This window comes from Caballeronia sp. INML1 (assembly GCF_023631085.1).
Lineage (GTDB): Bacteria > Pseudomonadota > Gammaproteobacteria > Burkholderiales > Burkholderiaceae > Caballeronia > Caballeronia turbans.
In genome coordinates this window covers 1-57,671 of the sequence record NZ_JALQDT010000027.1, presented here as the reverse complement: position 1 = coordinate 57,671, position 57,671 = coordinate 1, and the positions used below count along the sequence as shown (strand labels likewise).

Here is a 57,671-nt window from a genome sequence, read left to right as displayed (position 1 = left end):
CTCAGATTAAAAAAAGTTTGTGGCGTCATCTTCACAACTCTCTCACTTTAGTAGCAAGTATGCGATCATCAGGCGCTGAACGAAAGGAGACCAGATGAAAACATCAAAAAGACCTTATCGCTTGATAAGCCGTCGCAGTTGCTTACTGCTTGCGCAGAATTTTCAAGAAGGACTCAACGAAGGGAAGTGGAAGACGCAACTCGGCGCGTTAAGCACATTGCGCGTGAGCCAGGGAGATTTGTCGTTGGCGTTGCAGCTTCACGAGTTGCCCAATGAGGTGCTCGACCTATTTGATGACCGCGTTGGAATCAGCAGTCACACCGTTCGAGTCATTCGCCATACAATCATTCATGATGGGATCAAAACGGTGCTCGGCCGTATCCGGCAAAGCGGGGCGACCAATGCAAAGCATTCGAATAAAACGGTATTGAAGATTGTTAAAGGCCAAGCACTGAATTCCAAGACAATGCTGCGCTGGTCGGGGCAAGACCCCGTAAAGATCATGGCCCGCGTGCTTGATCTGCCTAAAAACATCTCCGACCGATATCACCTCGGGGTGACGAATGGAGAGTGGGCGAGTTTCAGTGCCTGTGCGAAGGCGCTGGGGGTATCACGACGGAACGTTAGCGTTGCCGTTTCGATTCGGGAGCTTCCCGACGCAGTTCGTCATCTGTTCTATGAGAAGGATCTAACGTTCGCGGTTGGGAAACGACTTCTCACGCTCAAGGACGAACTGGGGCTCGATGAGATGCTTGTACGGGCACGCCGCGTGGAGTCAATGTTCGACGCGAGCGGCCGGACGGCAGCGAACATTCTCTCTGAGCTCAACGCGGAAAATATCCGCCCGTCGACTTTCACTCGTGTACGCATTAGGAAAGGAAGAGGACGAAATCGGCTGGTGATCGAATGTAAAGATTCGGAGCTTCTCTGGAAGTACCGCGCTGAGATCGAGAAGTCGATCAGCAAAGTTCTGAAAAAGCGGATTACTGATGCCGAATTTGTTGAGTTTATGCGCGAATTTGGTGGCATCTTCAATAAAGCTCAGCTCGCCCGCTTGCCCAGCACATTTGCGCCCCGTCCCTCCTGAAGATCACATTAAACGATGGGCTGGACGACGGGTCTCGCATGCGTGGATCGACAGTCGTCAATGTTGGATGTGCCGAGCGCCGCAGCGACAATGTCCCCTAGCGTTGGGCCAATCAGCGCCAAGCTATCGCCAATCGACGCTCTGCTCCACTTATGGCCTTGAGGAAAACCGGAAAACCTTCAAATGCTGAAACATGGCCAAAGGCGAACCGGCGGAGAACACGCAAGACGCTTGTCGACTGAGTTCGGTGAATCGCTAAACAACGTTTGTAGCCGATGCACTCGGTATGGCAACGCTATGCGGATAGCGTTGCTTCGGGGACGGTCGTTTTCCACGGCGTTGATTTCTCACAGTAAGTGTTCTGTTAAGAAGTGTGCCGGATCGTTACCCCCTTTTTTGGGCACACTTTCGCTGGAAAATCGATCACGGCCGGAGATGCAACAAGCGGGCGCGGCTAGACCGGCGAAAGCTATACGTTTCTGTGCGTCCTTTCTCGAAAGTGCCGCTATCCGGATAGCGTTGCCGCAGATGACGTCGCCGCAAGTCGTCTCGCGGGAAGTGGTTCGATCGACAGCCGTCAATCTTGGATGTCAGCCGAGCGTCGCAACGCCGATGGCCCCCAGCGTCGCGCCAATCATAGCTCAGCGATCGGCAACCCAACGCTCATGACTCGCTGTCCGCCGCAGGTATTAACGCATTGGTGGAGGGCGCATCGGCGCAGTTTCGTCCTCTCTATGGTCGCGCGTTTACTCACAAAATCCTGACGTGCGAGGACGCTGAAAGCGCAATGTCACTCCACCGATGTGCCGTCAGCGAGGACGCCGCGCGGACACGGAAATGAGGGCTTATTCTCTTCCGCGGCGTTGGCCCACGCAGCGGCCCTGGGTGATTGGGGGAGTGGCTAATGGCGCCATTCCGGTACCATACGCATGAGACGCGCTGTGCGACATCGGCTGGAGACTACAAGCCTACCGTCGAGCCACTGGTACTCTGAACCGGAAAACAAACCCCAATAGCATGCGAGCATTGCATTAATCTGCTCGTCCCGGTCAAAACAATCAGTTATGCGAAGCGCGTGCGGAACGTTATGGAGGCCGCGCCTTGACTTCTCTTTGTCGCAGGCATGCTGGTTTTGTCAAACCAGTTCTCCGCCGCTATGCCAACAACGAAGCGTCTGTGTCATCCGCTACCCGCACAACGAGCGCAAAGCGTCGTTCCTAAGCAGCGTATCTCGCACCTTATGTGGTCTCGAGCGCGCACGCGTGACCCGATGCGCGCGCAACGCCCTCGCGCTGGCGGAGCCAAAGCATGCGTGCGATAAAACGGCAACCCACCGCAACGTCTGGAGCGTCGGAGCTGAAGCGACCTTCACGGTTCGCGGACGCCGAATTGACGCACCTCGAAAGCGTGATACGCCACCTGCTAAGCGCGAATGCAGCGCCCATGCCGCTTTACCTTGACCGGTCTTACTGGCTCAGGCGGCTCGAGCGTTTAGAGAAAGAAACCCGCCTCGTCCCCGCGCAGATGAAGCGTCTAGGCGCCCTTCAAAACCTTCTGATTGCAGACGCATCATGTCGTCGCGAATGTGCGTAGGCGTTCACTCATTGGAGCGCGCTCAACACAACTTATCACGCAGCAATCGGACTCACGCGCCGCTATTGATTGCGCGCAATTGCCGGTTCCATAACCAGGACGGCATGCAATCTTGGACGTCACGGCCTCTCGCCCAATGTTCTTTGCTGGGTGCGAGCGAGCCAGGCGGACTTAGGAACGCGTCGTCCATCAACCTGCAGCGCCCTTCGAAGACTGAATGATTACCGCAATGAACCAACCGCGAGAAAATGAAATGAGAGATCCAGTTCAGAAACGAGAATCCGCATTCCATCCGTTGAACGATCGAATGCAAAGCGGCGCCGATCACCTCACTCATCTGCAAGAGCACGATTCCGTCGTGGGCGCGCGCCGTCGGCGCGTCTGCCGCTGGTTGCGCCGCAGAATCGCGCCCGTATTCGGCCGCGTGTGTGAGAGCCAAGTGCGCTTTCGTGAAGACGTAACCCTTGAACATGCACCGGGCACCGCAAACGCGACGACATTGGTCCATTGCCTTGCCGTTACACATTTCGGTGTTTTCGTCGTCAACTACTACGATTGGAGGGGCGAGGTCAGGCCCGGGACCAATGAAGATGAACTGCTCGTGATTGATGACTTGGGCGGGGTCACGGTGCACACGTCGCCTCTACGGCGCGCAAAACCGGCTGTGCGCTATCTCCGATCAGTGCTCTCTCAACACGATTGTCCAGTCGAGAGCATCGCCATATTTGCTGAGGCGGACTGTCGCCTTCATTCGACGGCACCCGACGGCGTTCTAGCGTTGTCCGATTTACATTATTTTTTGCGCACGAGATTGCTCAGCTTTGGCGCAACGCATGCACGGTATCTCGACGCAGCGCGACTTGATAGCCATATAGATCGGACATGCGACAGTCACGCCGTCGATCACCGGGCGGTGCTAACCCATCGTTTAAGAACAAGTCGGTAACGCGACGAAAAATCGGAGCGGAAATACAACGAAAGTGATATAGCGAAACAAGGCCAAAGGTAGGGCAGGCGCAGCGTCGATTCAACACGGGCAACCCGGCGACACAAGAGCGATCCATACCCCCCGTTCCGGATAGAACTCGGCGCGGGGCCAAGCAAAACCGGAAAGACTGCGTTTTTTCGAAGCTTTCCGCCTCGCGGAGAATGGCTGTCGGCCTATATTGAATCCACCCACCGCGTTTTAACGCATCGACATGTCAGGCGAGCGGCTTCTGCTCGCCCGTCACCAGATCTTCATCTCCCGATCCCGGCAGAACTCAGGACACGCTTGCCCTCGCGAGCGCGTCCGACGTATCGCCACCTTTGTCGGTCGCGTTCTTGATGCCGATCAGTCAGACCGGACGTTTATCGACAACCACGACTCACGTGCCGCTCCACCTCTACTTTATTTCCATCGTGTCTGCGCTTGAGGGCCGATGGGCTGAACTGATAGCGACGCGCATTCCGGCGCCATCGTTGTTTTAACCGTTGTCGTCCGCTTTCGGCATAACGCTGAAGAGATGGACATTTCCACCTAAGGAGGTTTTATGAAAGTCGCTGTATTGGAAGTCCGTTATGCAGGCGGTCTGGATCTGACGGATTACGTCGTGGTGCAGACGTCATCTCGTCTCACCCTCTCGCCGCGTCTGAGTGCGTTGCTCGGCATTTTAGAGAAGTCGGAGCGACAGATTAGTATGAGCGTCAAGGTAGATGGAGTCAGCTATCGAGTCGAACGCAAGCAGGACGGTGAATTTGTCGTAGGCGCGAGACTTAGCTTTGGCGAGCGCCGGTTGTCCAGGCTGCGACTCTTTGAAGCGCCGACTGAGTCTCAGCGGCGGCTTAATGGACAGTTTGCCCACTTGCTGAGCGCCTGGGCGCTTATCGGTGCAGGCTACTTGGTCTATGCGACGAAGGCCTGGGACTTGCGCGTAATCATTGAAACAGTTTTCCTTTGCTTCACATCGCTGACGCTATTCGTGGTCGGACACATTTGCTTTTCGGATGTTCATAGGCCGGATCGCTAACCGTGTAGTTCGCCATTGAGCTCTTTAGGTTCGCGGATCATCGAAATATGCCGATTGATAGCCAGGCGCGCCGTCAGCGCGTCTGCTATTTCTCGTTGAATGCAAGCCGCGCCGTACGGCGCGGCTTGCCCCAATCGTGCAACGCAATATCCACCCTTAGGACGCACTGCCTGCAAAAGCAACGTTCGAAGTTGCGTAACGCCCAGGCAAACTAAACGCTCGTTCCGAGAGAGCAAGTCAGTGGCCCACCACAGGTCGCTTCTAGCATGGGTTGCCAATCACATTAATCGGGGAACAGAAGAGCGGATGTATCTGACACATTTCAGTACGCAAGTTCGCGTCTCATAGTCTGACAGGCAGTTTTCCGTTGGCAGTACAAATGAAAAGGCGCGAAAAGAGGATATTACGAACGACCACTCATAGCACACGGCATTGACCGAGCGCGCAGGAAGAAAGTAATGGCCGCAAAGACGGGATCCGCAGTAACAATGGAGGGGCGAGAAATCGTCGCGGACGAGATCGCCTCTCTCGCTGAAAGAAAAGCGTCGAGATGTAAGCATTGCGGCGCTGCCGTTTCCTACCTGCCGACGCACGCGCGCGAGAACAGAGTAAGGTGAACCGGGAAAATCTCCGCCTACTTCCAGATTGCACACACGAGGAAACGGGCGTCTTCGACGTCTGCGATGAGGTCGAAGTGATTACGCGTCGGTCGCTCGGTCTCCTGCAGGCGCTCGAGCAGGAACGCTATTGCTTCCGTCTCCTTGCGTTCAAGGGTATGCGCGATTTGACTGCTCTCCGCGCGCATGCAACGCTCCGGCAAGCGAACTAACCCAAGTCGAAGTTTGGACGAGCCGAGTCGACTGGCTACAAACGCTTGGCGAAGGGGACAAGGTGTTAGTGTTCGGACGTTGGCGACATACCATAGCGCCTACTCATACTCGTCTGCATCGGAGCGGCGACACGGCGTTTCGGAAGATCTTTGAGCGGCGCATGTCAATCTGGTTGTATTCAAAATCGCGGATTTCAACGATATGCGGATGAACAGCAGAAGCGTAACAGCGAGCTGCGTCGCCAAAGCGCAAGCCCTATGACGACCTTATCGGTGTCAGCCTGCGATAGCGGATTCGGGTCGGTAACGGCGAAGGCCAAAACTGTCTACGCCGTCGCGTGATGTATCGACGCTTCGGACGTGGCTGCGCCAAGTCGATGGGCAGCCTCCCGTGATATTGCTTTCTGCCAAGCGGAGACACCGAGGACCCTGAAGACCCCTGCGGTGTCGCAACAAATCCAGCTTAACGCCTTGACCCTGTGACGCGGGGCGCGCGGCTCACTTCCAAGCGCGTCGATATATGACGCGGAACGCAGCCTCTCGCCTACACCGCGCGCTATTGAGAAGTGACCGTCGTGATTCACGAAGCCGACGCATTGGCAGGTGTGCCAGGCGCTTTGAAACTTCGATAAAAGGGGACAAGAGTATCAAGCGCTCGAACCGGTCTGTGCCTGGCGCCAACCACCGTCCTTAGACCAACTCGTTCTCAACCAGAAGAACGGAATCAAGCAGGAGCGGAATCGGTCACACGCAGGAGCAACAGGCGGTGCAAAGCTTTTCCATCACTTACCGATCATGTTCTTTGCCCTTCTTTCCCGACCGATGATGGTGCGACGGAGCCGGTATCCGCTTCTCTCCATAGCAAGCGCCGCTGTTACCAACGCCCGAGTTAGAAAACCACGCCTGCGGTTCGAGTGGGTGATAGTGTCGGTATAGGGCGTCTCACCATATTCGACAGGTCGCGCAGGCATCGTTGGTTCTTTTGTCGAATTCGTCGCGCTCTCCTTGCAGTCAGAGACGATCGATGCGAAAGACGCGACGGTCTCACGCTGCGAGGGGGTTCCTGTCACGAGATCGTGTCGGGATCCTGCGATCGGCTGAAGCGTTTGCGGGGCGCCCGCAGCCGACGAAACGTCGGATGTGCATCCGAACTGCCTCTGGTTTTCGTCGAAAACGCCTGTCTCGGAGAAGAGGCATGCGGGCTTAATGGAAGAAGGACTTGGCTCTGCTTCTGATTGAAAGGCACCCGGCATGACACGGGCGCCTGCCGTGACAGAGGTCGCAGCCGGCGCTATCTGGGCGGTCGGAACGCTGTTGCGCAGCGTGTCCTCGGCGAGGCGCTTTAGTAACGACGCTCGTTGCCTTGGATTCGCGACGGCAGACACAGCGCGAAACAAACCCGGCGTGGCAAACTCGTCAATGGTTACCTTTACTATCAATGAAGTCGTCATTTGTTCATTCCATTGTTGGGCTTCTTCTCTTGCATCGAAGTTGCCTTGCCGGCCGCAGCGAAGAAAACGCTCGAATTGAAGAAGCAGGGATTTGCCATAGCATTGATTTGTGGTTCACGAGGCTGAAGGCTGATGTTGCACGCCGAGGGCGGGCTTGGCGCCTGCGAGCACAAGGCTCCTCGGCTTCCCGTGGCTGATAGGCAGTCCAGGCTCGACAGGTCGGATCCACTGTACCGAGGCACAGGCACATGCGAGCAAGCGAAAGCTCGCAAAAATAGGGTAGCTTTCGAGTTTCGTCCCTTCTCGCTGACTTACTGTGATCGCACAACAACTCTGCCGGTTATTACGCGCATCCGTCGATGAGCCGGTGCCACGTGTTCACAAAACCTGCCTGGCTTGTGTGAGCCGCTCTCCGAAGCTATTTAAGCGGCAAGCCGCGACGTGGCGCCCAAACGCGCGTGTTCGTGCCCACAGCAACTGCACGCAAAATTGCGTCGCGACAACATGTACTAGCTGCGATCCGCGGGAGAGCGCTACGTAGCAGCGACACAATGCGAAAGAGAACCTGGGGAAGCGAGTCATTCTCAGCGCAGTGCTGGCTGAGAAGCGCGGTGTCCCATGGCGCGAGGAACCGGCAAGCGCTATGGGGTCGCGGCTAATTAGTCAGTATGACTCCCCGTGCGGTGCAAAGGCTGGCCTGCCGTGAGGAATCAAACGCGGGTTAGCATCGCTGCCAGAGCCGCACGGTGTGGACAGGGCCACACCCGGCGATTTCCACCGCGGAGGCCAGCATGGAAGACGATAGCACGCTGTACGTCGGTCTTGATGTTCACAAGGATTCGATCACGGTTGCCTATGCGCTCGACGCAGGCGAGGTCGAACTGCTCGGCAAGATCGGCACGACGAAGACGGATATCGATCGCCTGTGCAAGCGCCTGCAGTCGAAGGCGCGACGCATCGACATCGTCTACGAGGCCGGCCCATGCGGCTACGTGCTTTACCGTCAGCTAGTACAGAAGGGATTCGACTGCATGGTGTGCGCACCGTCGTTGATTCCCAGGAAGCCCGGTGAGCGCGTCAAGACCGACCGACGCGATGCGATCAAACTGGTGCGGTCGCTGCGTGCCGGCGACCTGTCAGCGGTCTACGTGCCCAGCGTCGAAGACGAAGCATTTCGCGATCTGGCCCGCACCTGGGTCAGCGCCAAGGACGATCTGAAGCGTGCGCGGCAACGGCTGAAGGCCTTCTTGCTCTCGCATGGAGTGCGCTATACCGGGCGCGCCGACTGGAGCCCGGCGCACCGGCGCTGGCTGAGCACGTATGCGTTCGACAGCGCATGGCAGCAAATGGCGTTTGAGGAACATCGGCGCACGATCGACGACCGCCTCGCGCAATGCGAACGGCTCGATGCTGCGTTACGCGAGGCCGTTGCCAACTGGCGCTTTTATCCGGCGGTTCTTGGCCTGCAGACCATGCGCGGCGTGCAGTTCACCACCGCGGTGGGCATGCTCGCTGAGCTGGGCGATCTGTCACGCTTCGCACACCCTCGCCAGTTGATGGCCTGGCTAGGCGTCACGCCGTCTGAACACTCCTCAGGCAAGAAGCGCCGCCAGGGCAGCATCACCAAGAACGGCAACAGCTATGCCAGAAAGCTGCTGGTCGAAGCAGCCTGGAGCTACCAGCACCCAGCCCGCGTAAGTCCTGACATCCAGCGCCGTCACGAAGGCATCCCCAAGCCCATTGTTGAGCGCGCCTGGGATGCGCAGATGCGCCTATGCCTACGCTATCGCAAGCTCGTCGCACGCGGCAAGCAGAAGAACATCGCGGTGGTCGCGGTCGCCCGCGAACTCGCCGGGTTCATCTGGGACATCAGCCAACTCGCGATGTCGCTCGCCTTACGGCCCGAGGTGCGCATGGCGTGACGCGAAACTTGAGCACTGCTTCAGTTACGCGAACCACTCGAGAAGGAGGAGTTTCTTGAAGGCGGCGTAGCCCGGCACACGAGCAACCCGCGACAGAGCTACGCAACGGATCTAATCCGACTTGCGACTTTAGATGGCGGCAGGCTCATCAGGCGGACCTCTGTAATGCGGTAGCCAACCCGCGGATATCAGATCCTATGAAGCGAGGGCGTCGACGTGCTGACGCCTAAAATCAGCTTGCTGAGGTTGGCTCACAGGAGAACATCATGCGTACCGATCAGGCAGACACGGGTCATAGTGACGTACTCGTGCTGGCAGTGTCGCTGGAACTGGCGGCGGCCAAATGGAAAGTCGCGCTTCACGACGGCCGGCGCGAGAAGCCGGCCGTGCACACCCTCGCACAACCACAGGCCGCGGCGCGTCTGCATGCGGTCCTGGACCTGATCGAGGCGCACAAGGAGAAGTGGTCGCTGCCGGCCGGCGTACGCACGGTCGTGAACTACGAGGCCGGACAGGACGCGTTTTGGATCTGTCGCGCGCTGCAGGTGCACGGCATCGAGTGCTACGTCATCGATCCGGCCAGCACCCCGGTTGAACGTCACAGGCGGCGCGCGAAGACCGATCGGCTCGATGTAATCAAGCTCGTGATCAATCTGCGCGCATGGCTGCGCGGCGAGCGCGACCGCATGCACGTCGTGCACGTGCCGTCACCGCAGGATGAGGCATCACGCCAGTTGATGCGCAAGCGCGGACAACTGCAGAAGGAAGTGCTGCAGCACCGCGACCGGATGCGTAAGCTCCTGGTCACGCTCGGTTGCTGGGATGCGGTCGATCACCGTACCTTCGCCAAGCGGCTCGAACGCGAGGAAGTGCGCTGCCATGACGGAGCGCCGTTGCCGCACGAGCTGCGTGAGCGGTTAATGCGCGAGTGCGAACGGCTCGCACTCGTCGAACAACAACTTGCGGCGCTGGAGAAGACGCGACAGGAAAACGTACCAGCACCCGCGCGCCAGCGGTGCAATGCGCTGGCGCGCCTGCAGGGGATTGGCGAAGTGGGCGCCTCGCGCCTTGCCCTCGAGCTATTCTGGCGAGAGTTCGACAACCGCCGCGAAGTCGGTGCGTGCATCGGGCTCGTACCACAGCCCTACGACAGTGGCGAAAGCCAGGTCGACCAGGGGATCAGCAAACAGGGAAACCGGCGGGTGCGCGCCCTGCTGATCGAGATGGCGTGGACCTGGCTTCGCTACCAGCCCGGCAGCGCATTGACGAAATGGTTTAACCACCGCACACAAGGTACGGGACCGAACCGACGCGCGCGACGCATCGCCATCGTCGCGGTCGCGCGACGTCTTGCCATTGCGCTGTGGCGCTATCTGAAAGACGGCGTCATCCCTGACGGAGCACAGCTGAAGTCCACATAAGCCCCTAAAGTTTGGCAGGAAGGAGATCGAAGTTGGCCAAGCAGTGACGTAGCAAACATGGTTGAAGTGAGCATGCCCGTGGTCACACTGGGTTGCTGAAGCAACCGAATACTTTCAGATGGGGCATGTTCCCGGAGCGAATGTTTCCGACGTAACGCGCATGCAGGATAAGGCTGGTGATACGCCAGCGGATAGAAGGCGGTGAGGATGCTGGTTCTTCTCACGAGCGCAACGGCGGCTTCAGACCAAAGACAGGTCAGACAGGTTATGGAAATTTCGGGAAAAGCGAAGCTTGACAGAAATCCGCTCATAGAAGCGTGATCCACCGTCGAGATTTACTGCTACGTCGCCCTCAGGAAACTCCCAAAAACATGTCTTTAGAGAAAACTAAAAACCGATCCCCGATTGACACGGAGAGTCATATCAGCTCTGGTAACGCGAGTCGTCGGGCTTGAAGCGGCATCCCAGCCGATAACGCGAACCGGGATGGACGAAGCGTACGAACGTGACCGCGGCATCGCCCGACCATGTGCGGCGCACGAGCGTGAGACACGGCTCGTCGGGTGCCATTTCAAGCAATTCGGCTTCGGAACGCGTGGGCAGGCATGCATCGACGACGTGTTCTATCTCATGGGCCGGCACCGTCGCCGCGAGGTATTCGGAAGGGCGCAGGATCGTGAAGTCCTGTTCGAGAAACTCAGGCGCGACGGCAGGATTCACATAGCGGTCTTCAAGACGCACCGGCACGCCGTTCTCGCGATGCACGCAGATCAGGTGAAACACCGACGAACTCGGCGGCAGGCTCAGCGCGTTCGCCACGGCGGCGGGCGCGCTCTCGCGCTGCACGAGAATCGTCTCGGAAGTGTACTCGTGGCCCCGCGCACGGATTTCGTCGCCGATGTGGGCGATCATCAGCAGCGTGGACTGCGGCTTGGCCTCGGCGACGAACGTGCCGACGCCCGACAGCCGTGTGATCCAGCCCTCGGCCGTCAGTTCGCGCAGCGCGCGGTTGATGGTCATGCGCGACACGCCGAGCGAGTCGACAAGGCTCAGTTCCGAAGGGACGCGATCGCCCGGCCGCCACGTGCCCGCCTCGATCTTGCCGCGGATGTAAGTCTTCACCTGCGCGTAGCGGGCGAGCGGAGCGTCCGCCTCAGCACCGATATCGGCGGTTTCGAGGGTCTGGTGCGCCCGCTCGGCCGGCTTCGCATTCGGGGTCCCCGACATTGCGCCGCCTCCTCCTCAGTGCCGCGCCGAGCGCACGCGCCCGAGCGTTTCGATGAAGAAATCGTTGTCGTCGCGGCTGCCTGTCGAGACACGCACGCATCGCGTGAAGTTCGGCTCGCGCCACGGTTTCACAATCACGCCCGCGCGCATCAGGCGTTGCGCAAGCGCGTCCGCGTCTTCGCGCGCGTCAAAGAACAGGAAGTTGGCGAGCGACGGCGCGCAGGCGTAGCCCATCGCCGTGAGCGCGTCGCGCATGCGTTCGCGCTCGCGGATCGTGTGCTGCACGACGTCGGCGACATACGCCGTGTCCGACCATGCCGCGAGCGCCGCGCACTGCGCCAGACGGTTGATGTTGAACGGCGTGCGCACGCGGTTCATGAGATCGGCGAGACGCGCATCTGACGCGACGCCGTAACCGATGCGCAAACCCGCCAGCCCGTAGGCCTTCGAGAACGTGCGCAGCATGAGCCACGGCGAATGCGAGTGCTCAAGGGCCGGCAAGCTTGCCGCGTAGGACGGATCGACGCGCGCGTACTCGAAATACGCCTCGTCCCAGACGATCAGCGTGCCCGGGGCGACCGCCGAGAGCAGTCGCCCGAATTCGTCGCCCGAAAGCGCCGCGCCCACAGGGTTCGACGGATTGCTCACGAGCAGCATGCGCGTGCGCGGCGTGAGCGCTTCGCAAAGCGCATCGACATCGAAGCGCAGCTTGCGCATCGGCACGGCGCGCACGCGCGCGCCCGCGAGTTGCGGATAGATCACATGCAAGCCAAACGAGGGCGTGACAGTGACGACTTCATCGCCGGGCGAGAGAAACGTCTGCGCCGCCACCGCCAGCAGATCCTCTGATCCATTGCCGAACAGTATGCGCGCGGGCTCGACGTCGAGCGTGGCGCCGATCGCGTTGCGCAATGCACTGCACGACGAGTCCGGATAGCGCGCGACGCTTTCCTCGACCGCACGCTGCAACGCCTCTCGCACGAGCGGGCTCGCGCCGCAGGGATTCTCGTTGCTCGCGAGCTTGGCGACGCGCGACACGCCGAACTGTTCGCGCACGCGCTCCGCCGATGCGCCGGCATTGTAGGCGGGCAGATCGCGCACATCGGGACGCAGCGCCGCGATGAACGCATCAGTGGCGCTCATGCCGTTTCTCCTTCGCCGCCGCGCGACCAGAACGCGTTGCGGTCGAAATAGTTTTGTAGGAACTGGCGCAGACGCGGATCTCGGGCGTCGTGAAAGACTTCGCGGGGCTTGCCTTGCACGGCGATGCGTCCCTGATCGATGAACATCACCTTGTCCGCAACTTGCGCGGCGAAACCCATCTCGTGCGTGACGACGGCCATCGTCATGCCGTCGCGCGCGAGCTGCTTCATCACCTGCAGCACTTCGCCGACGAGTTCAGGATCGAGCGCGGACGTCGGTTCGTCGAAGAGCATGATGTGCGGTTCCATCGCGAGCGCGCGCGCGATCGCCACGCGCTGCTGCTGCCCGCCCGAGAGCTTCGCCGGATAGGCGTCACCCTTGTTCGCAAGGCCCACCGTCTCGAGCATCGCGTTGGCGCGCCGCTGTGCGTGTGCGCGCGGCAGGCGCTGCACGCGCAAGAGCGCCTCCATTACGTTTTCGAGCGCGGTCATGTGCGGCCACAGGTTGAACTGCTGGAACACCATGCCGATGTTGCGCCGCACGCGATTGATCTCGCCCTGTGACGCGCGCACGCGCCGGCCGTTCTTCTCGCCGTAGCCGAGCAGTTCGCCTTCGATGCGCACTTCGCCCGTGTCATACGTTTCGAGCGCGGCGAGGCAGCGCAAGAGCGTGCTCTTGCCCGAGCCAGACGGCCCTATGATGCAGACCACCTCCGAGCGTTCAATGTCGAGATCGACGCCGCGCAGGACTTCGACGTCGCCAAAGCGCTTGCCGAGATTGCGCACTTCGATCAGCGGCGAGGACGGCGCGCGCGGCTCGACGACGGAGGACGCGGAAGCGGGAAGGTCGATCATGGCATTCATCGGTTCACCTGGTGACGAGGGATAACAATCCACATGGTCCACATGTCAGACGAGAAAGCGCGTGAGCCGTGCCTCCGCCCAGAGTCCCGCGCGCGATGCGAGTTCGACGAGCAGCAGATAGCACACGCATAGCGCAAGCAGGGTCTCGACGAAGGCGAAGGTCGCCGAGCCGATGCCGGTCAAGACGAACGTGAGTTCGGGAACGGTCACGATCGACAGCACCGCGGTTTCCTTACTAAGCACGATGATCAAGTTGACGATGGCGGGCACGATCAGTACGAACATCTGAGGAATCTGGATGCGCAGGACGATCTGCCAGCGCGACATGCCAAGACACGACGCCGCTTCGAGATGTCCCGGCGGCACCGCGCGAAAGCCCGAGCGGAACGCTTCGGCGAAGTACGCGCTGCCGTAGAGTCCGAGCCCGAGGATGCCCGCAGTTAGCGGTTCGAGCGTCAGCCCGAACGACGGGCCGCCGTAGTACAGCAAAAAGAGCTGCACGAGAAACGGCGTGCCGCGAAAGAGTTCGATGTAGGCGCGCAGCACGGCACGCACCCAGCGTCCGCAAAAGAGTTGCAGCAGCGCGATGGCGAAGCCGATTGCGAGGCCGAGCACGACACCGGCGATCCACGTGCCGAGCGTCGTCGCAAGTCCCGCGCCGATGGCGGACAGGTTGTGCGTGATGACGGCGGGGTCGAACTGCTGCATGGCGTCGTCCTTAGGCGTGTTGCAGCCGCGCTTCGGCGGCGTGCGCGAGGAGCGACAGCGCGCCGCAGATCACGAAATAGATGAGCCCCGCCGCGACATACGCCTCCAGCGGCCGGTACGTGCTGGCTGCGATGTTCTGCGCGGTGCGCGTGACTTCGGCGATGCCGACCACCGAGATCAGTGACGACGCCTTGATGAGCAGCACCATCTCGTTCACGAGCGACGGCAGCGTCAGCCGGAACGCCTGCGGCACGAGGATGCGGCGCAGCGTGTCAAGCGGCGGCAGGCCAAGCATGCGCGCGGCTTCGATCTGGCCCGGCGGAATGCTGAGAAAGCCGCCGCGTAAAATCTCCGCAATGTACGACGCCGAACACAGCGACACCGTGCTGATTGCGGCGACGAGCGGCGGCACGTTGATGCCGGCGAACGGCAGCAGGTAGTAGACGAGCAGCAACTGCACGAGCATCGGCACGCCGCGAAAGAAGAATACGTACGCGCCGCCCGCCGCGCGCCAGGCCCGGCTCGGCGAGAGCCGCGCCGAGCACACGCCGATCGCCACGAAAAATCCGATCACGAGTCCGGCGAGCGAAATGCCGATAGTCGCGACCGCCGCCTGCAACAGCAGCGGGATGCCTTGCACGAAAACAGTCATGCTGAACATGGGGCCTCCGTGTTCGGACGCGTGATGCGCTGACTCAGTAGTTCGGCGTGGGCAGCGTCGGCGGGACCTGCATCGCGACGCCGAACCACTTCTTCTGCAGCGTGGCGAGGCGTCCGTCCTTGTCGAGCTTAAGGAGCGCGTTGTTGAACGCGTCGGCCAGCGGCTTGCTGTCCGCGTCCTTGCGCAGGCAATACGCGAAGTACACCTTCGCGCCGAACGGCGGCTGGACGACCGCGAACGTCTCCGGTCGCTGCTTTGCGACGTACGCGATGTTGGTCATCGAATTTGCCACTGCGACAATCCGGCCCGCCGCGAGGTCCGCGTAGGCCTGATTGTTATCAACGTATTCGCGGATTTCCGGCGGCTTCGGCAGCGTGGCCGCGTAGACCTTCAACTGATCGAGCTGCGCCGAACCCTTACCCGCGCCGACGGTCTTGCCCGCGACATCGGACGATTGCTTGAGGTTCGAATCGTTGGCACGCTTGAGGAAGGCGTCGGTGGCATCGGCGACGGGCAGCGTGTACGTATAGCGTTCCATACGCGCTTTCGTCACCGTGATCGGGCCGCCGACCATGTCGAACTTGCCCGCTTCAAGACCAGGCAGCACGCTCGGCCAGGGCAAGTCGATGAAGCGCACCTTCACGCCGATCTCCTTGCCGATCTCCGCGAAAAGATCCTTGTTGAAACCTGCTTGCTGGCCGTTTTCGAGAAAGTCGAACGGCGCGAACTGCATCTCCGTGCCGACCACGAGTTCGCCCGCCTTCTTCACCTTCGCAAGCTGATCTTCGGCATGCGCGCACACGCTCGCGGCGCACAGGGTCAACATCAGCACACGACTTCTCCAGCCTGCAAGGATATTCATTAGAGTCTCCAGGTAGCAAAGCGGTCGTCGCGCGTGCGGCAGCCATTGGTCAGCGCGGTATGCGGGGCAGTATATACCGCGAAATTTCGATGACCAAAAAGAAATTCTTTGCAGATTCCTAGGCGCATGAGCATGCCGGCAAGTCGCGGTCCGATTCGCTGCGTTGCAACTTGCGGCGTTGGAATTGGCGGTATATACAACCGGAGATGCGTGATGCCGTGCGCGAGTTTTTTCGCGTGCCGGCGAGCCGAACACCCCCTCGCCACGCCGCTCCAGGAGCCAGCCGATGCCGTCAGTCACCCGAATTCCCCTCATCGATTTCAGCGGCGTGCGCGAAGGCGACGCTGCCGCTCTCGTGCGCGTGGGCCACGAAATTCGCGAAGCCTGCACGACCATCGGCTTCTTCTACATCGTTAATCATGGTGTGCCGCAGGATGTGATCGACGCAGCCGAAGCCGCCGCGCGCAAGTTCTTTGCGTTTCCCGTCGGAACGAAGCGGCGCGCAGCGGTGAATCAACGGCATCGCGGCTTCAATTCGCTCGGTGACGCAACCATGTATCAGGCAAAGCGCCCTGACTATAAGGAGTTCTACAGCATCGGCCTCGAACTGCCCGAGGACGATCCCGACGTGCTCGCGGGCCAGGCGCTGCGCGGCCCGAACAACTGGCCTGACTTCATGCCCGAGCTGAGGCCGGCGCTCTATGGGTATTACGAGGCGATCGGCGAGTGCGCCAGTCATCTGCTGCGGGCCGTGGCGTCAAGTCTCGACATCGACGAGCATTTTTTCGCCTCGCGCTACACGAAGCGCATGCAGCGCACGCAAATGGTCTATTACCCACCGCAGCCGCGCCAATCCGACGAGGATCAATTCGGCGTTGCGCCTCATACGGACTACGGCTGCATCACGCTGCTTTGGCAGGACCAGGTGGGCGGTCTGCAAGTGCGTGAAATCGCGAACGACACCTGGATCGACGCGCCGCCAATTCCGGGCAGCTTCGTCGTCAATGTCGGGGATCTGCTCGCGCGCTGGACCAACGACCGGTTCCGCTCGACGTTGCATCGCGTGATCAATGCGTCGGGCCAGCAGCGCTACTCGATCGCGACTTTCTACGATCCGACCTACGGCGCCATCGTCGATCCGGCCGAGCTTGGCACACCGGCGAGCGAGGTGCGTCATGCGCCGGTAGCGGCAGGCGATTACATCCTCGGGCGCATCAACGATTCAATGGGCTATCGCAAGAAACGCGCAGCTGAGCAGCAGGGCACAGCCGCATGAGCGCGCCGCTCGACGCCACCATCGCCGCGTTGCGCGAGGCCCTGGGCAACGACCGCGTGCGCGTGGGCGAAGCCATCGGGCAACGCTCGATGACCGACTGGACCGGCCACGCGCCCGCGCGACCCGCGGCGCTCGTGCTGCCGCGCTCGACCGAAGAGGTGTCGCGCGCGCTCGCGATCTGCAACGAAGCGCGCCAGAGCGTCGTGCCGCAAGGCGGCATGACGGGGCTCGCGGGCGGCGCAATCGCGCGTGCGGCTGACATCGCGATTTCGCTCGAACGGCTCGTTGGAATCGAGGAAATCGACGCGGCATCGGCGACGATGACCGTGCTCGCCGGCACCACCTTGCAGAGCGCGCAGGAAGCCGCGGCGGCGGAGGGCTTCGAACTCGGACTCGACCTCGGCGCGCGCGGCTCGTGTCAGATCGGCGGCAACCTCGCGACAAACGCGGGCGGCAATCGTGTCATCCAGTCGGGCACCGCGCGCGAACAGGTGCTCGGCCTCGAAGCCGTGCTCGCGAACGGCGCCGTGCTCAGTTCGATGAACAAGATGATCAAGAACAACACGGGCTATGACCTGAAACAGCTTTTCGTCGGCTCGGAGGGCACGCTCGGCGTTATCACGCGCGCAGTGTTGCGGCTGCATCCGCCGCGCGCGGGGCGTCACACGGCACTCGTCGCGCTCGATGGCTACGATCAGGTCGTCGCGCTGTTGCGTGCGCTCTCGGCACGCTTCGGCAACGATATCGGCGCGTTCGAAATCATGTGGCCGGACTTCTTCGACTTCGGCGTTTCGCTCTCACCCTCGGCGCGCTCGCCGTTTGCCGCGGCGCATTCGCTTTACGCGCTGATCGAACACGCGGGCTTCGATGCCGACCACGACGGCGAGCGCTTCGCTGCCGCGCTCGCCGAGGCCTTCGGCGCCGGCGCGGTGCGCGATGCGATCGTCGCGCAATCGGTGGCGGATGCGCGTGCGCTGTGGCAAGTTCGCGAGTGCACTGCGGAATTTCCGGCACGGCTCGATCCGATCAATTTCGACGTCAGCTTGCCGGTCGGCTCAATCGGCCAATTCGTCGACGAATGCCGCGCCGCGCTCGATGCGCGCTGGCCGTCGAACCGCTCGTACTACTTCGGCCATATCGGTGATTCGAACCTGCACGTGACCGTGGACGGTCATTCGGTGCCGGGCGTGCTGCATCATGAGGTCTACGCGTTCGTCTACGACATGGTCGTGCCGTATCGCGGATCGGTCTCGGCGGAGCATGGCATCGGGTTGCTCAAGCGCGAGTTCCTGCCGCTCTCGCGTTCGCCCGAGGAGATCGCGGCCATGACCGCGATCAAACGCGCGCTCGACCCGAACGGCATCTTGAACCCCGGCAAGTTGATCTAGCGTGTCAGCGCTTCAACCAGAACTCGCGCTACACCTGCAGCACTTTCTCTTCGACGTCCGCGGCGGGGCGGGCTCGAATCCATCGTGCGGCAATTTCGCGATCTCGCCACGCCGTTGAGCGGTATCCATGAGCACGTAAAGAACATTAGACGAAATGGACTACGCGAACGTGGGATCGTCGAGCTCGCCTGAACACTCTTTAGCCTTGATGTCGAAAAGCGAGCACGGCAAGGTCGTTCTGGTGAGCAGCCGCAAAGCATCGCGTAGGGCCCCCGAGTTGGACAAGACCCGCAGGCCGCACTTGAAGCCCGGGCGCGAAGACGAGTTTGACTTAAAGGAAACTGGCGTATTACCGTAGGGCTGCTATCGGATGATTGCCGCGGGAACGAAATTCCGACAAGCGAGGCACCGCATGATGCATGCCGAAGAAGCCGTTAGAGGCTCGTCGTCCGGACTGCTCCGCGGATACGCTCGTGGCGGATGCTGTGTGCAAGGCGCAGCAGGAAGCGCTGATCAGGCGTGTTCGAAACCTGGCTACAGTAACGGAAAACACGAGCTAAGGGGTAAAACGATCAACAGGTAATTCCAAGAGTGGAAGTCAATCGCCTTGTAACGGAGCGACGTACGGCTGTGGTGTGTCGAGAAGCATGGGACAGTCGCCAGTGCTCCGGGTCCAGAACCGTGACTTGTTCCCCACAGCTGGCAGTCTTTTTCACCGCTGCGCATTGAGGGTACGCTCCGGCACCTTCGCAAGCAGGATATTCAGCCCTTCGGAGATCAACGGATGCGCAATGATCGCATCGCGCACCGCTGTATAAGGCAATCCCCCAAGCATCGCCATATGCACCGCGGCGACTACGTCGCCGGAATTGGCGCCCAGCATGGCGAAGCCAAGGATAGCGTTTGACTGCGCGTCGATCAGGATCTTCATAAAGCCCTTGGTCGCGCCGTTCGTCCGCGCCCGTGGCTCCGCCGCCATCGGCAGCTTCGCAATACGCACCGGGATGCCGCGCGCCTTCGCGTCGACTTCGCTCAAACCGATACGACCGAGTTCCGGCTCGATAAATAGCGCATACGGGATGATTCTGCCGCGCGTGGTTTTCGCAATTCCCCCAACGAGTTGCGAGCGCAGAACGCCGTAGTCGTCAAACGATGCATGCGTGAACATCGGTGTCCCTGCCACCTCGCCGATCGCCCATGTGCGCTCTGCTGTCGTCCGCAGACGTTCATCCGTTTTGATGCAGCCGCGCGCGTCCACTTCCACGCCGGCGGCCTCGAGGCCGATACCGGATGTGACAGGGGGTGCGGCCTGCCGCGACCAGAAGGTGACTACCGCTCACCATGCTGCCGTTCTGCAATACAAGTGTCACTGACTCACCCGACGTGCCCGTCACGCGGGCGGGACTCACGCCGGTTTTGACATCGATGCCTTCCTCTTTCAGCGCTGTTTCTATTGCCTCGGTGACGTCCTCGTCTTCACGCATCGCCACGCGTGGCGCGTCCTGTATCACTGTGACCTTGCTGCCGAGCTTACCGAATGCCTGCGCCATTTCCAGCCCGATATATCCACCACCGAGAACGATCAGGCTCTCGGGCAAGGTCGTCAGCACCAGCGCTTCGAAGTGGGTCAGCGGCGCGGCGGCCTTCAACCCGGGCACGTCGGGAATCGCCGCCGTCGTGCCCGTGTTGATGAAAGCATGCTCACCTTCGATGATTCGCAGACTGCCATCATTTGTTTTAACGGCGAGCCGGCGGGGGGCGACGAAGCGGCCCGTGCCCAACACAAATTCCAGGCCGGCGTCACGAAAGGCGTTGCGATTGATTTCCACCATTATGCTTCACGTCGCATGGCGCGCCGCGCACGTCCTATTCGACGTATGGCGGAGCGGGTTTGGATGGCTCCAACCAACTAAACCGACCAAAACTCGGGCGCCGCGTCGTCGGACCGCTAAGCGTCTTCCGTGCGATCCGATGAGCGATACGGGACTAAATCAGCGCGCCGATCAACCTCTAGCTTGGGCAAAGCGCAAAAACGAAGCAGTGCCTCCGTAGTTACCGTCTTGTCGTCGAGTTTGATACCATTGTAAATTGGCTGAACTCGAGCTTCCGTGAACGGCCGCGCGATGGATCCGGTTGCGTTGATCGGGCGCGTATCGAGGTCGTGCGCGACTAAATTTTTGATGACAACCTCCGAAGCGCTGCTACTGATCGACTCGTTGCAAACGAGTTTGCGCGACGATTTAGCGCAGATGGAGACCGATTTTTCGTCGCGGAAAGTGATGGTGCTCATCCACGTGCTGGCACGCAATTTCGATGCCTGTTCTGAATTGACGCATGGACTGACTCATGGCCGGTCATTCGCAGCCAAAGGCCGTCCGGGCCTTGCGCTTTCTCGCCTCCACAGCACGCTAGTGAATATTCAGGGTCCGCGGTACATCAGAGCAGATCATCGTTGCTTATGAGTTGCCGAGGTCGTTAGGCATCTCTTGAACCAGTAAAACGGTTCATCAACGTCTTATTCGGATTCTCCGATCGTTGCCTTTAATCGGTGTCCAAACTCCATGACTCTGTTCTCCTGCAGACGATGTACTCTCGTGGCCATAGGTCGCAAATGACGCTCTTGTGAAAGAATGCTGTTGTTCAATCAAGACTCATAGGAGGATTATGGAACAGGGATGCGGGCAATCTGGCATTTAGCGTGGTGACAGTGGTTCATTTCATCTCCTGCTCGATCCTAGTTTTAGTTTGTATGGATTGCATCGGCCGTCGAAGCGAGGAGTACCGCTTCGGCCTGAATGTCCGCTCGAAGATGTCCTCAATCCACCGTTGTATCGATTTGTGTTCGCGCGGCAAACGACCTAGGAGTCCAGCGACACTCAATTTCCCGAACACACAGTTCACTGGGTCTTGCGACTTGGATTCGGGCAATAAATGAGTTGCCGAACGTGGGGAGGCCGATTTGCCGGTAGCTTCGCAAAGTCCAGGCACTGTTGTTTTCTGAATAAGTAAGAGTTGTCGCATGAGTTGTTTTTGCACTTGGCAGCGGAGCCATGAAGAGGCTGGTGGAATGTGGGCGAAGCATTAGATTTTCTGTCGAGGATACGTGATAGCATTGAAGCGACTTGTATCGGTATTGTCGCAGGGCATGAAAAGAGCGCGAAAGTATTCTGGTTGGCTTAGGAGCGTTCGAATAACGGAAATAATTAGATTGAGTCACTTAGGAGGCTTGTGCTGACCGGTTGGATTATATCTAACTGTACTTAATCGCTTGGCAAGGCTTCTCGAAACGAAAAGTCGAGCGGCTTTTCGCGTCGCTGAACGGCTGCTTCCCCATACAGTAATTGCGCTATTTTTAACCGGCGCCCTAACTTGGTAAATGCGCTCGACTGCCGCACGGGCCGCTAACGCGTATGCGGGCGAACAGTGGCCCAACTTTTAATGATCTCGTCTCTTAGCTGACACGGAAGCGTTTTGGCCATTAATGCAGCGCTTGGACGCGAGACTTCGGCTTCGACATCGAATACCTTTCACTTTGGTTCGAGGCATGCGCGCGACGCGAGGCGCGTTCGATTTCAGAGACGCCGAAGGGGCGCCGGAATGTCAAATAACTATCCCGGCCCCCGATAAAATGAAAATAGCATTGCTCTGCACATTCTTCGTTGCCATCGCCATCGCCATCGCCATCGCCATCGCCATCGCCATCGCCACCGTCGCCAACACCCGCGACTAGGACCTCTCGACGCGCCTCGACATTGGGGTCCATGGCACATCTTGATGGCGGCGCTCATGGACACGGGCGTCGGGCGCGTTGTCGGATCTTCCGCTTCCAAGCGGAAAACGAGCGCCACGACGCCATCATCATGCTCTACGTCACGACGGGCCCCGTGACGACCGCAGTCTCTGGGCGTGGAACTCACCATGGACTACCTTCTCAAGACAACGGAGGCACGTTCCCTCGGCGCATGCATCGGTCATGCGATCGATTACGTCATCAAGTACCGGCTCTACGAGCGCTAGTTGTTCAGCACCTTCTCCCAGAGCGAAGCGTGCTTCAACAAGAATCGCAGTACATCGTGGGGAATCAGCATGATGCCCTTCCAGAAGCACGGCATAAAAAGGACGGTCTTCTTCCTTTCGACGATGCGTACGACGTCCGTCGCGACCTTCTCGTCAAGCTTGTTTGTCCGTGACGTTGTATGCGACTGTCAAGCGCTGCGAATGTGCCTCGATGGCGATCGCTTTCCCATGACAGTAGGGGAATGATCGATCGGAACGGGTGCACTATGCCTGAGAGCAAGGCCAATTTCTTCGATGGAAGCACGAGTGATCGCCGACGCATTCCGAGCCACTTATCGCGAGGCTGCCAGAGCACGCTCGTGAACGACGTTCCCGAGAGCAGGCGCCGCAGTGATATGCGAGCGTTAAAATGTCGGTTTTGCTATCGTGGCAACGCCCGATCGGATTTTTAAATAGGCGTGGCACCGCGAAAGTGCCCCAATACGTTGTAGGCCGGAATCAAAAGAGGTCGCGTTTGCGACCCGGGTCCTGTCGGAGGCGTCGGAATGGATAACGGACGAATCAGAGTGGGCCTGCGCCTGGAACGCGTACTTTGGATTGCGTGTCCTTTACTCACGTTTGTAGTGATGTACGCCCACATGACGGCCATTGAAAATATCCACTATAAAAGCGATATTCCGACGCAGTTCCTGTCTAGTGAACCGCAAGCCTTAACGCATGCCCATAACCTGTTCCTGAGCACATGGCTTGAATCCGGACTGATCGGCGTCGTGCTGGAAAAGTCGCTCCTGATCGCGCTGGTCGTGCGATTCTGCCGGCTGCGTCATGCCACGCCCTGGATTTGCGCGGCAGGCGTGGCGCTGGTCGTCGGCATGCTTGCGAAGAACAGCACCGACGACTTCATGTGGCGGACCACCGCGCTGGCGTTCGGGAGTTTCACGGGGCTCCTGCTGGGACGAGGCGAACGGCTCTTTGCCCCCCGACGCGAAGACGTCGAATCATCGTCGGGGGCGTAGACCCGTGCACCTCGCACTGCTTTACACCTTCTTCGCTGCGATCGCCACCGCCGCCAACATCGGCGCGCAGGACCTCACTACGCGTCTCTACACCGGCCCCTGGCACATCCTGTTAGCGGTGTTCATCGGCACGGGCGTGGGCCTTGTCGTGAAATACGTGCTCGACAAGAAATGGATCTTCCGCTTCAAGGCGGAGAACGCGCGCCATGACGCGACCATGTTCACGCTCTACGTGACGATGGGCCTCGTTACCACGGCAATCTTCTGGGGCGTGGAATTCGGCTTCAATCACATCTTCGGAACGGCCGAAGCACGCTACATCGGCGCGTGCATCGGTCTCGCGATCGGCTACGTGATCAAGTACCGGCTCGACAAGCGCTACGTGTTCCGCTCGTTCTCTTAGAGACTCGCGCGCTTGAACACGAACCGCGGCACGTTCCGAATGATGAGCATGATGCCCCACCAGAACCACGGCGTATAAAGCACGTCCTTCTTCCGCTCGACCGCGCGCACGATATCCTTCGCGACCTTCTCCGGCGTCGCGACGAGCGGCCCCGGGAGCGGCAAACCCGCGGTCATCGGCGTGGCGACGAAGCCGGGCTTGACATCGACCACATACACGCCGACTTTGAAAAGCCGCGCCCGCAAGCCTTCGAGAAACGCCTGCAATGCGGCCTTCGCGCTGCCGTACAGATAATTCGACGGCCGCCCGCGATCGCCCGCCACCGATGAAATCACGGCCAGCGATCCATGCCGCTGCGCTTCGAGCCGATTGGCGATCGGCGTGAGCAGCGCGATCAGCGAGAGCGCATTGGTATGAAACTCGCGCACCGCGACGGCCGGATCGCTCTGACAAGCGGCCTGATCCGGCAGCGTCCCCGACGCGACCAGCACGATATCGATCGAATCCATGTGCGCCGCGCAGTCGGCGAGCATCGCGGCGTGATCGTCGAGCCTGTCGATATCGAGCCGATGCGCCGCAACCGACGCGGCCCCGCGCGCGGTCAAATCGGCGGCGACCTGTTCCATGCGCTCCTGATTGCGGGCGACCAGAAAGAAGCGCGCACCTTTGACGGCCCATTCGCGCGCGCAGGCGATGGCAATGGCGGACGTGGCGCCCACGATGACGATGTTCTTCATAGGCCGGTCACTCGTTTCCAGAAATGCGACAGCATGGCCGGATCGCGAAGCGACTCGAGTTGCTGCCATTGAGGATAGGCGGCGCGGAAATCGGCGCCCGACATGTGCGCGTCCTTGGCCGGATAGATGCGTCCGCCGGCTTCGCGCACGATCGTGTCGAGCGCGTCGAAAAGCTGCGCATTGCGCATCTCGTGCTGCGGGAAGTCGAGCGCGAGCGACGTCCCTTCCATCGGAAACGACAACAGTCCGGGCGATGCAATGTCCCCGCAGCGCTTGAGCACCGCGAGAAACGAGCCCGTGCCGCTCGATGAAATGCGATCGAGCATCGCGCGCACCGCATCGCGCGCGCTCGCCGCCGGCACGACGCACTGATATTGCTGAAACCCGGACGGCCCATACACACGGTTCCATTCGAGCAGGCTGTCGAGCGGATAGAAATAGCCGTCATAGCCCACGCGCGAAATCTCGAAGGGCTTGCGCTGCCTGCGGTAATACAGTTCGTTGAACGCGCGCAGCGTGAGGCCGTTGATGAGCGAGACGGGCGGCGTCAACGGCATGCGGCGCTTATGTCGTTCCTCGACATCGAGCGAGCCGTGGATCGCATGATCGCCCGCCATGAAGATGCCGCGCCCGAGCGCGGGCCCGCGGCTCGCGCAATCGACCCACGCGACGCAGTACTCATGCTTCGCGTCATATTCCTCCGACAAGTCGAAGAATTCGTCGAGCTTGCCGAAGCGAATGCTCGTCACGTCGATGAGACTCGTGCGGATGGGCATCAACGAAAATTCGGCCCACAGAATGAGTCCCGTGAGCCCGAGGCCGCCGATCGTCGCGCTGAACATTTCGGTGTTCGTTTCCGGCGAGCATTCGATGAACGTGCCGTCGCTGCGCGCGAGGCCGAATGCGCGCACATGCCGCCCGAATGTGCCACGCACGTGATGATTCTTGCCGTGCACGTCGTTGGCGATGGCACCGCCCAGAGTCACGTACTTCGTGCCCGGCGTGACCGGCAGCATCCTGCCGCGCGGCACCGCGAGCGCGAGAATCTGCTCGAAGGTGATGCCGGGCTCGGCGCGCACGATGCCGCGCGTCCAGTCGGCCGAGATGATGCGATCGAGCGCAAGCGTCTGGAACACATGATTCGAACTCGCGAGACAGACATCGCCGTAGCTGCGGCCGTTGCCGAATGCGAGCGTCGTGCCGTGCGCGCGCTGCACGTCGCGCCATTGCGCCTGCGCTTCGTCGCGCCAGTGCGCGGCGTGCGCCGTCTGCGGCAGATGCGGGTAGCGGCCCCAGGAGAGCAGTTCGCTCATCGGTCAGATCGCGAGCCAGAACGCGAAGCCGCACAGGGCGACGACGAACAAGCTCATGCGATCGCGCGCCGCGAACACGATGGGATCGTCGTTCATTCTGCCGCGATGCGTGATGACCCACGTCCGGCTGAACCAGTAGAGCATCAGCGGACAGACCATCCAGATGAATTGCGGGTGCCGGTAGAGCATCCTGGTGTGCTCGTCCTGGATGTACAGCGCCAGCACGAGCACCGAGATATAGCCCGACGATGTGCCGAGCGACGACACGATGGCGAGATCGCTCGCCAGATAGCCGCGCCCGCGCGCGCTGTCACGTCCGGCTTTCATCATCGCGTGAAGCTCGGTGTATCGCTTCACGAGGGCGAGGCTCAGGAACGCGAACATCGAGAAGGCGAGCAGCCAGAACGTGAGCGGCACGTGGATCGCCGCGGCCCCGGCGACGATGCGCGTCGTGTAGAGCGCCGCGAGCACGACGACGTCGATCATCACCTGGCGCTTGAGTGCGAGCGAATAGGCGAGCGTCAGCACGTAGTAGCCAAGCAGGGCGGCGTTGAACTTCCACGAAAAGAAGGTCAACGCGATCGAGAACGACGCGGCAAGCAGGACAGGGCAGAGCGCCATGCCCCAGGCGAGCGGCATCGTGCCGGCGGCGAGCGGGCGCTTGCGCTTCACCGGATGCTGGCGGTCGTCCTGCAGATCGAGCAGGTCGTTGAGCAGATATACGCTCGATGCGCACAGCCCGAAGGCGAAGAACGCGAGCACGGCGAACCCGATCGCAGCGGGCGATTTCAGCTGGTGCCCGGCGAGCAGCGGCACGAAAACCAGCACGTTCTTCAACCACTGATGCAGGCGCAGCGATTTCGCCCAGACCTTGAGCGTCGGCTGGCGGCTCTCGAAGACCTGTTCGATGTTGTCGTGCTTCGACGCCGCCCGCACGACGCCCGCATGCGGATTGACCACGTATGCGCGATCGGCGGCGGCCCAGACGACGATGTCGTCGTGCGAATTGCCGACGTAGTCGAAACCCTTCTCGCCGTACGCTTCGACGAGCCGGTCGCGCTTGCGATGCGAAGAAAGATTGACGTGCTCGTCGGTGGCGAACACGCGATCGAAGATGCCGAGGTGCTCCGCGATCCGCTGCGCAAATGTCTCATGACTCGCCGTGGCGAGCGCGATCGTCCGGCCCGCGGCGCGCATCTCGCGCAGCCAGTTCACGACTTGCGTGTTGTACGGCAGGGTCGTGACGTCGATGCTCACGTGCTCGGCAAGCCGCGACTTGAGTCCGGGCTTGCCGCCGCTCGAGAGCCATTGCAGCGGCTTGTAGAACTTTTGCGGAAACGATCTCAGAAAGGCGAATCCGCTCTCGACGAGAATGTCGGAGTGGATCAGCGTACCGTCGAGATCCACGACAATGGGCTTGTTCATACAATTCGCGTCGGGTGATCGGTTAAGCCCACAGCGCGTCCGGTCCCAACCAGGGAAGGGCGAATCGGGCGCGACAGAATCCTCCGCTTGCTGGCGCAATCTAGCACAATCTGTAACAAGAACGGTTCGTCGCACCGCGCTGTGCGCCACCTCGCGCGGTTGCCGAAAACATCTACATTGAGGACAATCTGACGTCTTCCACTCGTCGATGCGGTCCGTTTTCCTTTCGTGGCGCGGACACCCCCCTTGTCCGATGAACGCGAACGCCCCGCAGAACCGATCGGCGCCTCAGTCCGATCCCGCCATCACCCTCAGCATTTCCATCGTCGTCTACCGGCCGGATGCCGCGCTGCTCGCGCGCACCGTCGAAACGCTCGAAACCGCGCTCGCGCAGTTGCACGACGTCGCCGGGCGCCCGTGCCTGTATCTGATCGACAACGGTAATCCCGGCGAACTCGCCGACCTGCCGGCGCCCTCGGACGCCGAATTCGACACCGTGGTGCTGAAAGGGCACGGCAACGTCGGCTACGGGCGCGGACACAATCTCGCGATCGCGCGCGCGGACAGCCGCTATCACCTGATCCTGAATCCGGATGTCGAGCTCAACGCGGACGGCCTGCGCCGCGCGCTCGCGTTTTTGCGCGACTCGCCGGAAACGGGGCTGCTCGCGCCGTGGATCGGCGGAGACGACGGCCGTCAGCAGTTTCTCTGCCGCCGCTATCCGACGGTGCTCGATCTCTTCGTGCGCGGCTTTCTGCCCTCCGCGCTGCGCAAACCGTTCGCGCGCCGCCTCGCGCGCTACGAGATGCGCGACGTCATCGGCGAGAACAACATCGTGTGGGACCCGCCGATCGTGAGCGGCTGTTTCATGCTCTTCAGAAGCGACGTGCTCAAGTCGCTCGGCGGCTTCGATCCGCGCTATTTCCTGTATTTCGAAGACTACGATCTGAGCCTGCGCACGCGCCGGGTCGCGCGCATCGCGTATGTGCCGTCGGTGCGCATCCTGCATCACGGCGGCGGCGCGGCGAAGAAGGGCTCGGTGCATATCAAGCTCTTCGTCACGTCGGCGTACCGGTTCTTCAACCGCTTCGGCTGGAGATGGCTATGAGCGAAACCGGCCGACGCATCGCGATCACCGGCGCCAACGGCTTCGTCGGCCGCGCGGTGAGCCGGGCGCTGCTCGCGCGCGGCATCCGCGCGACCGGGCTCGTGCGGCATGACGCGCAGTGCGAACCGGGCGTCGATGTACGGCATATAGACGGCCTCGACTCGATCGCGCCCGACGCCTTTGCAGGCTGCGACGCGGTGATCCATCTCGCCGCGCGCGTCCATGTGATGACCGACGCCGCCGCGCAAAAGACCTCCGAGGCGCTGCTGAACGCGTACCGCGCGATCAACGTCGACGGCACGCTCGCCGCCGCCGAAGCCGCGCGCCGCGCCGGCGTCGCGCGCTTCGTCCTGATGAGCAGCATCAAGGCGCTCGGCGAAAGCGACCCGGGCCGCCCGTTCACCGAAGACGACACGCGCAGTCCGCCCGATGCCTACGGCGTCTCGAAAGCCGAAGCCGAAGTGAAACTGCTCGAATTCGGCAGCCGCACGGGGCTCGAGATCGCGATCGTGCGGCCGCCCCTCGTCTACGGTCCCGGCGTGCGCGCCAATTTTCTGGCGATGATGCGCGCCATCGCGCGCGGCATCCCGTTGCCGCTCGGTGCAATCGATGCGCGTCGCAGTCTCGTCTCCGTCGACAATCTGGCGAGCGCGACGATCGAATGCGCGCTCAATCCCGCCGCCGCGGGACGCCTGTTCCATGTCACCGACGGCTACGATCCGAGCGTCGCCGAACTCGCGCGCAAGCTCGGCGCGCATCTCGGCAGGCCCGCGCGGCTCGTGCCGGTTCCGGCCGGACTGCTGCGCGGCCTCGCTCGCGTTGCCGGAAAGACCGCGCAGATCGACCGGCTGACTGGCAGCCTGCGGGTCGATTCGCACCGTATCCGCGACGCGCTCGGCTGGCAGGCGCCGCAATCTCTCGATGAAGGTCTGGCCGCCACGGCCGCGTGGTTTCGCTCGACGCGCGGGCAATGAACGCTTCGCGCCGGCCGAAACCGCCGGTCGCGAACGTTAAAATACGCGCTGCTTCCACACCGGCATTGCAAGGTTCCTGACAGCTTCAGTCAGCGCAATTTTTCCTTGTTCGTCAGATATTTAAACTAAATGCGGCGAGCGTTCGCGTATGCTTTCGGGTTTTTCCCGAGCGAAGAACTGCCGGGACGACCAGGCCTCGTTTTCGACAACTCATAACATTGCATGCTGCATTCGTATTTTGAAGCTTCGCCGCTGCTGGCCGCGGTGTCCGTTGCGGTACTGGCGCTCGCCGCGTGCGCGCTGATTCTCCGTACGCTCATCCACACCGGCCTCGCGTGGCGTCTCGCCACCGATATTCCCAACGAACGCTCGCTGCACGAACGGCCCACGCCGCGCGTCGGCGGATGGGGCATCGTGCCGGTCGCGGTGATCGCACTTCTGGTCGCGGCACCGTCGATGTGGCTCGTCGCAGCGTGCGCCGTCTTCCTCGCCGCCGTATCGCAAATCGATGATCGCCGCGGCCTGCCCGCGCGCGTGCGCTTCGCGGCGCATATCGTCGCGGTGGCGCTCGTCATCGTCGTGCATCCGGCGGACGTGCCGTGGTGGGCGCTCGCGCTGGTCGGCTTTCTGATGCTGTGGCTCGTCAATCTGTACAACTTCATGGACGGTTCGGACGGGCTCGCCGGCGGCATGGCGCTATTCGGCTTCGGCGGTTACGCGCTCGCGGCACTCGCCGGACCCGCGCCGCAAGCCGATCTCGGCCTCGCGAGCCTGGCCATCGCGGGCGCGGCGGCCGGATTTCTGACCCTCAATTTCCATCCGGCCCGGATTTTTCTCGGCGATGCCGGGTCTATTCCCTTGGGGTTTCTCGCGGGCGCGCTCGGCTATTGGGGCTGGCAACGGGGCGCGTGGCCGGTCTGGTTTCCGGCGCTCGTGTTTTCGCCTTTCATCGCGGATGCCACGGTCACCTTGTTGCGCCGCCTCGCGCGCGGCGAAAAATTCTGGCAGGCCCACCGCGAGCATTACTATCAGCGCATGGTGCGCCTTGGAATGGGGCACGCGCGCACCGCGCTCACGTGGTATCTGTTCATGCTGGCGGGCATAATGCTCGCGAATGGGGCGCTGCGGTTTTCTCTCGCGGGGCAGTGGGCGGCAGTTGCGGGCTGGGCAGTCGTGGTTGTGGCAGCGGGCGCGGTGGTCGACGCGCGTTGGCGGCGTCATGCGACGCGCCATTCCGACCAATCTTGAGGGTCCATGCTGATGAATCGAATAAAAGCTACATGGCTATCGGCGGGCGCGTTCGGCTTCGATCTCGTGGCCGTCGTCGGATCCTGGCTCATCGCTTATCTGCTGCGCTTCAACGGCGCCGTGCCGCATGACTTCCGTCATGGCGCGCTCGCGGCGCTCATCTGGGTCGTACCGGTCTACGCCGTCGTCTTCCGCGTCTTCGGGCTGTATCGCGGCATGTGGGTGTTCGCGAGCCTGCCCGACCTCATGCGCATTTCGAAATCCATCGTCGTGGGCGCGCTCATCGTGATGGTGGGCGCCGTGATGTCGCAGCCGACGCCGATCATTCCCCGCTCGGTGCTCATCGTTTCTCCGCTCCTGCTCTTCCTGGCGATGGGCGGCGCGCGCGCACTCTATCGCGCGAGCAAGGAGTTCTACCTGTACGGCGGCCTCGTCGGACAGGGCAAGCCGGTGATCGTGCTCGGCGCGGGCACGGCGGGCGCGATGCTCGTGCGCGAGCTGGCGCGTTCGAGCGAATGGCGCCTCGTCGGCCTGCTCGACGACGATCCCGGCAAGCAGGGCCGCGAAGTGCTCGGACACAAGGTGCTCGGCTCGTTCGGCGATCTGTCGCGCGTTGCCGAACAGTTGAAGGTCGACTACGTGATCATCGCGATTCCGTCGGCGTCGGTCGAGGAGCAGCGGCGCGTTGCCACGTTGTGCGTGCGCGCCGGCGTGAAGGTAATGGTGCTGCCCGCGCTCACGCCGCTCACGCAAGGCCAGAATTTCCTGTCGCGCGTGCGGCAGATCGACTTGGAAGACCTGCTCGGCCGCGAGCCGGTGAAGATCGACATGCCGCACGTCGAGCAACTGCTGCACGGGCGCGTCGTGATGGTGACGGGCGCGGGCGGCTCGATCGGCTCGGAACTGTGCCGTCAGATTCTGCGTTTCTCGCCGGCGCAACTGGTCGCCTACGACCTTTCCGAGTACGCGATGTATCGCCTGATCGAGGAACTGCACGAGCGGTTTCCGGAGTGCTCGGTGATTCCGGTCGTCGGCGATGCGAAGGACTCGCTGCTGCTCGATCAGACGATGGGACGCTTCACGCCGCACATCGTCTTCCATGCAGCCGCCTACAAGCACGTCCCGCTGATGGAAGAGCAGAACGCATGGCAGGCGGTGCGAAACAACGTGCTCGGCACGCTGCGCGTCGCGCGCGCGGCGATACGCCACGACGTGCGCCATTTCGTCCTGATTTCCACGGACAAGGCGGTCAACCCGACCAACGTGATGGGCGCCTCCAAGCGTCTCGCCGAAATGTCGTGCCAGGCGTTGCAGCAATCCGCGCCGCACACGCAGTTCGAGACGGTGCGCTTTGGCAACGTGCTCGGCAGCGCGGGCAGCGTGATCCCGAAGTTCCAGCAGCAGATTTCGAAAGGCGGGCCGGTGACCGTCACGCATCCGGAAATCACGCGCTTCTTCATGACGATTCCGGAAGCCGCGCAGCTCGTGTTGCAGGCGTCGAGCATGGGGCGCGGCGGCGAAATTTTTATCCTCGACATGGGCCAGCCCGTGAAGATCGTCGATCTCGCGCGCGACCTGATTCGTCTCTACGGCTTTTCGGAAGAGCAGATCCGCATCGTCTTCACGGGCCTGCGCCCCGGCGAGAAGCTCTACGAGGAACTGCTCGCCGACGACGAAACCACCACGCGCACGCCGCATCCGAAACTGCGCATCGCGCAGGCGCGGGGCGTGCCGAACGATTTCATCGACGAGTTGCTGCCCTGGCTCATGCAGCATCGCGTGCTTTCCGACGAAGAGGTGCGCCGCGACCTGCGCCGCTGGGTGCCGGAATATCAGACGGCGACGCTGCCCGTCCTGCAGAGCGTCGCGGCCGTGCAGACGGCGCGCGAGCGCGGCGCGGCGGGCTGACGCGGACGGTCGACGCATGACGACGACGCTCGACGATGTTCATGCGCTGACCCACGCGGGCTCGCTGTTGTCGCCGGGCGGCGAGATCGTCGCACCGTACGATCTCGAAGTTGCGCACGCCGATGCCTCCGGTTTTTCCGCCTTGCCCGCCGATATCCTGAACGCGGGCCGCGCCCCCTTCGACGCTGACTACGCGCAAGCGAGCCGCGTGCATCTCGTCAACGCGTTCGGCGTCACGCTCGGCGATTCGATCATCGGGCTTTCGGCGCTATCCGCGGTGAAACGCCTTCATCCGCATCTTCGGTTCACGATCTATCGACCGGCCCGCGCGCCACGTCACGTGCAGCGTCTCTACGCGCTCGCCGCGCCGCGCCTTGCCGATCTGATCGATTTACCCGTGCCGCTCGCGAGCCTGCCTGCCGATGAACCGAAGATCGACATCGGCAATCAGCTTTTCTGGCCGCGTTTCGCTTCGATGCCGATGATCGACTTCTTCCTCTGGGCGATGGGCATCGCGCCCGACAGCATCGCCGCCGGCGACAAGCGCAATCGATGGCTCGCCGATGTGCCGCTCGCCGCCATCGAGCGCGCGCCCTACGCGCTGTTCTGCCCGGACGCGAGCACGCCGGTGCGCAGCATTCCCGCGTCGATGCGCGCGCGTATCGTCGCGCGCCTCGCGGACGAAACCGGCATGCCGGTGCTCGGCTTCGGCGCGGTGGATCATCCGCGCTATCGCGACATTGCGCCGCTTTGCATCGATACGGACGATTTTCTCGCGTGGATCGGGCATGCGCGCTATCTGGTCACGGCGGACACGGCGGCGCTGCACATCGCGGCCGGCTTCGACGTTCCGACGACCGCCTTCTTCACGACGATTCCCGCCTTCATGCGCGCGCGCGATTACACGAACTGCGTCGCGGTCGAATTCGCGTTGCCGCATCTGCAAGGCATTCATGCGAGCGCGCGGCCCGCGGACCTGGACGCTATCGAACGCGCGTATCGCGACTACGACTGGCGCGCGATGCCTTTTGCGCGCGAGGCATCGCTCAGCCCGGCGAGCCGTTGACCTGAAACGACGGCAGCCGTCCATACAGCTGCGCAACCCAGTCGATGAACACGCGCACGCGGCGCGGCTGATGCCGATTGGCCGCATACAGCACCGACACCACACGCGGATACGACGGATACGCGCTCAGCACTTCCCTGAGCGCGCCGCTTCTGATGAGCGGATCGAGCGTATAGCTCGAACTCTGAATCAGGCCGAGTCCCGTCACGCCCGCTGCGATATACGAATCGCCGTCGTTCACGGCAATCTTGTGCTTCATCGGGACGATGCGCGTTTCGCCATCGACGACGAATTCCCAATTGCGCACGCGCCCCGAGTTGTTGAGCACATAGCCGACGGCGAGGTGCTGGTCGAGGTCGTCGAGCGACGCCGGCTCGCCGTGCTTCTCGATATATCCCGGCGACGCGCACGTGATCTGCTTATAAGCGCCGATGCGTTTCGCGACGAGCCCGACGTCGCCGACCGCGCCCACGCGCACGACGCAATCGACCGCTTCCTCGACGAGATCCACTTGCCGGTCCGTGAGCAGCAGCTCCACGCCGATATCCGGATACGCCGCGAAAAAATCCGGCAGCGCGGGAATGATCGTGTTCTTCGCCATCACCTGCGGCAGGCTCACTTTGACGTTGCCCTTGGGACTGAGCTTCGAATGCGAGAGCGACGCTTCCATGTCGTCCACTTCGCCCAGCACGCGTACGCAGCGCTCGTAATAGGCTTCGCCGTCCTCGGTGATGCTGATGCTGCGCGTCGTGCGATTGATGAGGCGTGCGCCGAGATGCGCTTCGAGTGCCTGAAGCGTGCGTGAGACGCTCGCGGGAGGCAGGCGCAGGGCGTCGGCGGCTTTCGAGAAACTGCCCGCCTCGACGACCCGCGCGAAGACTTTCATTGCGAGAAAGCGGTCCATGCTCGGGTTCCGGAAACGTGAACGCGCGCCTCTTGGGGGCGCGCGCGAAAGAAGAGCGTGACTTTTAAAGCGACGATCATACTTGGGATCGCCTCTGCGCGCGCCTTCACCGGGCGGGTGGTGAATCTAAAGCCCGGAGCCCTGACAAAGCCACCACGAGTAGTGTTCGATCATCCGCTGAAACGGCGCGTGATGGCCGTAAGCGATCGACGATACGGCAAGCAGTCCGCAACCCGCGACGAGCGCGCGCGGCATCTTGCGCGGCCGGTCGAAAACGCGCATGAGGAAGAGGGCGGCGATGACCGCGCCGAGCACCCAGCCCGCGACGACTTCCGCGGGCGTATGCGCGTCCTGCATGACGCGGCTCGCGCCGATCGCCGCTGCGAGCGCAAGGCCGCCCGCCGCGCCCAGCCGATGCCAGCCGCCGCCTAGGCCGCTGAACAGCAGTCCGCCCGCGACCGTATAGATCGATGCGGCGAGCATCGTATGACCGCTGATCATGCGCAACTGGATGGCGGCGATTTCGAGGCCGCACCCGGCATACAGCATCTTCGAGAGACCGACGAGCCCCATGCCGATCGCGAGCAGGATCGCCCAGCGCAACGCGAGACGCGCGTCCACGGTGCGCAGCCACAGCGCGCAGACGAGCGCGAGCGGAAGCATGAAGGCTGCATCGCCCAGATTCGAAAGCGTCCAGAGTACCTGTGATTCCATGCGTATCCGTTATGGGCAGGCTCGCGGGCTCGACCGACGCCGTTATGAAGTGTCGCCCAGCTTTCGGCGGCCGGCCATGCGGTATTCGGTCGGCGAAATCGACAGTCGCTTGCGGAAGATCTTGGCGAGGCCATCGCCGCTGCCCGCGCCGCAGCGCCGTGCGATCTTGTCGATCGGCAAGTCGGTCGCGGCGAGCAACATGCAGCTCGCATCGAGCCGGGCACGCAGCAGGTATTCCGATGGCGTGAGCCCGATCTGCGCCTTGAAGCGGCGCAGGAAATTGCGCTCGCTCATCGCGGCGACGCGTGCGGCGTCGGCGATCGAGATCGGCCGCACGTAATTCTCGCGAATCCAGCGCGCGGCCGCGTCGATCTTCTGGCGTACGCCGCCGGCTTCGGTATCGTCGAGCACCGTGGCGAGCTTTTGCCATGCGCCGGGAATCGAGCGCTCCGAGACTTCACGCGCGAGCGCGGCGCCGTGATCGCGCTTGATGATCGACAGCGCCGCTGCGATCGGCCCTTTCGGATCGTCGAGCGTGAGCGTCTGCTCGGCGATGAAAAGCGGGTTCGACAACATGGATGGCCGCGCGCTGCGCTCGGGCCCTCCGGTGAAATCGAGCGAGCGGTTCTGCACGCTGAGATTGGCCGCGGCGAGAATGTGCGCGCCCTCGCCGATCGCCTTGATGAACGGGATCTTCGGCGCCACGCGGCCGAGCCGCTTTCTCAGCACGGCGTCGTTTCGCGCATGGCGCGCACCCACGCCGCCCGCGATGAAAAGCGCGTCGCACTCGTTCATCCAGCGCGTTTCGAGCCCTTCTGTCCAGATGCGCATCGAGCAACTGCTCGCCACGCTGCCGCCTTCGCTCGATACGAAGCGCAGCGAATAGTTCGGCGCTTCGGCGCGCTCGCCGGCTTCGGCGGGCATGCGAACCTGATTCGCGACCGAGAAGACCTCGGAGATCGAACTGACTTCGACGAGCGAAAAATCCTCGAAGATCAGAATGCCGATCCGTTTTGCCGCGCTGGCCATATCGGCGGGCGGCGTGTCGGGCGCGACGGCGCGCACGACCTGAAGCCTGCCCGTACCATTGGCGTACACCATCGACTTCTCCCCTGTGCGGACCGGGCCGGCGTTGTCACGCCTTGTGCGGGTCCGGTCCATGAAGGAACGTAAGTAGCGGGAAAGTGAGCTTACATGGGTCGCACTATACGCGGCGCCCAACAGTCGCCGCGCCCCAAGTCCGAAATTGACGAACTGTTGGCAGATGATCTCGGTACGCGAGGAATAGGCTCACATCCATCCAGTCGTGTGACGGAATCGGGCGATGCGTCTTCGACGAGAAGTGACGCGACCGGATCGAAATTTCTTGGCGGAAAGGGTGGGCGGCGCGCAGCAATGCGCGCCGTTTGTCCTTCGGCGCGTGCTTTGCCGGCTCAGCGGAAATACGCCTTGGTGTACTCGTGCACGTCGTCGCGCGCGAGTATCTCGTCGGGCATGAGCCATCGATAGTCGCTGTGCTGGTCGAAGCGGCCGATCGGTACTTTGCCGCTCAGGGTCATCGAATACGCGAGCACGATGTAATGCGTGCCGATGTCCTCGGCGCCCGCGAAGTTGTCGTCGTACAGATGCTCGTACACGCCGAAGAAACGCGCGGCCGATCGCTGCGCGCTCGCGACGCCGAGCTCGTTGTGGACGATGCGCTTGAACGCGGCGTCGAGCGATTCGTTCTTGGTGATGCGCCCGCCCGGCACGAACCACGTGCCTTGCGCAGGCCGGTTGCGCCGATGTCCGAGGAGAATGCGCCGGTTGCCGTCGGTGACGATCAGATCGATCGCCACGAGCGGCGTGAGCCGCACCACCGTCAGGAAGTCCGCGTTGCTCAGCATCGTTGCTCCGTGTTTGCGATCGTCGTGCGCGAGGCAAGCGCCGGTGAAAGTGCACGCCCGGCACAGCGCAAACGATGATGCCTGCGCCATCGCATGACCGTGCGTACGCGCACGCGCCGACGTGCTTCGTCCGAAAGACGCGACGGGGGCGTCGGCGTGTAGCGACGGTGCACATCTTCGGATCGATTCTCATGAGTGAAACAAGCAAGGCTGACGAATTCGGTCGTCACAGGCCCGTACACGGACGGCAAACTTGACCGATCCGCACGCGTTCGCCGCGCGCAAAAATCCCGCCGCGCGATTTGCGTACGTGCGCGCGAATTGAGCGGCACCCGCGCCAAGCGTGCAAAGGTTTGATTGGACGATTCGAAAATCGTGTCGCCGCGTGCGCCGCCGCAAAACACCATCAGACGCCGTAGCGGAGAGCGCCCCGTGTCCCGCGCCCATGCAGCTTCGGCGCTGCGATCCGCTTATTGCGGCGCAACATCCAACGTCATATGAAAATACCGCATTACGCCATTCAATAAAACCCAGTTGTTTAATTGAAAATGGCTCGATTGTCAGTCTCCCGATTAATGATTAATCCGTGGTAGTTAATAGGTGATCAAATCCTACTTTTAAACCGGCGTGTCAAATGCCTATTACATCCGGTTCCGAAATGTAACGGAAAATCCAAAATTTTCCGATTCCCCGCAGTACGAACGTCCGCTTTTTCGCCATTCGATGTTTCAAAATTGAATCAATTTATTTGATCTGACATGTTGTCCGGCTTGCCGCCAAACCGCGCAGAGCCGCCGCCCGTGCTATGGGGCGCGCGCACCTGTCCGATCTGGCGGCGCGTCAACCGGATTCCACTAGGCTGCCGTCAGCCTTTGTATGACGAATGAATTGTGATAATCACCGCTTTGAAAACGGCGTTCCAGAATTTGGGGAGGGATTTCAATGTGCGCTCAGCCTCACATCGGAACAGATTCTGTGGTTTAAGCGCGAAAATCTAGAGCGCAAAAAAGATTGTCTGCTTATTATTCAAGCCAGCGGATCGATTCCGCCAACACTTCGTTCCAATCGGTCACGGCAACCCGGCGAAGTTCGGGAAAGTCCATTGATGCGCCGCAATGGCCGAGAAACTCTTCCGCGCCTTCCAGGATGCAAAGCTGCAGAGGATGACCATGCCTTACGCCACTCTAGAACCCGCCGTCATGGGTTGGACGCCTCCCGCGACGAAAACGTCGCAGACCGAGGTCCGCCAGATCGCGATCCTGCTGTTCGACGGTTTTTCCCTGCTCGGCGCGGGGATCGTCGCGGAGGTCTTCCACATGGCGAACGAGTTCGCGTCGGTGAAGTCCCGGCCGGACTGCAGCTATGACGTGCGGTTCCTGTCTGTCGAGGGCGGCAACGTGGCGTGCTCGTCGTCGGTGCGCGTGTGGACGGACGGCCTGGACGCGCGTCATTACGGCGGCTTCGATGCGCTCTTCGTCGCGGGCGGCCGCGGCGCCGACGACGCCGCGAAGGACGATCGCATCATCGAATGGCTGCGCCGCGTGCAGTCCAAGACGACGGTCGTGCGCGCCATTTCCGAGGGCCGCAAGGTGCTCGACGCGGCGGGCATCGGCCAGGCGCAGGACGCGCAGGCGCGCTTGGGCAACGCCATGCATCTCGTGCGCGACGAGCAGCAGGGCGACGCGGGCGACCGCTACGAATCCATGAAGGGCGCGCTCCTGATCGTGAAGCGCGACCTGGGCATCGACGTGTCACGCAGCGTCGCCGAGCGCCTGATGCCCGGCTCCGCCGCGAAGCTCGTGTCGATTCTCGGCGACAGCGGCGCGGCGTCCGCGGGCGACAAGATCCGAGCGGCGGCGCGCTGGCTGCAGGACAACTGCGAACGGCCGATTTCGGTCGTCGATGCGGCGCAGGTGGCCGCGATGAGCGAGCGCAACTTTTTGCGCCGCTTCAAGATCGAGATGGGCATCACGCCATCCGATTATTTGCTGCAGGCGCGCCTCGCCGTGACCTGCGCGCTTCTGACGGATTCGGAACTGCCGGTCGACAAGATTGCGCGCAGAAGCGGCATGGGCAACGGCGACAGGCTCGCGAAGATTTTCCGCAAGCGTCTTCTGATCTCTCCGACGGAATACCGGATGCAGAGCAGGCGCGAGGCGAACGGCTGACCCGCGCGAAGTGTGACGTGGGCCGCGCTGACGCCGACTATGGCGTAAAGCGTCGGATGTTTGGCCGGACCCGATCGGTCCGGCACTTAATCATTTCCCGGACGGCATTGCCGTTCGAACGAATTTGCAGGGAGGAGAGTCCTCTATGACGAATGAAGCACGCACGAAGGGCGAGGTGGAGCAGGGAGCAGCGGGTGTCGAGGCGAGCCTGGCCGGACTGGCCGGGCCGTGCCGCCGCCTCGTTCCTGTGATCCTCGCCGGCGGCTCGGGCACGCGCCTGTGGCCGATGTCGCGTGAACAGTTCCCGAAGCAGCTGATCGGCGTCATCGGTCACGACTCGTTGTTGCAGGCCACGGTTTCGCGGCTGAAAGGCTTCGCGGGCGACTTCAGGGTGGATGGCGAGCCGATCATCGTGTGCGGCGAGGAGCATCGTTTCACGACCGAAGAGCAGACGCGCGAAAGCGGCGTCGACGCACGCATCATCGTCGAGCCGGCGCGCCGCGACACCGCGCCCGCGCTCACGCTCGCGGCGCTCGCCGCGGTGAAGGACGGCGAGGACGCGATCATGGTCGCGATGCCGGCCGATCACTCAATCGCCGACATTCCCGCGCTGCATCGCGCGATCGCGATCGCGGCGGAGCATGCGGAGCGCGGCGTGATCGCGACGCTCGGCATTCCGCCGACGCGCCCCGACACCGGCTTCGGCTACATCCGTCTGGGCGACGCGCTCGACGATGGCGCGCACGAGATCGATCGCTTCGTCGAGAAGCCCGCGGCCGAACTCGCCGCTCAATATGTCGCGGCGGGCACGTACTGGTGGAACAGCGGCATCTTCATCGTGCGCGCGAGCGTGTGGCTCGCGGCACTCGGGAAGCTCAACGCCGATATGTACGCGGCTTGCTCGGCCGCGGCGAAGGAAGGCGAGGACGACGGCAAGTTCTTCCGTCCGCAGGCCGCGCAATTCGGCCGCGCGCCGTCCGACTCGATCGACTATGCCGTGATGGAACACATCGGCACGCCGACGAAGCCGTGCGACGGCATCGTCGTGCCGCTCGTCGCGGGCTGGTCGGATCTCGGCTCGTGGGACGCCGTGTGGGACGCGATGGACAAGGACGAGTCCGGCAACGTCGCGAGCGGCCGTGTCGTGTTCGAAGGCGCGACATCGAGCTATGCGCGCTCCGAAGGCGGACGGCTCGTCGCGTGTGTCGGCACGACCAACGTGATCGTCGTCGAGACGGACGACGCCGTGCTCGTCGCCGACCGTTCGCGCGTGCAGGACATCAAGGGGCTCGTTGCGCGCATCCGCGAGCAGCATGCGCCCGAAGCGGACACGCATCGCAAGGTGCGCCGTCCGTGGGGCTTCTACGATTCGATCGAGCACGGCGAGCGCTTTCAGGTGAAGCGCATCGTGGTGTCGCCGGGTTCGAAGCTGTCGTTGCAGATGCATCACCATCGCGCGGAGCACTGGATCGTCGTGTGCGGCACGGCGCTCGTGACGCGCGGTGAAGAGCAGTTTTTGCTGAGCGAGAACGAATCGACGTTCATTCCGCTCGGTGTGCGGCACCGTCTGGAGAACCCGGGCAAGGTGCCGCTCGAGATCATCGAGGTGCAGTCGGGGAGCTATCTCGGCGAAGACGACATCGTGCGCTTCGACGACACCTACGGGCGCCATTGAGCGCTCGGCGGGCGATGGCATGACGGGTTGATGCGACCGACTTCTTTGCAACGGCTTTCATTCGACAAAGACGGGCGCGACGCGAGGAGGAGACTGAAGAGGGCGGTTAAGGGCTGATTGCGTTCGGGGAAAACAACATGCGCGATTTACAGGGATTGCTCGCGCGCCTGTTCGACGTCGTGATGATCGTCGGCGGCGCGGCAGTGGCGTCGCAAATCAGGTTCGAGTACATCGAGGCTCACACCTATTCGGTGGCGTTCGTCGCATTCGCGGCGGCGTTCTCGCTCGCGCTCTTTCCTGGTTTCGGCGTCTACCAGTCGTGGCGCGGCCGCAGCAAGCTTCAGCTCGCGTGCCAGGTCTCGCTCGGCTGGCTCGTCGTGCAGGGCTGCGCGCTCGCGCTCATGTTCTCCCTGCATCGACTCGACTACGTGTCGCGCCTCTGGTTCGCCTACTGGACCGCGATGTCCGGCGGCCTCATGATCGCCGGGCGTCTCATCACGCACGCGATCCTCGCGCACATGCGCCACGCCGGCCTGAACCTTCAACAGGTGGCGATCGTCGGTTGCGGCAGGCATTGCGATTCGATCCTGCGCAAGATCGAGCGCTCGCCGGACGCGGGCTTTCGCATGCGCGCCGCGTTCAATGCGGCGCCGGCCAAGGCACGGCTCAACACGCGCCTGCCGGTGTACGACGACTTCGACGAATTCGTCAACTTCGTGCGCACGCAGAACGTGCACGAGGTGTGGCTTGCGCTGCCGCTTTCCGAAGAGCGCACGATCCTGCGCTTCGTGAACGAATTCCGCGACGATCTGCTCAATGTGCGCTTCATTCCGGATGTGCGCAGCCTTGCGCTCTTCGAAAGCGGCGTGACCGATCTCCTCGGCGAGCCCGCGATCAATCTGGTCGCGTCGCCGCTGTCGGCGTCCGCGCAGTTGCAGAAGGAACTCTTCGACCGCGCGTTCGCGCTCGGCGCGATCATCGCCGTTTCGCCGGCGCTGATCTGCATCGCGCTCGCGATCAAGCTGACTTCGCGCGGGCCCGTGCTTTTCCGGCAACGCCGCAAGGGCGCGGATGGCCGCGTCTTCACCATCTACAAGTTCCGTTCGATGCGCATGCACACGGAACAGGCCGGGGTGCTCCGCCAGGCCACGCGCGGCGATCCGCGCGTGACCCGTGTCGGGGCATTCCTGCGCCGCACCAGCCTCGATGAGCTACCGCAGTTCTTCAACGTTCTGCGTGGCGACATGTCGGTCGTGGGCCCGCGTCCACACGCGCTTGAACATGACGACCTGTATCAGAAGGTCGTATCGGGGTACATCCATCGTTACCGGATCAAGCCAGGCATCACCGGCTGGGCCCAGGTCAACGGTTTTCGTGGAGAAACGGATCGGATCGAAAAGATGGAAGGACGCGTCGCTCACGATTTGTACTACCTGGGTAACTGGTCGTTCGGACTCGATATGAGAATCATTGCCGCAACGATCTTCAAGGGACTACGCCACACCAACGCTTACTGATGCAGGGGACGACCATTATGCACAATCAACAACAACCGGGCACCACCTCCATGGCCGCCAACACCAACGTGTCGCGTATCTTCCGCCTCACGAGCCTGGCTGCGGCAGCTTCCATCTCCGTGATCCTGACGGGTTGCGGGCTCGCGCCGGGCATGCACATGGAAAAGCCGGCCGCGCTCGTCGAGACGTCGAACGATCAGGGTGATCCGGCCACCACGACCAACATTCCGATCACGACGATCGACGCCGCGCTCGTGAAGAAGATGCGCACCGCGCAGCCTTCGGCTGCGACCGATCCGAACGCTTCGCTCTACGGCAAGCCGGCGCCGTACAAGCTGGGCGTCGGCGACGTGCTGCAGATCACGGTGTGGGATCACCCCGAGCTCGTCGCGGCACTCGGCCAGCCTGCGCAGCAGACGCGCACCTCGGATGCCGCACCCGGCTTCGTCGTCGATGCGGACGGCAATCTGCAGTTCCCGTACGTGACCCGTCCGCTGCATGTCGCGGGCAAGACCGAGACGCAGGTTCAGCGCGAGCTGTACTCGGAGCTCTCGAAGGTGTTCGTGAAACCGCAGGTGACGGTGCGCGTCGCGTCGTTCCGCGCGTCGCAGGTGTATATCGACGGCGACGTGCGCACGCCGGGCGCGCAACAGATCAACGACATTCCGATGACGCTCACCGAGGCGATCGGGCGCGCGGGCGGCTTTGCGACGACGGCGGACCAGAGCCGCGTCACGCTGATCCGCGACGGCGTCACGTACAACATCAACATGGCCGGCATGACGGCGAAGGGCCGCAGCCCGTCGGACATCATGCTCAGGCCGGGCGATGCGCTGCGTGTCGATTCGCGCGACGAAAACGGCGTCTACGTGATGGGCGAAGTGACCAAGCCCGCCACCGTCATCCCGATGCGCAACGGCAAGCTCACGCTTTCGGACGCGATCTCGCAGGCGGGCAGCTTCAATCCGGAAACGTCGGACCCGCGCGAGCTTTACGTGATCCGCAACGGCCAGACGGACAACCCGGAGGTCTACAAGCTCGATGCGCGTTCGCCGGTATCGATGCTGCTCGCGAACAACTTCGAACTGCAGCCGCATGACGTCGTGTACGTGGACAACAACGGGCTCGTCCGCTTCTCGCGCGTGCTGAACCTGCTCTTGCCGGCGATCAACGCGGGTCTGACGGCGGCCGTGCTGACGAAGTAAGTGGATTGACCGCAGGCGTTTGACCGGCGCGCGCGGGGGCGCGCCGGAGCATCATTGTTCGACTCAAAAAATACAACCGAGCGAGATCATGGCGATGAACTTTGATACGCGGTATACGGACGTATCGACAGCCGACGAGTTGCGGCTGTCCGATTATCTGGCCGCGGTGATGCGCAACTGGAAGCTCGTGACGTTCGTCATGCTCGCCGTGGTCGCGCTCGGAACCGCCTACGCCTACCTCGCGCCGCCGACCTACAAGGCGGACGCGATGATCCAGGTCGACGAGGCCAGCGGCAACAAGCCGAGCGCCAGCGCCAATGCGGCGCAGGCCGTCGTGCCGCAGCTCACCGATACGAAATCCATCACCGCCGCGCAGATCGAGTTGTTGCGCTCGCGCCTCTTCATCGACGACACGGTGCGGCGCATGCATCTCGACATCAGCGCGTCGCCGCGTTCGTTTCCGGTCGTCGGCAAGCTCGTCGGCAACGTATTCTCGATGCTGAACAAGCCGGTTCCATCGGGATATCTGTCGCGCTTTGCATGGGGCGACGAAGAGATCGACGTGCCGCGCTTCGACACGCCGAAGACGCTCTACGACAGAAAGTTCACGCTCGTCGCCGGTGAACGCGGCGCATACGTGTTGCAGGACCCGGACGGCCTGGGAATTCTCACCGGCCATGTCGGCCAGGAAGCCTCCGGCATGACGCCGCAAGGCCCCATCACGCTCAAGGTCGACAAGCTCACGAGCAAGCCCGGCGTGCAGTTCGACTTGCAGCGCTTCTCGACGCTCACGACCATCGACCGTCTGCAAAAGCGTCTCACCGTGGCGGAGACCGCATTGCAATCGGGCATCATCGGCGTGTCTCTGGAAGGTAGTAATCCGAAGGAAATCGCCGCGATCGTCAATAACATCGCGAACCGCTATGTGGAGCAGGATGCGCAGAAGCGCTCGGCCGAAGCCGAGCACACGCTCGCGTTTCTGGAACAGCAACTGCCGGTCGTGAAGAAGCAGCTCGACGAAGCCGAGCAGCGCTACAGCGCGTTTCGCAACAAGCAAGGGTCGGTGGATCTCTCCGAGGAAAGCCGGCTTCTGCTGCAACAGATCGTCGATAACAAGACGAAGCTCTCGGACTTGCAGCAACAGCGCGCGGAGCTGTCGCTGCGCTTCACGGCGAATCATCCGTCGGTCCAGGCGCTCGATGCGCAGATCGCCGCGCTCACCGCCGCGCAGACGCGCCTCGGCAAGAACGTGTCGACGCTGCCCGATACCGAGCAGACCGCGCTGCGCTACACGCGCGACGTGCGCGCGAACAGCGAGCTCTACACGAACCTGCTCAACAGCGTGCAGCAACTGCGCATCGCGAAGGCGGGGCAGGTGAGCAACGTGCGCATCGTCTACCTCGCACAGGTCGCCGACGATCCCGTGCGTCCGAAACGCGCGCTCGTGATCCTGATCTCGGCGGCGATCGGACTCGTGCTCGGCATCATCGTCGCATTCGTCCGCAAGGCGCTGTTTGGCGGCGTCGAGCGTCCGGAAGACATCGAACGGCAACTGGGCACGCGCGTCTTCGCGATCGTGCCGCGCAGCACGCAGCAGCTTCGTCTGCAGCGCCAGGTCGGCATGCGCCGCGAGGGGCTGCACGTGCTCGCCGCGCAAGCGCCGGAAGACGCGGCGGTCGAAGGCATCCGCAGCCTGCGCACGTCGCTGCAATTGCAGCTTTCCGATGCGCGCAACAACGTCGTGATGCTGACGGGCTCGCGTCCGGAAGCGGGCAAGTCGTTCATGTCGGCGAATCTCGCGACGCTCGTCGCCTCGACGAGAAAGCGCGTGCTGCTGATCGACGCCGACATGCGCCGCGGCGACATTCACTCGCACTTCGGCGTGCGCCACTCGCCCGGTCTTTCCGACGTGCTGATGGGCGCCGACGTGATGAGCACGATCCTTCACGACGTGCTGCCCGGCGTCGATCTGATCCCGAAGGGCTCGCTGCCGTCTCATCCGGCGGAGCTGCTTGCGAGCGACCGCCTCGGTGAAATGCTCGCCGAACTGAAGCAGCACTACGATCTCGTGGTCATCGACACGCCGCCGGTGCTCGCGGTGACCGACGCGACGGTGGTCGGCAGGCACGCGGGCACGAGCCTGCTCGTCGTGCGGCACGGCAAGAATCAGGTGCAGGAGATCGGCGAAACGATGAAGCGCCTGTATCACGGCGGCGTGCACATGAAGGGCGTTCTGCTCACCGACGTTCCGCAATCGAAGATATTGATGGGCAGCACGTACGCCGGCTACTACGGCTACGAAAGCATCGCGGAGTGAAAGCCCGCTCGGGCCTGCGGATCTTCAGTAAGGCGACTTGTAGATGTCGCGCGATCGCGCGGCATTCGCCGCTGGCGGATTCAGGCCCGCGGGCGCCGGATAGAGCGCCGCAGCCGCGCTTTTCGGCATCATCATCGCCCGGGCGTCGGCCTTGGGTCGGCTCGGACGCAGCCGCGCGCCGCCCGCGGGATTACCCACATATCCGTTCTGCTGCGCGAGCAGCTTGTCCGTCGCCGATGGATCCGCGGCATCGCCTGCCTGCACGGCCGATGGCACGAGAGCGGTCATGGTCAGCGACAAAAGCGCCGTGCGTAGCGCATGTTTCATGAGTCTCCTCCGGGCTTGCTTGTCGGGTGCGTTGGCGGCGAGCCGCGCACGCATGAACACAGGATATTGCGCGCCGCCGGCCACTAACGCCAAAAACCCTGCGCGAGCGGCCATTCACGCCGGCCGGCACGCAATGCAGCCGCGTATTACGTGCGACGAAAGCGGGCGTCGTTATAATCGCCGTCCGACCTGGTTATTAGGCTGTCCGTCCGTGAAAAAGCTCATCGCTCTCGCACTCGCTTCGGTTGTCCTCACCGCCTGCTCGTCCGTCGAAAAAGAGGAGCAGAAGGAACGTACGTTCCTGCTCTCGCAGCAGACGCTCGATACGGCGCAACGCAACGCGACCGTCGCGTGCCGCGACGCCGCGCAATGCGATGCGGCCTGGAAGCTGACGAAGACTTACGTCGAGCAGAATTCGAAGGAACGCCTGACACGCGCCGACGATGCCGCCATCGAAACGGATATACCTTCGGGTACCGGCAAGCCGGTGTTCTCGGCGACGCGCATCGCGAACGGCAACGGCGCGACCATCTCGCTCTTCGCGCAATGCAAGGGCATGTATGGCGACGAGCGCGCGCGAGGCTCCGATTTCGACGACTGCGCGAGAAAGATCATTTCCGTGCAGAACGGCTTCGCGCCGTATCTGAGGACGCATCTGCCCGCGCAGTGAATGTGACCGCGTTATCGCGCGGGCAGCGTGCCGGAGGCGCGCGGCGGGTTCGCAGGCAGGATCTCCGGTAGCGGCTCGCCGGCCGGGCGCAGGTCGGGCGGCGTGCCGAACCACGGAGGCCGCGGCGGCGGCCGGTGCCCCGCCGCTTCGGCGGCGCGGATCTGCATCGTGTGCGCGATGCGCGCATACGACGCGACGACGAGGCCGAGCGCGACGCCGAACACGACACCCGAGAAGCGGTCGCCGAGCGGATTGCCGCCGATCGACGTCGCGGGCAGCGCCGCGAGCACGAAGAGCGCGCGCCCGAGCACGGGCAGATGCGGCGCATCGGGCGCGCGATGCCGCCACGCGCGGTAGGCCATCGAGCCGCGCCAGAGCGCCCACAGCACGGCGAGCGGCAGCGCGAGGCCGAACAGCAGACCACCCGCGAAGAACTGATAGACCCAGAAGTCGCGGCCGGCCGCCCACTTTCTGATCGCGTAAAAATCCTTCTCGCTGATCAGGCCAGCAAGATCGGGCAAGTACGAAGGCGAATAGCGATAGTCGTGTCCGTAGCCCATGCCGACCATCGTCGAGAGCGTCGAGGATGTGGTCTGATCGACCTGATCCTTCATTTCAGCAAGACGCGCGATCGCGACCGGATCGCGTGCGGGCGGCGCATCCTTCGCGAACGGGATGTACTGCACCCATTGCTGGGCGATGGTCGGAAAGAACGTCGCCGATGCGGCCGCCATTGCGCCGAGCAGCCCGAGGATCACGACCGCGCGCAGGCCGGTGGTGAAGAACAGGCGGATCGAAGGCGCGGCGAGCCACGTCGCGTAGGCGATGAGCAGCACCGTGCCGAAGAGCAGGCTGGGCGTGGCGCACAGAATCTCGATGACGAGCGTCGCGAGAAAGATCAGCGCGGCGAACTTCGTGATGCGCTGCGCGAAGACGAACTCGTGCAGCAGCAGCCCTTGCAGACAGAGGAACGTAACCGGGACGGCGTGAATGCTCACGTTCCCGGTTCCATCGGATATCGCGATATCGAAGCCGACGCTGAACACGAGCGATGCGATCATCGCGCCGGTCAACGCGCGCTCGATCTGCTCGATACGTTGCGCATCCCACGGACGGCAGCCGACGAAATAGCCGAGCAGCATCAGCAGGAACGGCAGGATCACGCGGGCGTAGTTGCCTGCTTCGTTACCCTGCAGCAATTGCGTCGCGACGCTGCCGAAGATCGTGAGCAGAAACAGCGAGGTCACGAGCGCGCGCATGCGCGAACGGCGTGCGAAGCGCGGCGCGATCAGGAGAATCGCACAGGCGGCGCCCATCGACGTCACGGTGAGCAGAATATCGACCGTCCTGTTCGCCATCTCCACGCCCTTTAAGTCGAATGCGAGCGGAAGCAGGCAAAGCCATATCCAGAAGACGGCGAACTTGTTGCGCATGACGACCCCCGGAACCCCGTTTTTTTGCCGAATATATCAGCGGCCGTTCGCGCGCGCCGTTGCAGCGGCGTCAGGCGACTAGTCTTCGGCGCGAAACGACGGACGCACATGTGCGCCGCACCACGCTTTGTCCGTCGCGTTCCATCGCCACGGTCCGCGACGGCGCGCGCGTCGGGTTCATGTCCGCAAAGCACGGGATTCTGGCGGATCGCCCCCTATTTCCGGACCGAAGATTGAATCACCGGAAGCGACATGTTCCGGCGTGAGACCACTCAATACGTGCGATGTGCGTGCACGCGCCGATACGAGGTAACCCCGGTTTCGGGGCAAGCAGGCCCACGAGGACGTGCGGTTCAGGCCGCGCAAGCCACTCGACAACGAGCGACCCCTCGCAGAAGGGAAACGGCATGGGCCTGTTCGGCGCGACACGCATGCGAAACCCGATCGATCGATACGATTCGATTTCATCCGGGGACTCGCGAGCATCGCCGGGATGAGCGCTGCCGTATCGAGGCAGACCGTCTTCGCACGCCGAAACCGCGCGATTCAACGCTGGCGCGCGCGCCGATTTTCGCGTATCAAATAGGTTCTTGCCGCAAGGCGGGCCGCGTTGCGCTGCGTGCATCCATTGCATCTTCGCAACGCGCGGGGCTTTCTCCGATCGCCCATGTCTCACCGTCACACACGCGAATCACACTTCGACTATCGGCCACGCGCACGCTCGAGCGGACCTTTGCGCGCTTTCGATCGACACCATCACTCAGGAGACTCCCATGTCCGACCGGCTCAGCATCTCCACGCCCGACGGCAATTTCGACGCCTACGTCGCCTATCCCGCGCAGACACCCGCGCCCGCCGTGGTGGTGATCCAGGAGATATTCGGCATCAACGCCGACATGCGCGAAACGTGCGACGAGTACGCGCGCCAGGGCTACGTCGCGCTGTGTCCGGACCTGTTCTGGCGGCTCGAGCCGAACGTCGAGCTTACCGACAAGACCGAAGCCGAGTGGCAGCAGGCGCTGAAGTACTACAACGCGTTCGACGTGAACACGGGCGTCGAGGACATCGCGGCGACCATCGGCTCTGCGCGCGGGCTCTCGCAGGTGAAAGGCAAAATCGGTTCGGTCGGCTTTTGTCTCGGCGGATTGCTGTCCTTTCTGACGGCCGCGCGCACCGATGTCGATGCATCGGTTTCCTATTACGGCGGCGGCACGGACCAGTACCTCGGCGAGCTGCCCAAGATCAAGGTGCCGCTCATGCTGCATCTCGCGGAAGAAGACGAGTTCATTCCCGCCGATGCCCGCAATCGCGTGCTCGCGGCGGTGCAAGGGCACGCGAACGTCGAGGCGTTCACGTATCCCGGCTGTCATCACGCGTTCGCGCGCAACAAGGGCGTGCATTACGATGCGGCGGCCGCGCAACTTGCGAACGGCCGCACCGCCGCGTTCTTCCAGAAGCATCTGACGTAATCGACGCCGCAAACGAAAACGCCGCCCGGGGCAGGGCGGCGTTCGGTTCACTTCTTCACGGTGTGCGGTCGTCGAAACACGAGCCATCGCGGCGACTTGAAGCGCACGATGCTCATGTAGAGCCACACATACGTCGCCGCGAACACGACGACGAAGCAGAAGAGATGCACCGTGTGCCGCCAGAAGAGCGTCGCGGGAATCACCGCGACGAGGCACAGCAGCCACAGATACGGCGACGTAAGCGAGTTGCGCCGCGTGAGTTCGTGCGCGTTCTTCACGCCGACGGCCCAGCGCATCAGGCGCTTGTAGACGAGCATATGCAGATGCACGCCGTCCGGAATGCCGGGCGAGATCCCGCGAATGAACTTCTTGCGATAGATCGAGAAACACGTTTCGAAGATCGGATACATGAAGAGCAGCACCGGATACCACGCGGAGACATCGCGGTTGCGCATCACGAGCATGATGGATAGCTCGCCCAGCATGAAGCCGACGAAGTACGCGCCGCCGTCGCCGAGAAAGATCAGGCCGGCGGGAAAATTCCAGATGAAGAAGCCCATCACAGCGCCCATCATGATGAGCGAGCCGGACAGCACGACGGGATCGTGCACCTGGAACGCCACGTAGGCGAGCGACGCGAACATCATGAAGCTGACCATCGACGCGAGGCCGTTGAAGCCGTCGATGATATTCACGGCGTTCGCGAGCGCCGCGACGGCGAGCACCGTGACCGCGCAGGAAATCACCGCGTAGGACAGCAGGAAATCGAGCGGCGGCACGCTGATGCGCGTAACCGCGATATTCAGGAACGCGTAGGCGAGGCCGGCGGCGGCCATCGTGCAGACGAGGCGGGCGAGCGGCGAGACGCGCTTGGTCAGGTCTTCGATCAGCCCGGAGAGAAACGCCGGCAGGCCGCACGCGACGATGCCGAGAATGCCGCCCGACACGGCCGGATAACCCCATCGCAATTGCACGGCCGATGCGGTCAGTCCGCAAAGGATGCCCACGCCGCCGATGCGCGGCACGGGACGCGCGTGAAACTTCTGCACGCCGGCGAGATCGGTGTCGCCGAGCACGCCTTCCTGCAGGTGTGCGAAACGCACGATCAACAAGGTCACGAGCAGCGAGACCAGAAAAGCAAGCGCGAAACTAAGCATGAAAATAGAACCGGTTGGGAGAAGCAGCCCCGCAGCGCTCGGAACGACGACGCGGGGCGCAGCGAGACTTTACGCGAACCCGTTCGGGTTTTGCGACTGCCAGCGCCAGTGATCCGCGCACATGCGTTCGATGCCATGCTCCGCGCGCCAGCCGATGAGCGTCGCGGCGGCGGCCGGATCCGCGTAGCAGGCGGCGATATCGCCCGGGCGGCGCGGCACGAGCTCGTACGGCACGGGTTTGCCCGACGCCGCCTCGAACGCCTTGACGACATCGAGCACGCTGTAGCCCTGGCCCGTGCCGAGATTCACGACGAAGCTGCGATCGAGCGTCTTCAGCGCGTCGATGGCCGCGATGTGCCCGCGCGCCAGATCCACGACATGAATGTAATCGCGCACGCCGGTGCCGTCGTGCGTATCGTAATCGCTGCCGAACACGCGCAGGCGCTCGAGCTTGCCGACGGCCACCTGCGCGACATACGGCATCAGGTTGTTCGGAATGCCCGCCGGGTCTTCGCCGATCAGACCGCTCTCATGCGCGCCGACCGGATTGAAGTAGCGCAGCGTCGCGATGCGCCACGACGGATCGGAGACTTCGAGATCGCGCAGGATCTGTTCGGCGATGAGCTTCGACTGGCCGTACGGATTGGTCGCGGAAAGCGGAAACGATTCGTCGATCGGCACGCTCTTCGGCATGCCGTAGACCGTCGCGGAGGAACTGAACACGAAGTTGCGCACGTTGCGCTCCTTCATCACCTTCAGCACGGCGAGCAGGCTGCCGATGTTGTTGCTGTAATACTCGACCGGCTTCGCCACCGATTCGCCCACGGCTTTGAGCGCCGCGAAGTGAATCGCGCCGGTGATCTCGTGCGAGTCGAAAATGCGATTGAGCGCGGCTTCGTCGCGCGCGTCGGCTTCGTAGAATGCGACGCGCTTTCCCGTGATGCGCTCGACACGCTTTAACGACTCTGCGCGGCTATTGACGAGATTGTCGACGACCACGACGCCATAGCCCGCATCGAGCAGTTCGACACACGTGTGCGAACCGATGAACCCCGCGCCGCCCGTGACGAGAATCGTGCCCTTCGCACCAGTTATCGGCGACTGATTGCCATTCATCATGCGTTCTCCAAAAACTCGAAATCAGAGGGAAATGCCGGTAATGGCATGTATTGTGCCCTTGTAGCGCTCGACAACATTCTTTTCGTCGAATTCGAGCGCGACTTTTTCGCGGCCGCGCAGCGCCATCGCTTCGCGCTCGTCCAAAGGGAGCGTCAGCATGCGTTCGAGCGCTTCGGTCAGGCTGTCGGCGCTCTTCACCTCGCAGAGAAGACCGTTCACCCCGTGCTCGACGACCTCACGGCAGCCGGGGACATCGGTGGCGACGATCGGACGGCCCATCGCCGAGGCTTCCATCAGCGTGCGCGGCACGCCTTCGCGATATGAGGGCAGCACGACGCAGTCCGCCGCGGCCACGAGCGGGCGCACGTCGTTCGCTTCGCCCAGATATTCGACGATATTCTCCGCTTCCCACTTCTGGACGTCCGTGCGGCTGATCGCGCTCGGATTGTCGACGCCGACCGGCCCGAGCAACTGAAAACGCGCATGCGGGAATTTCGCGCGGATCCTGCGCGCGGCTTCGACATATTCCGCCACGCCTTTGTCCCACAGGAGCCGCCCGATCAGGATGAAAACGAAGTCCTCGCGCGCGGGCAGCGGCTGAAGCGCGAACTCATCGAGATCGACACCTTCGCCGTGCAGACGCCGCGCGCGATCAGGATGCGCGAGCAGATTCTCGTGCAGGAAGGCTTCGTGATCGTCTCGATTCAGGAACCACACTTCGCGCGGGAAGCGGAACGCGAAACGGTACAGCAGCTTGGCAACCTGCGCCGTGCGGCTCTTCTGAATGAAGACGTAGCCGAGGCCGGTCGTCACCGCGATCGACGGGACGCGCGCGAGCATCGCGGCGAGCGTGCCGTAGATGTTCGGCTTGATGGTGTAGTGAAACACGATGTGCGGGCGCGTCGTGCGATATTCGCGATAGAGCGCGGCAAGCGTCTTCAGGTCCTGGCGCGGGTCCGTTCCCTTCGATGCGACCGGCAGCTCGACACAGCGGCAGCCCATTTCCGTGAGCGGCTCGAAGGTGCGATCGCGCGGCGCGATGATCGTCACTTGCGCGCCGCGCGCGGTCAGCATGCGCAGCACGCCCTGCCGGTAGGTGTAGATCGCCCACGCCGTGTTGCAGACGAGGGCGATGCGAAGACTCGATTTTTCTTTCGTCATCCGGAAAGAGCGCTGAACGTAGCGCGAACTGAACATTGAAATTTTCACGCGGAAGGCGTGGCCTTCAACAACCGCGCCTTCAGGCTGCGCAACGCGCGATACGGCAGCACGAGATGCGCGGCGCTCTTCGCGATGCCCGCCCAGTCGAGCGGATTCGTCACGCGCAAATGACGCAGTTGCAGGCGCAGTGTCGACATCACTTGCGCACGCCGCTTCGTCGCGCTGATCCCGCCTTCGTTCAGTTCGTAGAAGAGACCGAACTCGGGCAGATTCGCGCCGTCGTGCCGCTGCAGGAGCCGCAGGATCAGATCGAGATCCTCCGCCGCGCGATAGTGCGCGCGATAGTTGCCCGCTTCGATCACGGCGCTGACACGCAGCATCAGCGACGGATGCGTGAAGCACGTGCGCGCGAGCATCATGCGGCGGATCGCGGCGGGCTCGGTCGGCGGCGTCAGGTCGAAAAGCGGCGCGCCTTCTCTCGAGACGACGTGCGTCCACATGCCCAGCACCGCGACGCGCGGATGTGCCTCCATGTACGCGCGCTGCTTCGCCAGACGGCCGGGCGTCGCCAGATCGCCCGCGTCGATGCGCGCCGCATAGCGTGCCCCGCGCGCTGCGAGCGCCGCGATGCCCGCTTCGAGCGCGCGCTCGATGCCGCCGTTTTGCGGCATCCGCAGAATGTCGATGCGCATGCCGTCGATGACGGGCGCGACGATCGGCGGCGTGCTGCCATCGTCGACGATCAGCGCGTTCACCGTCGACGCTTCCCTGAACGACGCGAGCGTGCGTTCGACCTCGGCCTGGCCGTTGAACGCGGGCATCAGCACGACGACATCGGATAGATCGTTCATGCGCGCAGCCGGAAACGGATGTAATAGAAATTCACCGACGCCGCCGCGACATAGCCCGCCGCGAGCCCGATCAGCGCGCCGTAGCCTTCGATGCGGGGAATCGTGAACCAGTTCACCGCGAACGCGACCGCCAGCGCGAACAGCCATTTCGACAGCAGCACGTACTTCGCCTGATATTTCAGCACGACGAGATTGCCGATCGCCTCGATGCCCGCCGGCACGGAAAGCCATACGGCCCAACGGAAAATATAGGCGGCGCCCGCATAGTTCGGCCCGAACACACGCGCGATGATGAAGCCCGCGAGCGCATCGAGGACGGCGGCGCCCGCGATCATCAGCGCGCCGGTCATTGCGAAGAGGCGCACGAGGTTGCGTCTGAGGCGCGCGGTGTCCTGCACGCGATAGACGAACGCCGGCGCGATGGTCTGCGAGAGCATCAGCGCGAGCGCGATCCAGTTCTCGTTCAACTGCTGCGCGGCGGAGTAGAGCCCGAGTTCCGCGAACGACACGCGATGCGCGAGCATCAGCCGGTCGAGCTTGAGAAACAGATACATGCAGATGAGACCGAGCCAGAACACCGTGCCCGCGCTCGCGAAATGTCTGAACAGTGCGCGGTCGAAGCGCCAGCCGAGCGTGCCGCCGTGACGGCGCATGTAATACACGACGAGCGCGGCGCTGATCGCCGCGGCTTCGAGCGCCCAGAGCCAGCCGAAGCTCGACGGCGCGGCCGCCGCGCGCACCAGCGCGAACACGAGCGCCGCCTTGACGACGGCCGCCGCCATGCTCGCGATGAGTTGTGGCTTGCTGTAAGTGAGACTTTGCAGCCACGAATTGACAACGCCGATGAACGGCTCGCGAAAGAGCATCGTGACGGCGAGGCCGGCGAGCATCAGACCGACCATCGGATCGGTGCCGCCCGCCGCGATCCAGATCCACGTCAGGATCAGCGCGGCGATCGAGACGCCCATGCGCAGCACGAACGCGCTGCCGAGCACCGCGCCGGCTTCGGCGGGCGTGCGGTTGACGATCGTCGGCACGAGAATCTCGGCGCCGCAAACCCAGGTGATCGGCGCGATCACGAGCAGGAGCGTGTTCGCGTATTGCCATTTGCCGAAATCGCCGGGGCCGAGATAGCGTGCGAGCAGTCCCGCAATGACGATGGCGACTGCAATCTGCGTGAGCCGCTCGAGCCCGAGCCACACGATATTGGCGAGCGCGCGGGCGACGTCCGGATTGCCGGAGCGCGTCAGGGCCTTCATGCGGCCGTTCCCGCCGTAAAAACGGGCACGCGGCGTGCTACCCAAGCCTGACCGCCTTGAAAGAAGCGCGCGTGATCGGTCAAGTTTTGTGTGTTTGCACGCAGACGCGCCTCATTCGAAGGCATCGAGGCGAAAGAGCGTTTGAGCATTGGATTAGAATGAACGCGCAGGCTGTGAGCGCCGCGCGCAACCACGAGAGCGCCGAAAGACAGCGATTATAAGTGCGATCCGCGGACGGCCCGCGCACTGCTCGGCTTTTGCATCCAGTTGCTTCCAATTGTTTCTTTCGTGTTGATTTAACAGACGCATAGGCAGAATTCGTACGTCATCTGGCAGTCGTTCACGCGCCATGCCCGCTGCGCTGGCGCGTCACCCGTCACGACCTGCATGCCCTCATGGCTGCATCGCCGAGAAACCATCAACTAATAGAGAAGAGGTAGCCATCTCATGAGCCAAGTATCCCAATCCATCTTCAAGGCCTACGACATCCGCGGCATCGTCGGCAAGACGGTCGACAAGGATGTCGCGAAGAGCATCGGCCAGGCATTCGGCAGCGAGATCAAAAAGCAGGGCGGCGACTCGGTTGTGGTCGCACGCGACGGGCGCCTCTCCGGCCCCGAGCTTGTTGGTGCGCTCTCGGACGGGCTGCGGGCGGCGGGCGTCGATGTCGTCGATATCGGCATGGTGCCGACGCCCGTCGGTTATTTCGCGGCGAGCGTGCCGCTGCCTTTGCCCTCGGGCGAGCGTCGCGTGGATTCGTGCATCGTCGTGACGGGCAGCCACAATCCGCCCGACTACAACGGCTTCAAGATGGTGCTGCGCGGCGCCGCGATCTACGGCGAGCAGATCCAGGGCTTGTACAAGCGCATCGTCGACAGCGACTTCACGACGGGCGAAGGCACGTACACCGAGTTCGACGTGTCGCAAATCTATCTCGATCGCATCGTGTCGGACGTGAAGCCGGTGCGCGCGATGAAGATCGTCGTCGATACGGGCAACGGCGTCGCGGGCGGCCTCGCGCCGAAACTGTTCAAAGCGCTCGGCTGCGAACTCGTGGAGTTGTTCACGGATATCGACGGCAACTTCCCGAACCATCACCCGGACCCGGCGCATCCTGAAAACCTTCAGGACGTGATCAAGGCGCTCAAGGAAACGGATGCCGAAGTCGGCTTCGCATTCGATGGCGACGGCGACCGTCTCGGCGTCGTGACGAAGGATGGGCAGGTCATCTATCCGGATCGCCAGTTGATGCTGTTCGCGCAGGAAGTGCTGTCGCGCAACAAGGGCGGTCAGATCATCTTCGACGTGAAGTGCACGCGCAATCTGGCGAAGTGGGTGCGCGAGCAGGGCGGCGAGCCGGTGATGTGGAAGACCGGCCATTCGCTCGTGAAGGCGAAGCTGCGCGAAACCGGCGCGCCGCTCGCGGGTGAGATGAGCGGCCACGTGTTCTTCAAGGACCGCTGGTACGGCTTCGACGATGGTCTGTACACCGGCGCGCGCATGCTCGAAATCCTGTCGCGCGTGGCGGATCCGAGCAAGCTGCTGAACGATCTGCCGAATTCGCTGTCGACGCCGGAGTTGCAACTGAAGCTGGAAGAGGGCGAGAACTTCGAGCTGATCGCGCGTTTGCAGAAGTCGGCGAAGTTTACCGGAGCGGACGATGTGCTGACGATCGACGGATTGCGTGTCGAATATCCGGAGGGGTTCGGGCTCGCGCGCTCGTCGAATACGACACCGGTCGTCGTGATGCGTTTCGAGGCGGACAACGACGCGGCCCTGAAGCGGATTCAGGAAGATTTTCGTCGTGTGATTCTGGCTGAGAAGCCGGATGCCAAGTTGCCGTTTTGAATGGCTTCGCCGGTTTGGATGGCACTGCGAGTGGCTGCGGCCTGCACTTCGTAGTGCCTGACATGTTCGGGCTTTTCCGGCGGATCCCGTTTTCTTTGTGGTTTATTAGCGTTGCCCCTGTGCGGGGCGGCAGTCACTTTCTTTGCTGCTGCAAAGAAAGTAACCAAAGAAAGCAGCTCGAGACGCCCGCGGTCACACGCAGTTTGGCCATGCTTGCCATGTGATCGTGGGCTGCCTAAGTGTCGCCCTCAAGGAACAGCCGGGCTTGGATCGCGCACGGTCTGTCGCCTCGCGCCACACAACAAACCGGTTCAGCACGAAATGGCTCCAGCCCGC

General features: G+C 62.6%; 45 protein-coding genes and 2 pseudogenes. 22 read left to right on the top strand and 25 right to left on the bottom strand.

What is annotated here, in order from left to right; translation table 11 throughout:
* The first annotated feature begins 94 nt into the window (after nt 1-94).
* Nucleotides 95-1,087, top strand: coding sequence for a hypothetical protein (locus tag NCR38_RS10355; RefSeq protein ID WP_250476981.1), 993 nt, complete (start codon nt 95-97; stop codon nt 1,085-1,087).
* Between the two features lie 1,645 nt (nt 1,088-2,732).
* Here NCR38_RS10355 and NCR38_RS10350 read toward each other — a convergent pair.
* Complete coding sequence (locus NCR38_RS10350; protein WP_250476980.1) at nt 2,733-3,152, bottom strand: hypothetical protein; 420 nt, start codon at nt 3,150-3,152, stop codon at nt 2,733-2,735.
* Between NCR38_RS10350 and NCR38_RS34445 the strand changes: the two genes are divergently transcribed.
* Nucleotides 3,039-3,626 carry a nuclease-related domain-containing protein gene (locus NCR38_RS34445; RefSeq protein WP_409241427.1) on the top strand — a complete coding sequence of 196 codons (588 nt, stop codon included), beginning with the start codon at nt 3,039-3,041 and terminating at the stop codon, nt 3,624-3,626. The two genes, NCR38_RS10350 and NCR38_RS34445, sit on opposite strands and share 114 nt — an antisense overlap.
* A gap of 586 nt (nt 3,627-4,212) precedes the next feature.
* A complete protein-coding gene (locus NCR38_RS10345) occupies nt 4,213-4,689 on the top strand; it encodes a hypothetical protein (protein WP_250476979.1) in 477 nt (158 codons plus the stop codon).
* A gap of 634 nt (nt 4,690-5,323) precedes the next feature.
* Here NCR38_RS10345 and NCR38_RS10340 read toward each other — a convergent pair.
* Both NCR38_RS10340 and NCR38_RS10335 read right to left on the bottom strand, forming a co-directional pair.
* Entirely contained in the window at nt 5,324-5,494 is a 171-nt protein-coding gene (locus NCR38_RS10340; protein WP_250476978.1) for a hypothetical protein, read from the bottom strand.
* A gap of 806 nt (nt 5,495-6,300) precedes the next feature.
* The gene (locus tag NCR38_RS10335; protein WP_250476977.1) at nt 6,301-6,969 is read right to left on the bottom strand and encodes a hypothetical protein; all 669 of its coding nucleotides are present in this window, start codon (nt 6,967-6,969) and stop codon (nt 6,301-6,303) included.
* 791 nt (nt 6,970-7,760) lie between these two features.
* Here NCR38_RS10335 and NCR38_RS10330 point away from each other — a divergent pair.
* Both NCR38_RS10330 and NCR38_RS10325 read left to right on the top strand, forming a co-directional pair.
* Complete coding sequence (locus NCR38_RS10330; RefSeq protein WP_250476976.1) at nt 7,761-8,891, top strand: IS110 family transposase; 1,131 nt, start codon at nt 7,761-7,763, stop codon at nt 8,889-8,891.
* A 266-nt stretch (nt 8,892-9,157) separates the two neighbouring features.
* Nucleotides 9,158-10,312, top strand: a complete 1,155-nt coding sequence (locus tag NCR38_RS10325; protein ID WP_250476975.1) for an IS110 family transposase — start codon at nt 9,158-9,160, stop codon at nt 10,310-10,312.
* A 423-nt stretch (nt 10,313-10,735) separates the two neighbouring features.
* On the opposite strand, the gene hutC is transcribed toward NCR38_RS10325, so the two are convergent.
* From hutC to NCR38_RS10295, 6 genes are read right to left on the bottom strand one after another with little or no spacing between them, the layout of a single operon-like run.
* Nucleotides 10,736-11,539 carry a histidine utilization repressor gene (gene hutC, locus NCR38_RS10320; protein WP_086961256.1) on the bottom strand — a complete coding sequence of 268 codons (804 nt, stop codon included), beginning with the start codon at nt 11,537-11,539 and terminating at the stop codon, nt 10,736-10,738.
* 15 nt (nt 11,540-11,554) lie between these two features.
* The gene (gene hisC / locus NCR38_RS10315; RefSeq protein ID WP_250476974.1) at nt 11,555-12,682 is read right to left on the bottom strand and encodes a histidinol-phosphate transaminase; all 1,128 of its coding nucleotides are present in this window, start codon (nt 12,680-12,682) and stop codon (nt 11,555-11,557) included.
* On the bottom strand, nt 12,679-13,545 hold the full coding sequence (locus NCR38_RS10310) for an amino acid ABC transporter ATP-binding protein (RefSeq protein WP_061119306.1): 867 nt from the start codon (nt 13,543-13,545) through the stop codon (nt 12,679-12,681). Before NCR38_RS10310 ends, hisC begins: the two co-directional genes overlap by 4 nt.
* Before the next feature lie 45 nt (nt 13,546-13,590).
* Complete coding sequence (locus NCR38_RS10305) at nt 13,591-14,253, bottom strand: amino acid ABC transporter permease (protein WP_250476973.1); 663 nt, start codon at nt 14,251-14,253, stop codon at nt 13,591-13,593.
* Between the two features lie 10 nt (nt 14,254-14,263).
* Entirely contained in the window at nt 14,264-14,914 is a 651-nt protein-coding gene (locus tag NCR38_RS10300; protein WP_061119304.1) for an amino acid ABC transporter permease, read from the bottom strand.
* A gap of 34 nt (nt 14,915-14,948) precedes the next feature.
* A complete protein-coding gene (locus tag NCR38_RS10295; protein WP_250476972.1) occupies nt 14,949-15,776 on the bottom strand; it encodes a transporter substrate-binding domain-containing protein in 828 nt (275 codons plus the stop codon).
* A gap of 286 nt (nt 15,777-16,062) precedes the next feature.
* Here NCR38_RS10295 and NCR38_RS10290 point away from each other — a divergent pair, with 286 nt between their 5' ends.
* Together NCR38_RS10290 and NCR38_RS10285 are read left to right on the top strand one after the other, a co-directional pair.
* The gene (locus NCR38_RS10290) at nt 16,063-17,052 is read left to right on the top strand and encodes an isopenicillin N synthase family oxygenase (RefSeq protein ID WP_250476971.1); all 990 of its coding nucleotides are present in this window, start codon (nt 16,063-16,065) and stop codon (nt 17,050-17,052) included.
* Nucleotides 17,049-18,440: an FAD-binding oxidoreductase gene (locus NCR38_RS10285; RefSeq protein WP_250476970.1), complete on the top strand. Its 1,392-nt coding sequence runs from the start codon at nt 17,049-17,051 to the stop codon at nt 18,438-18,440. The genes NCR38_RS10290 and NCR38_RS10285 overlap by 4 nt, the downstream gene beginning before the upstream one ends.
* Before the next feature lie 712 nt (nt 18,441-19,152).
* On the opposite strand, the pseudogene NCR38_RS10280 reads toward NCR38_RS10285, so the two are convergent.
* Both NCR38_RS10280 and NCR38_RS10275 read right to left on the bottom strand, forming a co-directional pair.
* A pseudogene (locus NCR38_RS10280) lies at nt 19,153-20,272 on the bottom strand (FAD-dependent oxidoreductase); the annotation flags it as partial.
* A gap of 116 nt (nt 20,273-20,388) precedes the next feature.
* Nucleotides 20,389-20,730, bottom strand: a complete 342-nt coding sequence (locus NCR38_RS10275) for a hypothetical protein (protein WP_061119299.1) — start codon at nt 20,728-20,730, stop codon at nt 20,389-20,391.
* 2,389 nt (nt 20,731-23,119) lie between these two features.
* Here NCR38_RS10275 and NCR38_RS10270 point away from each other — a divergent pair.
* Together NCR38_RS10270 and NCR38_RS10265 are read left to right on the top strand one after the other, a co-directional pair.
* Nucleotides 23,120-23,473, top strand: a pseudogene (locus NCR38_RS10270) (O-antigen ligase family protein); the annotation flags it as partial.
* A gap of 4 nt (nt 23,474-23,477) precedes the next feature.
* Nucleotides 23,478-23,876 (top strand): GtrA family protein, encoded by a 399-nt coding sequence (locus NCR38_RS10265; RefSeq protein ID WP_061119297.1) that lies wholly within the window; start codon nt 23,478-23,480, stop codon nt 23,874-23,876.
* On the opposite strand, the gene NCR38_RS10260 is transcribed toward NCR38_RS10265, so the two are convergent.
* From NCR38_RS10260 to NCR38_RS10250, 3 genes are read right to left on the bottom strand one after another with little or no spacing between them, the layout of a single operon-like run.
* Entirely contained in the window at nt 23,873-24,613 is a 741-nt protein-coding gene (locus tag NCR38_RS10260) for an SDR family oxidoreductase (RefSeq protein ID WP_250476969.1), read from the bottom strand. The genes NCR38_RS10265 and NCR38_RS10260 overlap by 4 nt on opposite strands.
* Nucleotides 24,610-25,926 carry an FAD-binding oxidoreductase gene (locus NCR38_RS10255; protein ID WP_250476968.1) on the bottom strand — a complete coding sequence of 439 codons (1,317 nt, stop codon included), beginning with the start codon at nt 25,924-25,926 and terminating at the stop codon, nt 24,610-24,612. The genes NCR38_RS10260 and NCR38_RS10255 overlap by 4 nt, the downstream gene beginning before the upstream one ends.
* A gap of 3 nt (nt 25,927-25,929) precedes the next feature.
* The gene (locus tag NCR38_RS10250) at nt 25,930-27,351 is read right to left on the bottom strand and encodes a UbiA family prenyltransferase (protein ID WP_250476967.1); all 1,422 of its coding nucleotides are present in this window, start codon (nt 27,349-27,351) and stop codon (nt 25,930-25,932) included.
* A gap of 253 nt (nt 27,352-27,604) precedes the next feature.
* On the opposite strand from NCR38_RS10250, the gene NCR38_RS10245 reads away from it, so the two are divergent.
* From NCR38_RS10245 to NCR38_RS10225, 5 genes are all read left to right on the top strand, one after another.
* The gene (locus NCR38_RS10245; protein WP_250476966.1) at nt 27,605-28,459 is read left to right on the top strand and encodes a glycosyltransferase family 2 protein; all 855 of its coding nucleotides are present in this window, start codon (nt 27,605-27,607) and stop codon (nt 28,457-28,459) included.
* Nucleotides 28,456-29,433, top strand: coding sequence for an NAD-dependent epimerase/dehydratase family protein (locus tag NCR38_RS10240; RefSeq protein ID WP_250476965.1), 978 nt, complete (start codon nt 28,456-28,458; stop codon nt 29,431-29,433). Before NCR38_RS10245 ends, NCR38_RS10240 begins: the two co-directional genes overlap by 4 nt.
* Nucleotides 29,434-29,655: 222 nt before the next feature.
* On the top strand, nt 29,656-30,681 hold the full coding sequence (locus NCR38_RS10235; RefSeq protein WP_250476964.1) for a glycosyltransferase family 4 protein: 1,026 nt from the start codon (nt 29,656-29,658) through the stop codon (nt 30,679-30,681).
* Between the two features lie 12 nt (nt 30,682-30,693).
* On the top strand, nt 30,694-32,589 hold the full coding sequence (locus tag NCR38_RS10230) for a nucleoside-diphosphate sugar epimerase/dehydratase (protein ID WP_250476963.1): 1,896 nt from the start codon (nt 30,694-30,696) through the stop codon (nt 32,587-32,589).
* Between the two features lie 16 nt (nt 32,590-32,605).
* Entirely contained in the window at nt 32,606-33,655 is a 1,050-nt protein-coding gene (locus NCR38_RS10225) for a glycosyltransferase family 9 protein (protein ID WP_250476962.1), read from the top strand.
* Here the strand turns inward: NCR38_RS10225 and NCR38_RS10220 are convergent.
* From NCR38_RS10220 to NCR38_RS10205, 4 genes are all read right to left on the bottom strand, one after another.
* A complete protein-coding gene (locus NCR38_RS10220) occupies nt 33,636-34,559 on the bottom strand; it encodes a LysR family transcriptional regulator (protein WP_061119289.1) in 924 nt (307 codons plus the stop codon). The genes NCR38_RS10225 and NCR38_RS10220 overlap by 20 nt on opposite strands.
* 126 nt (nt 34,560-34,685) lie before the next feature.
* Nucleotides 34,686-35,273 (bottom strand): phosphatase PAP2 family protein, encoded by a 588-nt coding sequence (locus NCR38_RS10215; RefSeq protein ID WP_061119288.1) that lies wholly within the window; start codon nt 35,271-35,273, stop codon nt 34,686-34,688.
* A 42-nt stretch (nt 35,274-35,315) separates the two neighbouring features.
* On the bottom strand, nt 35,316-36,374 hold the full coding sequence (locus NCR38_RS10210; protein WP_061119287.1) for a GlxA family transcriptional regulator: 1,059 nt from the start codon (nt 36,372-36,374) through the stop codon (nt 35,316-35,318).
* Nucleotides 36,375-36,706: 332 nt separating this feature from the next.
* Entirely contained in the window at nt 36,707-37,159 is a 453-nt protein-coding gene (locus NCR38_RS10205; RefSeq protein WP_061119429.1) for a GDP-mannose mannosyl hydrolase, read from the bottom strand.
* Nucleotides 37,160-38,328: 1,169 nt separating this feature from the next.
* Here NCR38_RS10205 and NCR38_RS10200 point away from each other — a divergent pair.
* The 5 genes from NCR38_RS10200 (at nt 38,329) to NCR38_RS10180 (ending at nt 46,041) form a co-directional block, all read left to right on the top strand.
* Nucleotides 38,329-39,327, top strand: coding sequence for a GlxA family transcriptional regulator (locus tag NCR38_RS10200; protein WP_250476961.1), 999 nt, complete (start codon nt 38,329-38,331; stop codon nt 39,325-39,327).
* A gap of 145 nt (nt 39,328-39,472) precedes the next feature.
* The gene (locus tag NCR38_RS10195; protein WP_086961252.1) at nt 39,473-41,002 is read left to right on the top strand and encodes a mannose-1-phosphate guanylyltransferase/mannose-6-phosphate isomerase; all 1,530 of its coding nucleotides are present in this window, start codon (nt 39,473-39,475) and stop codon (nt 41,000-41,002) included.
* A 137-nt stretch (nt 41,003-41,139) separates the two neighbouring features.
* Nucleotides 41,140-42,519 carry an undecaprenyl-phosphate glucose phosphotransferase gene (locus NCR38_RS10190; RefSeq protein WP_061119286.1) on the top strand — a complete coding sequence of 460 codons (1,380 nt, stop codon included), beginning with the start codon at nt 41,140-41,142 and terminating at the stop codon, nt 42,517-42,519.
* Nucleotides 42,520-42,569: 50 nt separating this feature from the next.
* Nucleotides 42,570-43,724, top strand: a complete 1,155-nt coding sequence (locus tag NCR38_RS10185; protein WP_061119285.1) for a polysaccharide biosynthesis/export family protein — start codon at nt 42,570-42,572, stop codon at nt 43,722-43,724.
* An 88-nt stretch (nt 43,725-43,812) separates the two neighbouring features.
* On the top strand, nt 43,813-46,041 hold the full coding sequence (locus tag NCR38_RS10180) for a polysaccharide biosynthesis tyrosine autokinase (protein ID WP_250476960.1): 2,229 nt from the start codon (nt 43,813-43,815) through the stop codon (nt 46,039-46,041).
* Nucleotides 46,042-46,065: 24 nt separating this feature from the next.
* On the opposite strand, the gene NCR38_RS10175 is transcribed toward NCR38_RS10180, so the two are convergent.
* Nucleotides 46,066-46,368 (bottom strand): hypothetical protein, encoded by a 303-nt coding sequence (locus NCR38_RS10175; RefSeq protein ID WP_061119426.1) that lies wholly within the window; start codon nt 46,366-46,368, stop codon nt 46,066-46,068.
* Nucleotides 46,369-46,579: 211 nt separating this feature from the next.
* Between NCR38_RS10175 and NCR38_RS10170 the strand changes: the two genes are divergently transcribed.
* Complete coding sequence (locus NCR38_RS10170; RefSeq protein WP_061119283.1) at nt 46,580-47,038, top strand: hypothetical protein; 459 nt, start codon at nt 46,580-46,582, stop codon at nt 47,036-47,038.
* 11 nt (nt 47,039-47,049) lie between these two features.
* Here the strand turns inward: NCR38_RS10170 and NCR38_RS10165 are convergent, their stop codons facing one another.
* A complete protein-coding gene (locus NCR38_RS10165; protein WP_250476959.1) occupies nt 47,050-48,471 on the bottom strand; it encodes a hypothetical protein in 1,422 nt (473 codons plus the stop codon).
* A 773-nt stretch (nt 48,472-49,244) separates the two neighbouring features.
* Between NCR38_RS10165 and NCR38_RS10160 the strand changes: the two genes are divergently transcribed.
* Nucleotides 49,245-49,940, top strand: a complete 696-nt coding sequence (locus tag NCR38_RS10160; protein ID WP_061119281.1) for a dienelactone hydrolase family protein — start codon at nt 49,245-49,247, stop codon at nt 49,938-49,940.
* A gap of 47 nt (nt 49,941-49,987) precedes the next feature.
* On the opposite strand, the gene NCR38_RS10155 is transcribed toward NCR38_RS10160, so the two are convergent.
* From NCR38_RS10155 to NCR38_RS10135, 5 genes are all read right to left on the bottom strand, one after another.
* Nucleotides 49,988-51,097, bottom strand: coding sequence for a glycosyltransferase (locus NCR38_RS10155; RefSeq protein ID WP_061119280.1), 1,110 nt, complete (start codon nt 51,095-51,097; stop codon nt 49,988-49,990).
* 69 nt (nt 51,098-51,166) lie between these two features.
* Nucleotides 51,167-52,213: a UDP-glucose 4-epimerase GalE gene (gene galE, locus NCR38_RS10150; protein ID WP_061119425.1), complete on the bottom strand. Its 1,047-nt coding sequence runs from the start codon at nt 52,211-52,213 to the stop codon at nt 51,167-51,169.
* 24 nt (nt 52,214-52,237) lie between these two features.
* Nucleotides 52,238-53,377, bottom strand: a complete 1,140-nt coding sequence (locus NCR38_RS10145) for a glycosyltransferase family 4 protein (RefSeq protein WP_250476958.1) — start codon at nt 53,375-53,377, stop codon at nt 52,238-52,240.
* 44 nt (nt 53,378-53,421) lie between these two features.
* Nucleotides 53,422-54,228, bottom strand: coding sequence for a glycosyltransferase (locus NCR38_RS10140; protein ID WP_061119278.1), 807 nt, complete (start codon nt 54,226-54,228; stop codon nt 53,422-53,424).
* Nucleotides 54,225-55,487, bottom strand: a complete 1,263-nt coding sequence (locus NCR38_RS10135; protein WP_250476957.1) for an oligosaccharide flippase family protein — start codon at nt 55,485-55,487, stop codon at nt 54,225-54,227. The genes NCR38_RS10140 and NCR38_RS10135 overlap by 4 nt, the downstream gene beginning before the upstream one ends.
* Nucleotides 55,488-55,934: 447 nt before the next feature.
* Here NCR38_RS10135 and NCR38_RS10130 point away from each other — a divergent pair, with 447 nt between their 5' ends.
* Complete coding sequence (locus tag NCR38_RS10130) at nt 55,935-57,335, top strand: phosphomannomutase/phosphoglucomutase (protein ID WP_250476956.1); 1,401 nt, start codon at nt 55,935-55,937, stop codon at nt 57,333-57,335.
* The last annotated feature ends 336 nt before the right edge of the window (nt 57,336-57,671 follow it).

Coding starts and splice junctions, on each gene's coding strand:
- NCR38_RS10355 (WP_250476981.1), top strand. CDS start 95: ATGAAAACATCAAAAAGACCTTATCGCTTGATAAGCCGTCGCAGTTGC.
- NCR38_RS10350 (WP_250476980.1), bottom strand. CDS start 3,152: ATGTTCAAGGGTTACGTCTTCACGAAAGCGCACTTGGCTCTCACACAC.
- NCR38_RS10345 (WP_250476979.1), top strand. CDS start 4,213: ATGAAAGTCGCTGTATTGGAAGTCCGTTATGCAGGCGGTCTGGATCTG.
- NCR38_RS10340 (WP_250476978.1), bottom strand. CDS start 5,494: ATGCGCGCGGAGAGCAGTCAAATCGCGCATACCCTTGAACGCAAGGAG.
- NCR38_RS10335 (WP_250476977.1), bottom strand. CDS start 6,969: ATGACGACTTCATTGATAGTAAAGGTAACCATTGACGAGTTTGCCACG.
- NCR38_RS10330 (WP_250476976.1), top strand. CDS start 7,761: ATGGAAGACGATAGCACGCTGTACGTCGGTCTTGATGTTCACAAGGAT.
- NCR38_RS10325 (WP_250476975.1), top strand. CDS start 9,158: ATGCGTACCGATCAGGCAGACACGGGTCATAGTGACGTACTCGTGCTG.
- hutC (WP_086961256.1), bottom strand. CDS start 11,539: ATGTCGGGGACCCCGAATGCGAAGCCGGCCGAGCGGGCGCACCAGACC.
- hisC (WP_250476974.1), bottom strand. CDS start 12,682: ATGAGCGCCACTGATGCGTTCATCGCGGCGCTGCGTCCCGATGTGCGC.
- NCR38_RS10310 (WP_061119306.1), bottom strand. CDS start 13,545: ATGAATGCCATGATCGACCTTCCCGCTTCCGCGTCCTCCGTCGTCGAG.
- NCR38_RS10305 (WP_250476973.1), bottom strand. CDS start 14,253: ATGCAGCAGTTCGACCCCGCCGTCATCACGCACAACCTGTCCGCCATC.
- NCR38_RS10300 (WP_061119304.1), bottom strand. CDS start 14,914: ATGTTCAGCATGACTGTTTTCGTGCAAGGCATCCCGCTGCTGTTGCAG.
- NCR38_RS10295 (WP_250476972.1), bottom strand. CDS start 15,776: ATGAATATCCTTGCAGGCTGGAGAAGTCGTGTGCTGATGTTGACCCTG.
- NCR38_RS10290 (WP_250476971.1), top strand. CDS start 16,063: ATGCCGTCAGTCACCCGAATTCCCCTCATCGATTTCAGCGGCGTGCGC.
- NCR38_RS10285 (WP_250476970.1), top strand. CDS start 17,049: ATGAGCGCGCCGCTCGACGCCACCATCGCCGCGTTGCGCGAGGCCCTG.
- NCR38_RS10275 (WP_061119299.1), bottom strand. CDS start 20,730: ATGAGCACCATCACTTTCCGCGACGAAAAATCGGTCTCCATCTGCGCT.
- NCR38_RS10260 (WP_250476969.1), bottom strand. CDS start 24,613: ATGAAGAACATCGTCATCGTGGGCGCCACGTCCGCCATTGCCATCGCC.
- NCR38_RS10255 (WP_250476968.1), bottom strand. CDS start 25,926: ATGAGCGAACTGCTCTCCTGGGGCCGCTACCCGCATCTGCCGCAGACG.
- NCR38_RS10250 (WP_250476967.1), bottom strand. CDS start 27,351: ATGAACAAGCCCATTGTCGTGGATCTCGACGGTACGCTGATCCACTCC.
- NCR38_RS10245 (WP_250476966.1), top strand. CDS start 27,605: ATGAACGCGAACGCCCCGCAGAACCGATCGGCGCCTCAGTCCGATCCC.
- NCR38_RS10240 (WP_250476965.1), top strand. CDS start 28,456: ATGAGCGAAACCGGCCGACGCATCGCGATCACCGGCGCCAACGGCTTC.
- NCR38_RS10235 (WP_250476964.1), top strand. CDS start 29,656: ATGCTGCATTCGTATTTTGAAGCTTCGCCGCTGCTGGCCGCGGTGTCC.
- NCR38_RS10230 (WP_250476963.1), top strand. CDS start 30,694: ATGAATCGAATAAAAGCTACATGGCTATCGGCGGGCGCGTTCGGCTTC.
- NCR38_RS10225 (WP_250476962.1), top strand. CDS start 32,606: ATGACGACGACGCTCGACGATGTTCATGCGCTGACCCACGCGGGCTCG.
- NCR38_RS10220 (WP_061119289.1), bottom strand. CDS start 34,559: ATGGACCGCTTTCTCGCAATGAAAGTCTTCGCGCGGGTCGTCGAGGCG.
- NCR38_RS10215 (WP_061119288.1), bottom strand. CDS start 35,273: ATGGAATCACAGGTACTCTGGACGCTTTCGAATCTGGGCGATGCAGCC.
- NCR38_RS10210 (WP_061119287.1), bottom strand. CDS start 36,374: ATGGTGTACGCCAATGGTACGGGCAGGCTTCAGGTCGTGCGCGCCGTC.
- NCR38_RS10205 (WP_061119429.1), bottom strand. CDS start 37,159: ATGCTGAGCAACGCGGACTTCCTGACGGTGGTGCGGCTCACGCCGCTC.
- NCR38_RS10200 (WP_250476961.1), top strand. CDS start 38,329: ATGCCTTACGCCACTCTAGAACCCGCCGTCATGGGTTGGACGCCTCCC.
- NCR38_RS10195 (WP_086961252.1), top strand. CDS start 39,473: ATGACGAATGAAGCACGCACGAAGGGCGAGGTGGAGCAGGGAGCAGCG.
- NCR38_RS10190 (WP_061119286.1), top strand. CDS start 41,140: ATGCGCGATTTACAGGGATTGCTCGCGCGCCTGTTCGACGTCGTGATG.
- NCR38_RS10185 (WP_061119285.1), top strand. CDS start 42,570: ATGGCCGCCAACACCAACGTGTCGCGTATCTTCCGCCTCACGAGCCTG.
- NCR38_RS10180 (WP_250476960.1), top strand. CDS start 43,813: ATGGCGATGAACTTTGATACGCGGTATACGGACGTATCGACAGCCGAC.
- NCR38_RS10175 (WP_061119426.1), bottom strand. CDS start 46,368: ATGAAACATGCGCTACGCACGGCGCTTTTGTCGCTGACCATGACCGCT.
- NCR38_RS10165 (WP_250476959.1), bottom strand. CDS start 48,471: ATGCGCAACAAGTTCGCCGTCTTCTGGATATGGCTTTGCCTGCTTCCG.
- NCR38_RS10160 (WP_061119281.1), top strand. CDS start 49,245: ATGTCCGACCGGCTCAGCATCTCCACGCCCGACGGCAATTTCGACGCC.
- NCR38_RS10155 (WP_061119280.1), bottom strand. CDS start 51,097: ATGCTTAGTTTCGCGCTTGCTTTTCTGGTCTCGCTGCTCGTGACCTTG.
- galE (WP_061119425.1), bottom strand. CDS start 52,213: ATGAATGGCAATCAGTCGCCGATAACTGGTGCGAAGGGCACGATTCTC.
- NCR38_RS10145 (WP_250476958.1), bottom strand. CDS start 53,377: ATGACGAAAGAAAAATCGAGTCTTCGCATCGCCCTCGTCTGCAACACG.
- NCR38_RS10140 (WP_061119278.1), bottom strand. CDS start 54,228: ATGAACGATCTATCCGATGTCGTCGTGCTGATGCCCGCGTTCAACGGC.
- NCR38_RS10135 (WP_250476957.1), bottom strand. CDS start 55,487: ATGAAGGCCCTGACGCGCTCCGGCAATCCGGACGTCGCCCGCGCGCTC.
- NCR38_RS10130 (WP_250476956.1), top strand. CDS start 55,935: ATGAGCCAAGTATCCCAATCCATCTTCAAGGCCTACGACATCCGCGGC.